Source organism: Ectothiorhodospira sp. 9100 (genome assembly GCF_022227565.1).
GTDB lineage: Bacteria > Pseudomonadota > Gammaproteobacteria > Ectothiorhodospirales > Ectothiorhodospiraceae > Ectothiorhodospira > Ectothiorhodospira marina.
The window spans coordinates 1-57,671 of sequence record NZ_JAJNAN010000019.1 but is presented as its reverse complement, the minus strand read 5'-3'; the positions used below and the strand labels follow the sequence as shown (position 1 = coordinate 57,671).

The window sequence follows — 57,671 nt, the reverse complement described above, 5'->3', positions numbered from 1 at the left end:
GACATCCGTCAGCGCCTGGCTGCCGCCCTGGGGCCGTGGACCGTGACCGGGCCCTCGCGCTGGGTGGCCACCCAGGCCCTGGAGGATCGCGACTGGCAGGAGCAGACCCGCTTTAGCCTTTACGAGGCTGGGGCACGGCTCAGGGATTGCCTGGATATCCACGGCCTGCCGCCCGACGGCGGCACCTCACTTTTTCAATGGGGCCGCACCGACCAGGCGCGGGAGATTCACCAGGCCTTGCGGCGCCAGGGCATCCTGACCCGGTTGTTCACGGATCCGCTCAGCCTGCGTTTTGGCCTGCCTGCGGATGAATCGCAGTGGCAACGCCTGGAAGATGCATTGAAGGAAGTGCTCGGGGCGAGCGGCGCATGAGTCGAGGCACCCTGATGATCCAGGGCACCACCTCCGATGCGGGCAAGAGCACCCTGGTGACTGCCCTGGGGCGCGCCCTGGTGCGGTGCGGCTTGTCCGTGGCCCCCTTCAAGCCCCAGAACATGGCCTTGAACAGCGCCGTCACCCCCGAGGGCGGCGAGATCGGACGGGCCCAGGCGGTGCAGGCCGCGGCCTGCCGCCTGGCGCCGCACACCGACATGAATCCGGTGCTACTCAAGCCCTGCTCGGACCAGGGGGCCCAGGTGATCCTGGACGGGCAGCCCCTCACCTTGTCGGAGGCGGGCGCCTATCACCGCATGAAGCCTGAGTTGCTTGGCCGGGTGGTGGCCGCCCACGGGCGACTGCTGGCCCGACATGGTGTGGTGCTGGTGGAGGGCGCCGGCTCCCCGGCCGAGATCAATCTGCGCGAGGGGGATATCGCCAACATGGGCTTCGCCGAGGCGGTGGATTGCCCGGTGATCCTGGTGGCCGATATCGACCGTGGTGGTGTGTTTGCCCATCTGGTGGGCACCCTGGCCCTGCTGTCGGCCTCGGAGCGCAAGCGGGTGGTGGGCTTTGTGATCAATCGCTTTCGGGGCGATATCCGCTTGCTGGAGTCGGGTCTGGAGTGGCTGGAGCAGGAGACCGGCAAGCCGGTGCTGGGGGTGCTGCCGTATCTCAAGGGGCTGTACCTGGAGGCAGAGGATGGACTGTCCGAGACGCTCAACGGTACAGAGACGAACGCCCTGCCGGGTGAGACGGTACTGAACGTGGTGGTGCCCGTCCTGCCCCGCATCAGCAACCACACCGACTTCGACCCTTTGAGGCTGCATCCCCGGGTGAACCTCATCTGGGCCGGGCCGGGGGACACCCTGCCGCCGGCGGACCTGATCATCCTGCCCGGGTCCAAGGCGGTGCGGGCGGACCTGGCCTGGCTGCACGAACAGGGCTGGGTGAAGGACATCTTCAGACACCTGCGCTATGGCGGGCGCCTTTTGGGCATCTGCGGCGGCTTGCAGATGCTCGGGCACGCCATCCATGACCCGGAAGGGGTGGAAGGGGAGCCGGGCAGCAGCATGGGGCTGGGCCTGCTGGAGATGGAGACCACCCTGGCCCAGGGCAAGCAGTTGCGCCAGGTGCAGGGGCATCTGCAGGATGGTACGCCACTGGAGGGCTATGAGATCCATGCCGGCGTGAGTCGCGGCGCGGCGCTGGCAAGGCCGGCAACACAACTGAACCATGGGCCGGATGGGGCCGTGTCGGAGGATGGGCAGGTGCTGGGCACCTATGTCCACGGCCTGTTCGATTGCGGCGAGACCCTCAGTGCCCTGCTGGCCTGGGCCGGGCTGGATGCCGTGTCCGGCAGGGATCTCTCCCGGGACCGGGAGGCCGGTTTCGAGCAACTGGCCGATGCGGTGGAGACCCATCTGGATATGGAGCGGATTCTGGGGTGGCTGGAATGAAAGAACTGATCCTGGGCGGCGTGCGCTCCGGCAAGAGCGCCCTGGCCGAACGCTTGGCGGTGGAAAGCGGCCTGCCGGTGACCTATGTGGCCACGGCCCGAATGCGGGATGACGAGGAGATGCGTCAGCGCATCCAGCACCATCAGGACCGCCGACCCGATGACTGGGGTCTGGTGGAGGCAGGCGCCGATCTGGGCCATGTGCTTCAGGCGCACGCCCGCCCCGGCCACTGCCTGCTGGTGGATTGCCTGACCTTGTGGCTCACCCACCTGCTCTGGGACGAGGATGAGGACACCTGCCGCCAGGAACAGACCCGTTTTCTGGAGGCGCTGTCGGATCTGCCCGGACACCTGATCATGGTGAGCAACGAGACCAGCATGGGCATCGTGCCCATGGGAGAGTTGACCCGACGTTTTTGTGACGAAGCCGGCCGGCTTCATCAGGCCGTGGCGGCGCGAAGCGACCGCGTGGTACTGACCATCGCCGGCCTGCCCCTGGTACTGAAAGGAGAAAGCCTTTGAATAATGAAACCCCCTGGTTGCAGGTGCCTGCCGCCGATATCGACGAACAGGCCCGCCTGGATGCGGAAGAACGCCAGACCCGCCTGACCAAACCCCTGGGCTCCCTGGGTCTGCTGGAACCCCTGGCCTGCCGCCTGGCCGGCATGCAGGGCAGTGCCACGCCCCGTGTGGATAAGGTCCAGATCAGCATCTTCGCCGGCGACCACGGCGTGGCGGCCGAGGGCATCTCCCGGTTTCCCCAGTCGGTCACGGCGGAGATGGTACGCAACTTTGCCCGGGGCGGTGCGGCCATCAGCGTGCTGGCCCGATCCCTGGAAGCCCAGCTTGAGGTGATCAACCTGGGCACCGTCACCGATACCGGCCCCCTGGAGGGGGTGCTGGATGTGCGCGTGGGCCCGGGCACCGCGAATTTTGTCTCTGCGCCGGCCATGGATGTGCATCAACTGGCCCTGGCCATGAACGCGGGTCGCCACAGTGCCGAGCGCGCCCGCCTGGCGGGTACCGAACTCTATATCGCCGGCGAGATGGGCATCGGCAACACCACCGCTGCCGCCGGCCTGGCCTGCGCCCTCATGGGGCTGGACCCGCGCGAACTGGCGGGCCCCGGTACCGGGCTGGATGTGGCCGGGGTGAGCCACAAGGCCGAGGTGTTGCGTCGGGCCCTGGCCTTCCACAAGGACCACCTGGAAGACCCGGTGGAATGCCTGCGTCGCCTGGGAGGCTTCGAGATGGCGGCCATGAGTGGTGCCTACCTGGCCTGTGCCCAGATGGGGATGCCCATCATGGTGGATGGCTTCATCAGTTCCGCCGCCGCCCTGGCCACGGCGCGCATCTGTCCCAGTGCCCGTCACTGGATGATCTTCGGGCATGCCTCGGCGGAGCCGGGCCATCGCCACGTGTTGTCCTCCCTGGCTGCCGATCCCCTGCTGGATCTGGGCATGCGCCTGGGCGAGGCCAGCGGTGCCGCCACTGCCGTGCCCCTGCTGCGCCTGGCCTGTGATCTGCACGGTCGCATGGCCACCTTCGATGAGGCCCAGGTGTCGGAGCCTGAGTAAGCGTGTCCTCTTCCACCTCTTATATCGACCTCATGCGTCACGGCGAAACCACCGGTGGTTTCGCCTTTCGCGGCAGCCTGGATGACGCCCTGACGGATCTGGGTCGGGCGCGGATGCAGGCCGGGCATGATCGGCACGGTCCCTGGCAACAGATCACCAGTTCCCCCCTGCGGCGCTGCTTGGCTCCCGCACAGGACTGGTCCCGGGAGGCGGGGATCGCACTCCAGGAAGAGTCCCGTTTGCGGGAGATGCATTTTGGTGCCTGGGAAGGGCGCACTGCAGCGGAGCTCATGGAGAGCGAACCCGAGGCCCTGGGTCGGTTCTGGCAGGACCCGCTGAACCACATCCCGCCGGGTGCGGAGCCCCTGGTGGATTTCCGTGAGCGGGTGTTGCTGGCCTGGGAAGCGGCCCTGACGCGCAGGGATGCCGGTCCGCAACTGCTGGTCACCCATGGGGGGGTGATCCGCCTCATCCTGCTGCATGTGCAGCAACGCCCCCTGTCGGATCTGCTCAAACTGGAAGTACCCCATGCCTGCGTCTTCCGCATTCATCTGCAAGCGGGGGGCGAGGTGAGTACCGTCAGCGCGCTGGGCGCCGTGGACATTGAAACAACAACCGGAGATCCCTCTTGAAGCCGTTTCTGGTGGCCCTGCGTTTTTTGACCCGTTTTCCCGTGTCCTGGAACAACCCCACCGATCGACAGGTGGGGCAGTCGTTGCTGCATTACCCCCTGGTCGGGCTGCTCATGGGGCTGTGCCTGGCGGGCCTGGCCTGGCTGCTGGGGGAGGGGGTGCTGGCGGCTGCACTGATCATCGTTGCCTGGGTGGTGCTCACCGGGTTGATGCACATGGATGGGCTGGCCGATACCGCCGATGCCTGGATTGGGGGGCTGGGGGATCGGGAACGCACCCTGGAGATCATGAAGGACCCCCGGTGCGGTCCGGCCGGTGTGACCGCCCTGATCCTGGTGCTGCTGGTCAAGTTCGCTGCCGTGCTGGAGTTGCTGGCGCTGCTGGGGCAGGGGGGCTGGATGGCCCTGATCCTGGCGCCCCTGCTGGGGCGGGCCGCCCTGCCATTGCTGTTTCTCACCACACCTTATGTACGCCCCGGTGGTATGGGCAGCCTGCTGGCTGAACATTTTCCCCGCTCCGCCGCCTGGGTGGTCACGCTCGGGGTGGGTGTGGCCGTTGCCGCAATGCCCCTGGTGCTTGGCCTGGGTTGGGTGGGGCTATGGGCCCTGCTCGGTGCAGGGGGGGTATTCCTCCTCGGCCGCATCTGGATGCGCCACCGCATCGGCGGCACCACCGGGGATACCGCCGGCGCCCTGGCGGAGCTGGTGGAGGCCGGCGTTTTGGTGGCCGTGGTCCTGATGATGTGAACCTGCCCCGGATCGAAACTTGATCCGGGGCAGGTGGTCAAGGTGAAGCCACCCGAGCCCTCTGCTACTCTATGCGGCTTCATAGCCAACCCCACAACCGAGGGACTCCATGAAAGTTCGCACCCGTTTCGCCCCGAGCCCGACAGGTTATCTCCATATCGGTGGCGCCCGTACGGCGTTGTTCTCCTGGCTGTATGCACGCAAGCACGGCGGAGAATTCGTGCTGCGCGTTGAGGATACCGACCTGGCTCGATCCAATGCGGAATCGGTGAACGCCATCCTGGAAGGCATGAACTGGCTGGGCCTGGAATACGACGAAGGCCCCTTCTATCAGACCGAGCGATTTGATCGCTATAAGGAGGTGGTGCAACGGCTGATGGACGAGGGCCATGCCTATCGTTGCTACTGCACCCGGGAAGAACTGGATGCCATGCGCGAGGAACAGATGGCGCGCAAGCAAAAGCCCCGTTACGACGGTCGCTGCCGGATGCGCAAGGAACCTCGCGAAGGGGTGGAGCCAGTGATTCGTTTCAAGAATCCGGTGGAAGGCATCACCACCGTGGACGACATGGTGCGTGGCCGGGTCACCTTCCAGAACAGCGAGCTGGATGACCTGATCATTGCACGCTCCGATGGCACTCCCACCTACAATCTCACGGTGGTGGTGGACGACTGGGATATGCAGATCACCCATGTAATCCGTGGGGATGATCACCTGAACAATACGCCCCGGCAGATCAACATCCTCAAGGTCCTGGGGGTGGAACCGCCGCGTTATGCGCACCTGCCCATGATCCTGGGCCCGGATGGCGCCAAGCTGTCCAAGCGCCACGGGGCGGTCAGTGTCATGCAGTATCGGGATGACGGTTTCCTGCCCGAGGCCCTGATCAATTACCTGGTGCGCCTGGGGTGGTCCCACGGGGATCAGGAGATCTTCACCCTGGATGAACTCATCGAACTCTTTGATATCGACGACGTGAACCACTCGGCCTCCGCCATCAATCCGGAAAAGCTGTTGTGGCTCAATCAGCACTATATCAAGACCCTGAACCACGATTACGTGGCCCGCCAGCTTTCCTGGCACATGGGCCAGCACAACGTGGATCCGTCGGGCCATCCTCCGTTGCGTGAAGTGGTGGATGTGCAGCGTGACCGCGCCAAGACCCTGGTGGAGATGGCGGATACCAGCCTGTATTTCTACCAGGACTTCGACGCCTACGAGGAAAAGGCCGCCCGCAAGAATCTCAAGCCCGAGGCCGCGCCGGTGCTCCAGGCCCTGCATGGCGCCCTGGATGCCCTGGCCGAATGGCAACCCGAGTCGATTCACCTCGCGGTGGGTGGCGTTGCGGAACGTTTGGAGTTAAAATTGGGCAAAGTTGCACAGCCCCTTCGGGTGGCGGCAACCGGGGGTTCGGTTTCTCCCTCCATCGATCAGACCTTGTATCTGCTCGGTCGGGAACGCACCCTCAGGCGTATCAAGCAGGCCGTTGAATGGATTGAGTCACAAACTGTTGACAACACCTGAAACGACCCGTAATATACGCACCTCCTTCGGGGCCATAGCTCAGCTGGGAGAGCGCTTGCATGGCATGCAAGAGGTCGGCGGTTCGATCCCGCCTGGCTCCACCAAATGCTTTACCCGGTGATCAGGAAGATCCGGCATGTATCGATTAGGCAAGATGTCGATGCTGGTCGGGGCACTGATCTGTTTGATCAGCCTGATCACCGGTTTTACCGCCATGTTCGCCGGTTACGATGACTTGGCAAAGTATTTTCTCTCGTTGGTTCCGATCAGTTTCCTGTTGGTCTTTACTGGACTGGTCACCGTTGTTTTAACGGCGCCCAGGGACTGAATGTGACCCGAGAGAGTGGTTTTGAAAGGTCTTGTCCTGGCCTTTCAAGAACACTTAAAAAGTTCTGGCAAAAATGATTTTTTCTGCTAGAATGCCCGCTTTCTCTAGTCCCCATCGTCTAGAGGCCTAGGACACCGCCCTTTCACGGCGGCGACCGGGGTTCGAATCCCCGTGGGGACGCCATCTTGAAGATCAAGGCCCGGATGACCAGTAATGGTTTTCCGGGCCTTTTTCGTTGTGGATTCTCCATGGCGTGACCGCATTCCCATTGGCTTTATTGGTGCGCCGCGTATGATGATGAGCGGTACTTTCCCTGGATGGAGCATGTCATGAACAAGTGGTGTCTGGTTGGTGTTGCCGCTGCCTCGGTGTGGGCGCTGGTGGGCTGTGGCGAGGAAGATCACGTCCAGCTGGAGCAAGATGGCCTTGATCCGGCGCGACTGGGTGACGCGCTCTGGGATTGTGGGGGCATTCCCGTGATCACCCGCTTTCGGGGGGAATCCCTCGAACTGGTCATGGATAACCATATCCATCAACTCCAGGCCGAGCGCGCCGCCTCTGGTGCCCGGTATGCGGGCAGTGTGAATGGCAGTCCCGTGTCCTTCTGGAACCGGGGAGATGAGGCTGTGCTCACACTGGATGATGAGACGCGGCTGGACTGCCATGTGACCCGGCCACCCACCTATCGCGCCCAGGGCAATGAACCTGGCTGGCGGGTGGATATCGGGCCGGAGAGGCTGGAGTTGTCCATGGACTATGGCCAACGGACACTGACTCTACCCACGCCAGACGTCACCATGGAGGGCCCAAGCGCCCTTTATGCGGCATCCACCGACGAAGGGCCGCTTGACATTCGTATTGAGCCAGGACTGTGCCGTGACACCATGACTGGCATGAGCTATCCGGACCAAGTGAGCCTGACCTGGGGGGAGGCCCGGGTGAAAGGGTGTGGAGGCGATCCCCATGATCTGCTCGTGGGGGAGGAATGGCGCGTGGTGAGCATGGACGATGAGCCCTTGCTGGACGATTCCCGCGCGACGGTTGATTTTCTGGCCGGGGAGCGGGTGGCAGGAGTCGCCTTCTGCAATCGTTATACGGGGCCCTATCGCCTGACCGGGGAGGCCATGGAGGTGGGCCCCCTGGCCAGTACCCGGATGGCCTGCCCTGAGCCGGTGATGGAGCAGGAGCGCTTCTTCCTGCGGCACCTGGAGTCGGTGAGCCAGCACCGTTTTGATGAGGATGGTGCTCTGGTGCTGGAAACCGAAGAGGGTCTCAGCCTGCGGGCGGTGAGGGGCGACGAGTAACGCGTTTGTCTCGGCATCCAAACCATTGATGCCAGACAATTATTCCGGTTATCTGAAGAGGAGGTCAATCGCTACCCTGGGGCGCCGCGGGGATGCTATTGTCCAATCATGGGAGGGGAGGCGGTCTCCTTTCCGACACCAGGCAGGTCGTGATGTCACAGGATAGGACAGCACCATGGTTGATGGATGTTCCGGGTGGAGAAGTGGCCTCTTCCATCCCGGGGATGCCTCTTGCAATGGTCAAGTCGGATCGCAAGGGCATCATCCTCAGCGTGAATGAGATGGCCGGCAGTCTGCTGCAGTTCGGCGGGCGCACCGGTCAGCCGTTCGGGGGGAAGCTGCATCTGGGGGAGTGGCTGGCTCCGGGCCAGCCCGATTTGTTTGAAGATCTCCTCCTGGAGGCTGCGGACAAGGGGGCCTCTCTTGCCCAGGATGTGGCCTGCGTGGACACCGCGGGTCGTGGTTTCCGGGTGGATCTGCTGGTGGCGCGTGAACCCGCGTGCGATGCTGAACCGGAAACGTTCGTTTTTTTCCTGGCAGAGCGTCTGCGTACCCCCCCACCGAATTCCCAGGCCAACGGTCTGCTGCGGCATTTCTACGACCTGCACGTGATGGGCATGGCCATCCTGGATCCGGTGGCTTATCGCTGGCGGGCGGTCAATGACCGATTGTGTGAAATCCTGGGTTATGAGCCTGAGGCCTTGCTTGACCAGCCGTGGGAGGCTGTCTCCGATCCCTCCGATCCCGATTTTGATCAGCAGGCCTTTCACGAGCTGTGCTCGGGCGGTGCCGAGGCCTATGTGGGGGAGAAGCGTTTTCTGCATCAGGATGGACATGTGGTCTACGCGGGCATGCATGTGCGTGCCGTGCGCGATGCCAGCGGTGTCCTGCAGGGCTGCCTGGTGACCCTGCGTGACCTCACCGAGGTCCAGAAGGTGACGCGGGAAGCCCGTCGGCAGCAACACCTGCAAAACCTGATCAGCCGGGTCAACCAGGCCATTGTTCGTACGCGAGGCCTCAAGCCCCTGTTGCAGGAGGTCTGCCGCATCAGCGTCACGGAAGGCAGGTTCAGTGCCTGTTGGATCGGGGTATGGGAGCTTTCGGATACTCGCAATCTGAGGGTGTTTGCCCGTGCGGGCGAGGACGTGGGCGACATCGATCCCTTGCACAGTTCCAGGGAATGGCAACAGGGCCTGGAGGCGGACGATGGTGGGCGCCTGGTGCTCAATGAACTCCATCCGGATGAGGGGTTGCCGGGGTCCCGATCAGCAGCCCGGGCCGGGCGACGGGCCCTGGCTCGCTTCGCTCTTGGAGGCCGGGGCGCCGTGACCGGCACGGTGAATCTGTTTTCCGACGAGCCCGGTTTCTTCAGTCCGTCCGTGATGTCATTCCTGGCCGAGATGGTCGAAGATCTTTCCGTGGCGCTGGATCGGCTGACCGCTTTGGAGGCCCTGGAACTGGCCAACAAGCTGGTGGAGTCCAGCCCGGTGGTCCTGTGTCGTTGGTCACCGCAGCCGGGTTGGCCGGTGGAATACCTGTCCAGCAATGTGGCTCGGTGGGGTCTTCCGACGGCAGAGTTGGTCTCCGGTGAACTGCCCTTCCTGGACCTGGTGCATCCCGATGACCGGGATCGGGTGGAGGCCGAGGTGGTCGAGCATGTGCGTCAACGACGTCCGCGATATCGTCAGGAGTACCGGGTGATCACGGTGACCGGCGATGTCATATGGATCGAGGAGTTCACCCGCGCGGAATACAGCGAGGCTGGCGAGCCTCTGGTTTTCGAGGGGGTGCTCACCGACATTACCCCGCGAAAACAGCAAGAACAACGGGAGGCCTCCCGCAGTCATGTGCTTTCGCTGCTGGCCCAGGGGGCGCAGCTACAGATCATCCTGGAGGTGCTGGCCCAGGAGGTGGAACTGGAGTGCCCGGACATGCGCTGCAGCATCATGCTGGCGGATGAGTCCGGCGGTACGCTCCTGGTGGGGGCTGCCCCGAGTCTGCCGACTTTTTTCAATCGCGCCGTCAATGGGACGCCGATACAGGAAAACGTCGGCAGTTGCGGTCATGCAGCGGCCACCGGCAAGGTGGCCATCGCGGATGATATCCAGACGGACCCGCGTTGGGCGCCAGGCAGGGCCATTGCTCGGGAGGCCGGTCTGGCCTCCTGTTGGTCGGCGCCCATTCTGTCAACCCGCGGCCAGGTGCTGGGGACATTTGCCATCTATCATGAACACATCCACAGCCCCAGTGAACGCGATATCCATTTGATCCAGGAGAAGGCGAACCTGGCGGCCATTGCCATCGAGCGCACCCGGGACGCAGCGGCCCTCAGGGAGAGTGCCGAGCGCTGGCGCTTTGCCCTGGAAGGGGCTGGAGATGGTGTCTGGGACTGGAATCTGGAGTCCGATGAGGTGATTCTGTCCCATCGTTGCATGGAAATCGTGGGCATCGACGACAAGCATTCTGCGCCCCGTTACGAGCAGTGGCTGGCCCGGGTGCATCCGGATGACCTGGATCACCTCAACGAACATCTATGGTCGCACCTGGATGGCCGTCTGCCCAACTTTGCCTGCGAGCATCGGGTGCGCAGTGAGCGGGAGCAATGGCGGTGGGTCCTGTCCCGGGGGCTGGTGGTGCGCCGGGACTTGCGTGGCAAGCCCTTGCGCATGGTGGGCACTGTCACGGACATCAGCGAACGCAAGCGCATGGAGCAGGAACTCAGGGAGATGGCCACCACGGACTACCTCACGGGCCTGGCCAATCGTCGGCATTTTCTCTCACGTGTGACCGAGGAGATCGCCCGCATGGAGCGTGGCAGCCATCAGGCCGTGGTGATGATGCTGGACCTGGATTACTTCAAGGCCGTCAATGACAATTATGGACACTCCGCCGGGGACGCAGTGCTGCGGCATTTTTCCCACCTGATGCGCGATTGCCTGCGCAAGACGGACATTCCCGGTCGGGTAGGGGGGGAGGAGTTTTCTGTCCTGCTGCCCGACACCGAGACTGAAGCGGCCCTGCACCTGGCTGAGCGTCTGCGCGCACGTGTGGAGCAGGTGCCGGTGAAGGTGGGGGCACAAACTATCCCCATCACGGTGAGCATCGGCCTGACCCCGTTATGCACCACGGACATCTCGCCGGATGATGCCCTGCAGCGGGCCGATACGGCCCTGTATCAGGCCAAGTCGACAGGTCGCAACCGTGTGGAATTTCTTGCCGCGCCGGATTCGTGAGCGCCCGTTGGCGGCGGGTCTTCAGGTTGGACCGGTAATGCCCAAGGAATTGTAGGAAAGGTTACAATGCCCGGCTTAACACATCGAATGACGCGGAGAAGCCATCCCATGGTCGCAGGTCTGGACGAAAAGCTGGAACCCATCTATCAGGAAGTGCTGCACAGGAACCCCGGGGAAACGGAATTTCACCAGGCCGTGCGGGAAGTGTTGGAAACCCTCGGTCCAGTGCTGGTGAAATACCCTGAACTGGCCGATCGCAAGATCATCCAGTTGGTCTGCGAGCCTGAGCGGCAGATCATTTTCCGGGTGCCCTGGCAGGACGACAAGGGGCAGACCCACATCAATCGCGCCTTCAGGGTGGAGTTCAACAGTGCGTTGGGCCCCTACAAGGGGGGGATGCGCTTTCATCCCTCCGTTTACCTGGGCATCATCAAATTCCTGGGCTTTGAGCAGATCTTCAAGAATGCCCTCACCGGCATGCCCATTGGCGGCGGCAAAGGCGGCAGCGATTTCGACCCCAAGGGGCGTTCCGGCGGCGAGATCATGCGCTTTTGCCAGAGCTTGATGACGGAGTTGTACCGCCACCTGGGGGAATATACGGATGTGCCCGCCGGCGACATCGGCGTGGGTCAGCGGGAGATCGGCTTCCTGTTCGGCCAGTACAAGCGCATCACCAACCGCTATGAATCGGGCGTGTTCACCGGCAAGGGCCTGGATTGGGGCGGCAGCCGCGCCCGCAAGGAAGCCACCGGCTTTGGCACCGTGTTCTTCACGCACGAGATGCTCAAGGTGCGTTCCGATTCCCTGGACGGCAAGACCTGCGTGGTCTCCGGCTCCGGCAACGTGGCTATCTATGCCATGGAGAAGGCCATGGAACTGGGGGCCAAGGTGGTGGCCTGCTCCGACTCCAACGGCGTGATCGTGGACAATGAAGGCATCGATCTGGATCTGGTCAAGCAGATCAAGGAAGTGGAGCGTCGCCGGATCAGTGCCTACGCTCAGGAGAAGAAGAGCGCCAGGTATCTGGAAGATGGCAACATCTGGGAAGTGCCCTGCCATGTGGCATTGCCCTGCGCGACCCAGAACGAGCTCAATGGTCACGATGCCAAGGCCCTGGTGAAGAACGGCTGCATCCTCGTGGCCGAGGGTGCCAACATGCCCTGCACCCCGGAGGCGGTGCGTATCTTCTCCGACGCCGGCGTCGCCTTTGGCCCGGGCAAGGCGGCCAATGCCGGCGGGGTGGCCACCAGTGCCCTGGAGATGCAGCAGAACGCCAGCCGCGACTCCTGGACCTTTGAGCACACCGAGGATCGTCTGCGGGAGATCATGGTGGATATCCACCGCAACTGCTACGAGACCGCCGAGGAGTTTGGTGCCCCGGGTAACTATGTGACCGGCGCCAACATCACCGGCTTCCTGAAGGTGGGGCGTGCCATGATGGCGATGGGTGTGGTCTGACGCTTCGGGGCACGCCCGCCCCTCACCCCAACCCCTCTCCCCAAAGGGGAGAGGGGCTCTGATGTTCCTTAGCCCCGACCGAAGAGTGGAGCCTTAAGCTCCCTTCTCCCCTCCGGGGAGAAGGGCCGGGGATGAGGGGGGGGGGCTCATTGGCCTTCCTGGTAACACACCAGCCGCTGACTCACCACGTCGGCCACCAGCCTCAGGCCGACCCCGGTCATGTTGTGCACCGCCACGGCGCCCAGTACGTCGGCATCCAGACCATCCAGCGAATCTTCATCGATCACTTCCCGGGGCGTGCCGGTCAGCCACTGGGGATGATAGTGGGTGTGCCGGTCGTGAGGCCGCACGGCCACGTAGGCGATGCGTGATTCCACCAGATCCTGGAAGAAGTGAGAGCCATAGGACAGGTCCGGCACCACGCCACCGCCCAGTTCCGCCACCTCCATGATGACTGCCATGCGGCTGATATCGGCGAAGCGGATGGGCACGCCCAACTCGGGTGTGCTGGTGCCCCAACGCCCCGGCCCGATCAGCAGGGTAGGGCAGTCATCCCGGTTATCCAGGGCCCGATTGATTTGGCCCACCAGGCGAGCCACGGCGAATTTCTGGTGTGGGTTCAGGGCGCTGTAACGCTCGCCATCCACACGGATCACCCGATGAATGGGTTGATCCATGCTGCCACCCATGAAGTGACCCCGGGTGGCCAGCAGCAGATGATCGTCCGTAATCCCTTCGGGGACGGTCACGGGCCGGTTTTGGCCCAGGGTCTGCAAGGGACGGCATTGCACCAGGTTGAAGGAGGGTTGTCCTTCAAGGCCGATGTGTACCGTGAATTCCACGTCCACCGGATAGTCGTAGGTGGCCTCCAGGGTCTGAAGTAATTGCTGCATCAGCGGTACGAAAGGTGTCTTGGCAAGGAGCGGGCCGAAACTGATTCGCCAGGGAGGCGTGAGCCCATGTTCCCGTGCCCGCTGGAGGGCTTCGCGGTCCCGCTCTCCACACCAGCCCAGGATGCGTTCCATATCCGCATCCAGTGAAGCCAGTTGGCGCAAGGGGATGCTGGACAGGGTGTTGCCGGTCACATCCAGGGTATCCGCCTGGTGCTGGGAGAAGCGCAGGGCGTCCTCCTTGTCCCGGAAGGGGCGCATCTCAGGCTGATCCAGGGGCACGACGCATGCATGGTCGTCGTCGTTCCGGTCCACGGCCCGGGTGCCCAGACCCACCACGAGACGTACCATGCCAGCGGCGGGGTCCATTCGGGGATCCCAGGTAAAGATGTTGCGCGACACACCCACGCCAGCAGCATCGGGCAGGTAGTGTCGGCCGTGATAACGACCATTCACCCGTTGCAGCAGCAGGGCCATGGGTTCCTCCATGCCGTCCAGTCCGCGCTGCTGGCGGTACACCAGAGCGTCTTCGCTCATGGTGCTGGCAAAGACCTGGCGAATGGCCTCCTCCAGGCGGGCCAGGCGCTCCTCGGGGGAGCCCTGATTCACCAGGAAGACGCTGTCATACTTGCCCGCGAAGGCGTTGCCAAAGCCATCCTCCAGCAGACTGCTGGAGCGCACCAGGATCGGGTACTGGCCGAAATAATCCAGCATCCGGGCCAGTTCCATGCGGGTTTCCTCGGGGAGTGCCCCTTCAAGCATGCGTGTGTGTAACTCACGGCCTTCGCTGTAGTAGCCCTCGGGTTCGTGCTGGCGCATGAGCAGCGGCCACAGGCCGTTGTGCACCAGGAAGGAGTAGTACACGTCGGTGCCCAGAAAGAATGAGTCATGGGGCTCCAGGTGTGCCGCCCAGGTTGTCGGATCCCTGTCCGACAGGATGCGTCGGGCCAGCAGCATGCCCACCGCCTTGCCGCCAATGTAGCCACTGCCGATCACCCGGGCACGGATGGCCATCAGATCCTCCAGGTGGAAGAATCGACGCGCCAGGTCCAGAATGCGTTCATCCCGTCCCAGGAGCACCCGGCACAGGCGTTCCACCTGGGCGAGTCGGCCGTCCTCGTCGTCGGGTTGTTCAAGTTGCCGGGCGGCGGCGAGGAACAGGGCATCCCAATAGTCCAGTTGGCGCTGCGGACCCTGGCTGTGATCAGGTTGCAAGGCTGCTTGCACGCGGGTGGCATCGCTGCTGTCGATCACCGGCTCGAAGCGGTGTCCGTGATGGCGATGGGGAAGAAACATGGTGGGAGACTGGCGGCGCCAGACCTTGACGGGCTGCACATGGCATTCGCCGGCGGTACGGCGCACATCGATAAGCACCTGCGTCGTCTCGCGGATACGCGCCACGGTGGTGTGGGAGTGGTGGTCGTTGAGCAGACCAAAATAGGCGACCGTGTCCAACTCGAACAGGTAGGGGCAAACCACCCGGAACAGGTTGCCCACCATCAGATCCGTGGCCCAGTCCTCCAGCAGGTCGGAGAGGCAGTCGAACACATAGAAGGCCCCGCGCCCATGGTCGGTGATCAGGCGGTATACATGTTCGGTAAAGGCCTCGAAGCCACTCAGGGCATCCAGGTGGACCACCCGCACATTGGGCCCGGCCTCGACCAGCGGGGCGTGATGACCGAAGCGCAGATAGATGATGCTTCGGTCACGAGCCAGGGCGGCTTGCACGAAGCCATCGATGAAGCGTTGATAGTCATCCACATGATCCACGCGCCATACCACGTTGTCGCCGATGCGCAGACAATCGATCACCTCATCCAGCCCTGGCAGGCCGGTGGAGACGCGTGTAACCTCGGCTTGGTATGTCATGAACTTGCCCTGGATCATGGGAACAGCGGCTTGTGCCGTTGTGGCCGAACTTCCCGGGAGTAAGTATTCACCCGGTGTTGATCGCCTTGTATCATGCGCGGGGTGATGGGCCCAAGCCGGATCGACTGCGGGACATGGCAGACCGGGGCGTATGAGGGGGCTCAATCTGCGCTTCAACTCACAAGGGGATGACCAATGGCATTAATTGAATGTCCCGAATGCGGCCGGGAAGTTTCGGACAAGGCACCGACCTGTCCAGGTTGCGGGGCACCCATCGCGGCTCAGGAAGACTCGGAAGTCATGGAGCGGGAGCCGGGTATGGAGTACGAACAGGAAGTGGATGAGGAATGGCTGCGGGGCGAACAGGAATACATGGCCTTTACCGATCGGGTGGCCCGCCACCGTGTCATGTCGGTATTGCTCTTCTTCGCGGGCCTCACCCTGGGCATGGGCATGAAGGCCTGGGTGGGACAGGATGGTGACGGTCGCGCGCTCGTTTACTACGTGGCTGACCTCATGGTGTATGCCGGAATTATCTGGCTGGTGTTCAACGAAGGCCGCAATCTCTGGTTTCACCGTAAACTCGGCAGCTGAGGTCGGTCTACCTGCCTGCCGGGGGCATGCGTGCTTGTTTTTGCGAATGCCGCGCGCTAACCTCCGGCGCTTGGCCGCGATCCATTCCCTCACCTCGGCCCGGGCGGCCAATCACTTGCTGGAAGCCTGAGCATCCCCCATGAATGGGCCCGGACGCCGAGATGCCAGGGGCCCGCCCCCGGCGCTAGTGAAGAACCTTAGACCGTCCTGACGGTATGACCGAGGAGAATACGGCGTGAACTCGACTTGCAACAACGACTGCCCCGCACCGCCGGACGGCGAGGGCAGCGTCCAGGTATCCATGGACCCCAATCTGCACATCGGCAAAGCCAGGGTGTTCGCCATTTATGGCAAGGGGGGCATTGGCAAGAGCACCACCTCCTCGAATTTGTCCGCCGCCTTCTCGCGACTGGGCAAACGGGTGATACAGATCGGTTGCGACCCCAAGCATGACTCCACCTTCACCCTGACCAAATCCATGGTGCCCACGGTGATCGACGTGCTCGAGTCCGTGAATTTCCATGATGAGGAATTGCGCCCGGAAGACTTCGTCTTCGAGGGCTATAACGGTGTCATGTGCGTGGAGGCCGGAGGTCCCCCGGCGGGTACCGGGTGTGGCGGCTATGTGGTGGGTCAAACAGTCAAACTGCTCAAGCAGCACCACCTACTGGAAGATGCCGATGTGGTGGTCTTCGATGTGCTTGGTGATGTGGTCTGCGGGGGGTTTGCCGCACCACTGCAACATGCGCATCAGGCACTGATCGTCACCGCCAATGATTTTGACTCCATCTTTGCCTTGAATCGCATTGCTGCCGCCATCGAGGCCAAGGCCAAGAATTACCAGGTGCGTATCGGTGGGGTGATTGCCAACCGCAGCGAAAATACCGATGAGATCGATCGCTTCAACAATGCCGTGGGTCTCAACCGCCTGGCGCATTTCCCGCTGCTGGACGTGATTCGTCGCAGTCGCCTGAAAAAGTCCACCGTCTTCGAGATGGAGGACGAGCCGGAATTGATCACGGCTCAGCAGGAATATATGCGCCTGGCCCAGAGTCTGCTCGATGGTGTGGAATCGCAGCGCGCCACGCCGATGAAGGATCGAGACATCTTCGATTTCCTGGGATTTGATTGATGATCGCCGGAGGTATCGCATGTACCAGACCAGTGGGAGTGATCCGCGATGAAGGATAGAAAGGCCTCGGGCGCCTTCATGGGCATCCTCAGACGGTTGGGCCCGTCGGTCCTGCCGTTTGCCGATGCAGCCACCAAGGAGCTGCCATTGCCGCGGCTGTTGCGACTGGCGCTTTTCCAGGTGTCAGTCGGTATGGCCATCGTGCTACTCACCGGCACCCTCAACCGCGTGATGGTGGTGGAGATGGGTGTTCACGCCTGGCTGGTGGCCCTGATGGTTTCCCTGCCTCTGCTCTTTGCCCCCCTGAGGGCCCTGTTGGGCCACCGGTCGGACAATCATCGATCCGCTTTTGGGTGGCGCCGGGTGCCCTATCTCTGGTTTGGCACACTGTTGCAGTTCAGTGGCCTGGCCATCATGCCGTTTGCCCTGCTGGTGCTCGCCGATGGCAGCGGGCCCGCCTTCCTGGGGCCCCTGGCTGCGGCCCTGGCCTTCCTGCTGGTAGGAGCAGGCCTGCACACCACTCAGACGGCCGGCCTGGCCCTGGCCACGGACCTGGCAGCCCCCGAGCAGCGTCCCCGGGTGGTGGCCCTGCTCTATGTGATCCTGCTGATGGGTATGGTTCTGGCCTCGGGTCTGTTTGGCTGGCTGCTGACTGATTACAGTCCGGGTCGCCTGATCGAAGTGCTGCAGGGCGTGGCGGTGATCACCATTGCGCTGAATCTGTTTGCCTTGTGGAAACAGGAGTCCATCAATCAGGATCGCGCCAAGAGGCGTCATCAACCGGGGGTGCCCTTCATGGAGGCCTGGCGGTCATTCGCCTCCATGGGGCATGTCCGCCGACTGTTGGTGGTCATCGGTCTGGGCACGATGGGGTTCAACATGCAGGACATCCTGCTGGAACCTTATGGCGGTGAAATCCTGGGCATGTCGGTGTCCGCCACCACCACGCTCACGGCCCTGTGGGCCCTGGGGATGCTCATGGCCTTCTCTCTGGCCGGTTATGTGCTCACCCGAGGAGGGGACCCCTACCGGGTGGGGGCCACCGGCGCAGCCATCGGCGTGGTGGCCTTCATCATCGTGGTGCTGGCCGTGCCGTTGGAGTCCACGCTGGTCTTCCGTCTGGGCACGGGCCTGATCGGCTTTGGGGGTGGGCTGTTTGCTGTTTCCACCCTGCTGGCCATGATGGCCTTTGCCCGTCATGAGCAAAGCGGCATGGCCGTGGGAGCCTGGGGCGCCGTGCAGGCCACTGCTGCCGGGGGGGCCATCGCCCTGGGCGGCATCATCCGGGATATTGCCGGATTCATCACCGGCGGTGGGCTGCTTGGGGAGACCCTGGCAGCGCCTGCAACGGGTTATCTGGCAGTGTATTACCTGGAGATCGGTATTCTCCTGACGGCGCTCCTGGTGATGATCCCGCTGCTGCGCGAAGGCGGTCCACGCCATGGCGCGGGGGATGCCCGCTTCGGCATGCCGGATTTCCCCACCACTTGATCCTGATGGGAGTCGGGGGCGCCGTGGCGAAAAGCTGCGGCGCCCCTTTTTTTGTGGGGGAGATCCATTGCCGCAATGGCTTTCTGCCGGCGAGGCCAAAATGATGATCTGGGTCAGAAAAACGGCAGCACAGGATGCGGGAATGGCTTGGAATGGAATGGCTCCGGTGCGGTGGATGGGGGTCTAACCATTTGATTTTACATTGTGAGTCGCGTTTTTCCGGGTGGTTTTGCCTGTCTGTGCGGAGGCCGTAGGCCAGCTTGACATTTAACCCTGTCAACGTAGACTTACAACCAGACTGAAGCAGGGGTTTTTGAATCGGAAACGCTCTGCCAGGTAACAAGTTGAAAAAAGATTGTTCAGGGAGTTTTCCGGGCCTTGGGTGCCGGAATCCGCAGGATCTGATTCAAGTCTCAACCTTGGCTGCATGTGTGTGATGCGGCGGTTGAAAACATCCCGGCCTCCACAGGGGCCTGGTCTTAAACCAAGAGGGCTTTATCAATGAGTGAATACAGACCGAGCAAGCCAAGCAACCCCAGAGACGACTGGAAGCTGTGGCTGGTGGTTAACCCCGGCACCTGGCTGATGCCCATCCTGATGGCTGTCCTGGTTGTTGCTCTGGCTGTGCACGCTTTCGTGTATGCCAACGACAGCTACAACCCGCTGACCTATGATGCGTCTGCGGAAGTTTCCGAGTAAGTCTGGATTCTTCTGAATCCAAACGACTTCTTGATTACACGTTAGAGGGTATTCCCAATGAATGACAGCATCTCCGGTCTGACCGAAGAACAAGCCAAGGAATTCCACGAGCAGTTCAAGACCACCTTCACCGTGTTCATGGTGTTGGCGGCAGCTGCCCACTTCCTGGTGTACCTGTGGAGACCTTTCTACTAAGGTCTTTACCGTCACCTCGTTTGAGGTAGCGGTGCGGGTAGAGGGGGTTTGGTGTATCCTTCGGCGTGGGGCGGACATTTGCAGAGGCCCGTCCCCCGCCAAGGGTTCCACCAACCCCCTCTACTTTTTTGCGTTTATGACATGCCTGCCTTCGCAATCCTGCATCTCACTCCTGGACAGGCTGAGCGCCTGGATGCTGGTGCGCCAGCCAACCTCCCCCCTGACCGCCTTACGTGCCCAAGCATGACGGATGAGTGGAATCCGTTGATGCGCTTCGGTTGTTTCTAGCATGCTCCAAGCTGGTTCTCCGCCCGGATTGACTCCGGGGAAGCCCTGTGCGGATTCTGATCCTGGCCACGGGATTCGGCCGGGTCTCCTGGTAACCTGCATGGGCATCATCCTGCTGGTGGTAGTCCTCGTCATGTCGGCCTGGCAGGCGAATCTGGTGGAATCCAATCAGCGTGACCGGTTATTGATCCAGGTTGTCGAGGTGGCCAACGCACTGCACTGGCGACGCGTGGATAGCCTGTCGTTCTCCATCGATGACCTGGGGACTCCGATTTTCGAGAGCATGCGGGTGCAGTTGAGGGCATTGTCCGAGCGTCATGGGGGAGGCGAACTCTGGACGGTCGCCCCGCGTGATGGCCATTGGGTCTTTGGTCCGGAAAGTCTCGATCCGGATGACCCGGATGCCAGCCTGCCGGGCACCCGTTATGAGTCCCCGCCCGATGAGCTGGCCTGGGTGTTGGAGTCTCGTCAGGCCACGACCACGCAGCCCTACACCGATGAATACGGGCAGTTCATCTCCAGCCTGGCACCGGTGGTCAACCCGCAAACGGGTGAGCTGATGATGGTTGTGGGGCTGGATGCCCCGGATGCGCTGTGGTGGTCGGAGATTCATCGTGGCAGCCGACCCGCCTGGCTGGCGGGTATGGGGTTGTTGATGGTCTTTGGTCTGGGCGTGGCCATTGTGACCCGACGTGGCCGCACCGGTGCCGTTCACCCCGCGGCACCCTACCTGGAGGCGGCGTTTGTCCTGGTCAGTGGCCTGTTGCTTACGGGGCTCGGGGTCAGCGTGGCCCAGCAACTCGATCAGCGCGAGCAGCAGGCGGCGTTTGCGCACTTGGTGGCGCTGCACTCCCAGGCCGGGCACCAGTCACCCTCATCGAATTCATCGATGTTCCCGCCCTTGAGCCAGACTCATGAGAGGGCCGGGGACCGGGCCTGGGGTGTGGGGGCTGTGGGACTGCTTTTCACGCTGCTGGCGACCATGCTGGTCATGCTGCTGAGGGTCAGGCAGTTATCCGTGGAGCGGCAGGTTCAGGAGCGCTCCGGGGAGCTCAGGAAGAGTCAGGTCATGCTCAAGGCCATCACTGATGTGGCCCAGGATGCCATCATCATGATGGACCCCGATGGTCGGGTGGTCTTTTGGAACCGTGCGGCGGAACGTCTACTGGGTCATCCTCGAGATGAAGCCCTGGGGCGCGATATGCACCAGTTGCTGGTGCCGGGCGGTCCGCCTCCTGCGGTGGGGCGGGCGATGCGTCACTTCGCTCACACAGGCGCCGGACAGGCCGTTGACCAGATTGTGGAGGTCTCCGCCCAGTGTCGTGATGGCAGCCGAATGACCGGTGAACTCTCCCTGTCATCACTGCAGATGAACGATGGCTGGTATGCCGTGGGCATCTTGCGGGATGTCGGGCGACGCAAACGGATGGAGCGCCGCCTGATTCGTCTGAACGAATGTCTGGCCAGCCTGGGGCCCGATTACCAGGAAAATATCACGCGGATCACCCAGGTGTGCGGCGAACTGCTGGAGAGCGAGGCGGCGCTGTATAACCGGCTCAAGGAAGGTCGGCTCTTCGCCCTGGGGCGTTGGCAAACACCCCAGGACATGCCGTTGAGCGACACGCCCGAGGGGCATGTCTGTTATGACGTGATCAATGGCACCCTGGGGGATGCGTATGTGAGCGGGGATTTGATGCAGACGCCCTATGCTGAGCGGGACCCCTATGTAAAACGCTATGGGCTGAAGTCCTATCTGGGCCATGCCGTCCGTTGTCAGGGTGAGGTGGTCGGGAGTCTCTGTGTCGTATCGACCCGCCACATGCAGCCCACGGATGAGGATGAACGTATCCTGGGAATTCTGGCGGCGGCACTGAGTGCCGAGGAGGGGCGTCATCTGGCGATGAGCCGGTGGCAGGAGGCCAAGGAGCAGGCAGAGCGAGCCAACCAGGCCAAATCGGACTTTCTGTCGCGCATGAGTCATGAATTGCGCACCCCCATGAATGCGGTCCTGGGTTTTTCCCAGTTGCTCGAGGCGGATCCATCCCTGGGCGAGGAACAGCAGGAGAGTGTGAAGGAGATCCTGCGGGGTGGGCGCCATCTGCTGGATCTGATCAATGAAGTGCTGGATCTGGCTCGGGTGGAGTCCGGCCGGATTGAACTGTCCATCGAGTCGGTGCCGCTGGCCGATGTGGTCAGGGATTGTCTGACACTGTTGCGACCATTGGCTCGGGACAAGGGCGTCACGATCCACGTGGGTCAGGTGGATCAGGTGCTGATGGCGGACCGCACCCGGCTCAAGCAGGTGCTGATCAATCTCATCTCCAACGCCATCAAGTACAACCGGCCCCAGGGTTGCGTGTGGCTGGATACCGAGGTGAATGCCGATAGCGTGCGGGTGCGCGTGCGTGACACGGGGCGGGGTATACCCGAACATCTCCGGGATTCCCTGTTCCAGGCCTTTGCCCGGCTTCACGAGGACGGCGATGAATCCATCGAGGGCACGGGCATCGGTCTGGCCATCAGTCAGCGTCTGATGGAGCTCATGGGCGGAGTGATTGGTATGGACAGGCTGGAGCAGGGGAGCTGCTTCTGGTTCGAACTCAAGGCAGGTGAGCCGGCGAGTTGCGGGCCTGGGGATGAGACCGGGCCGGCGCCTTCTCTGCCCGTCGACATGACGGGGCAAGATCGTCCGTTCACGGTGCTGCACGTGGATGACAATCCCGCCAATCTACGCCTGGTCGAGCACGTGCTGCGTCAGCGGGTGGGTGTGCAGGTGCTCAATGCCCCCTCGGGCGGCCTGGGTCTGGAACTGGCCCGAGGACATCGACCGGATTTGATCATTCTGGATATCAACATGCCGGGGATGAACGGCTATGATGTGCTACAGCACCTGCGTCAGCAGTCAGAGACAGCCCGCATCCCGGTGATTGCCTTGACCGCCAACGCCACCGAAAGGGATGTGGAGAGAGGTCACGAGGCAGGTTTTGATCGCTACCTCACCAAGCCGCTGGACATGGCAGCCTTCATACAGGTGGTGGATGCTTTTCTGAAGACGCCGAAAGTGGATCCCACAGAGGTATGAGATCCACCGCAAGTCCTCAGTCACGACGCCCGCCATGGTGAGTCTGCTCTCGTTCCAGTAACAGCAGGGTCCGCAGGAGGTGCTGTTCATCCTCTGGATTCAGGTCGAAGAATCGTCCGCCCACCAAGCGTAGTCCCTTGCCCTTGTCCTCTCTGGCGAATCGCACCTGTAGCCCGCAGTCGATGGGCGGGATGCCGGGGAGCGTCAGACCTTTGACGTTGAGCAGTTCCCTGGCGCCGATCGGTGTATCCAGGTCGAAATAGGCGCGCAGCCCACCCAGAGAGACATCCACCAGCCGACCGGTGAACTGACGCCCTTCGCGATTGGTCAGTGTCAACGGGGTGTCCAGGGCCTGTTCCACGGGTGTGCGGAAATGGGTGCGCTTCTGTTCCGAATCCATGTGTTCGGGAAGTCCCAGTACATAGAAGGCCACACCATCGTGCTCGCCGGTGTGCAGCACCTTGGAGCAGAAATGGGCGCCCATCTCACCGATGATGGCGTATACATGCATGGGTTGCCTGGGGGCGACCCTCAGGTGGCCCTGGTAGGGCACGAGTTCTTCCAGGAACAACCATCCATGGGAAGGGTCCATGCGCAATATGCGGCTGTTGAAGAACTCCTGTTCGTTTCCCAGTCGCACGCTCAGTGGAGCACCGCGCGCTTCCAGTTCCCTCAGTTGTGAAAGGATGTCGTCCGCAGTCATCATCGGGCGTCCCAATTCTATGGCCGGCGCGTGACGGGCCAGTGTCTGCATCTGTGCCATGGCGCTTGCTCTCCCCATGCGGGCAGGTGTGCCTACGGGTTTGACTAAACCCATCAATATAAGGTTAGCACAGCGTGAGATACATGGCGGCTGGGAATCGCCGCCGGATGATGTGCGGGATCAGGCTTTGGTGATCGGGCGGGAGGAACTGGCCGAGAAGGCGCGGCCGTGGGGGTCGTAGAGTTCGGTGCGGGCTTCCTCTCCGCGCAGGATATGCAGCGCCTGGTCCACCCGGCGTCGGCTGGTTTCCACCACACCGCCATTGACCTGATTCAGGCGATGGCAGTGAGACATGACTTCCACCAGGCGCTCCCAGACGGGACGCAGTACACCGTCTTCGTCCCAGTCGCGCAGCACTCGGTCCATGCCATGCGCGTTGGTCTCATAACCTTCCCGTTGCAGCAATTCCGTTTGTTGACGGGTCAGCGCTTCCAGTGCTTGCACGCGGACCTGTTTATCGGCCACGGCAGCGTTCAGTTCGTCCAGGTCGCGGGATGCCAGGGCTGCGCCCTCACGCTGCAGGGCGGATTCCAGGCTGGTGGCCTCACGCACGGACTGGCTGAGGATCTGGTCCAGGTGTTCGGGGAAGGGGGTGGGGTTCATGTGATCAGAACAGATTTTCCGATTTCATGAGCCCTTCCGCCACGTCCTGGGCATTCACCTGATAACTCCCATCCTGGATGGCCTGACGCAGTTCGGCGACGCGTTTTTCGTCCACCTGGGGCTGGGAAGCCGCGGTCTGCTCCAGGTCGCTGAGGCGTCTCGCTGCCCCGGTGAGCGTGATCTTGTCGGCCGTATTGTCGGCCGGGCTCGGGGTCTGACCGGCCCCTTTGCCGCCACGAGCGCTCTCGGTGGTGCCACGACTGTCACTGGCACCCCGCGCCTGCGGCTGGCTTAGATTCTTGACTTCGATGGACATATCCGTTCCTCGCACATACAAATACCGCCTCTGATGGTCCTTTTATCGGCTCGTCCTGGGAATTCTTTAACCCGCATTATGTGTCGGGCGTCACATATTAACACCCACCACGCCGGCGGAGAGTACGCGCCCCTCCACGACGCGTCGGGATGACAGATTGCGTACCCGTACCCGGTCCCCGTAGGCGCCGTCAGCCATGGCCTCGCCCGCCATGCGCACGCTGATCGCAGCGTTCTCTGATAACAGGGTGACCCGCTCGCCGCGATGCACCAGCCGCTGCGGCTCCACCATGTGGGGCGTGAGCACGGTACCACCGCGCAGGGCGCGACGCAGCACCATGTGATTGGCGCGTTCCGGGTCTACAAGATAGCCGCTGTGCAGGCCATCGAGTGCCTTGCGTTCCAGACGTATGTCAGTTGAGGATAGTACAGCCCTGCGAGGCAGGGAACGGTCGAGCACCACGACCTCGCCGCTCACGTTCACCTGCATGGGTACATACAGGTTCCAGGGCGAGGGGCCTGGGCAGCGGACCCCCACGGTGGTGTTGCCCACCATGCGTCCTCCGGGCGGAAGATCGGCCTCCAGGGGGGCGCCGCAGGCCCGCAGTCGCAGTCTCGGATCCAGTCTTCCCGGGACTACGCGGACCTCCAGATCGTCGCCGTGATGTTGCCGGGCCTGTTCGGTGAGAAATTCCCGGGCGGCGTTGAGAATATTGGCATGAGGTTCCACCTCCGAGGCCAGGGTTGTGGGTGGCAGTACCAGTAGGCACAGGGTCAGGCACGCCAGGACGGATCTGCTCCATCCACGACGTTTACGCATGACGCGGGATCCATGGGGCGGGTGCATGAGACAGGCATGTCTGACTTGGTTCATAATCGTACTCCGCGCATTCGTTGCCGGGATTCCGGCACCGGGGGCTGTTGGTGTGAAGGGATGCAATCCCAATGCCAGATCAGGCATCAAGGATTGCCCCGAACCGCCGATAACCCGGTAGATTGGCCATGTTTATCCCCGGGTGTTCCGCAGGAGGGGCCCATGAGCGACTTGTTGGATGGTGTGAATCGGCGTACCCAGATGGTCGGGCAGAACCGCCTCGAGCTGTTGCTGTTTTCTCTGGGTACGCGACAGATGTTTGCCATCAACGTCTTCAAGGTGCGCGAGGTGATCGCCTGCCCACCACTGAATCGCATGCCCAGCGCCCACTCCGTGGTGCGCGGTGTGGCCACCTTGCGTGGGCAAACCGTCTCGGTGGTGGACCTGGCCCAGGCCATCGGTATGGCAGCACCGGAACACGAGCAAAAGGCCTTCGTCATCCTCACCGAGTTCAACCGCTCGGTGCAGGGTTTGCTCGTGGCCTCGGTGGATCGCATCATCAATCTCAACTGGGATCAGATCCGCCCGCCCCCTCGGGGCACTCACAAGGACAGCTTTTTGACGGCCGTCACTCAGGTGGAGGATCGGCTGGTGGAAATCATCGATGTGGAAAAGGTGCTGGAAATGGTGACCGGTCCCTCCAAGGATGTGGATGAGGCCCTGTCCCGGGCCATCCGCGAGGGCGGGCGGGTACGCCGGGCCCTGGTGGCGGATGACTCCTCGGTGGCCCGCAAGCAGATCGTCCGCGCGCTCGCCCAGATCGGTGTTGAGGCCATCGTGGCCAATGATGGTCAGCAAGCGCTCACCAAGCTCAAGGAAATGGCTCAGCAAGGCCCTATTGATGAACAGATCGGCATGGTGATCTCGGATATCGAGATGCCCGTCATGGATGGATACACGCTTTCTTCCGAGATCCGCCAGACAACGGATTTGTCTGGCCTGTACATCCTGTTACATTCTTCCTTGAGTGGTACCTTTAACGAGGCCATGGTGCGTCAGGCAGGGGCGGACCGATTTTTGCCGAAGTTCAGTCCCGATGAGCTGGCTGAGGCCGTGCTGGGCCACCTGCAGCCCGAAGAGGTCGGGCAGTAACGGACACAGGGCAGGGGGCTGCCATCGGCGGCAACTCGTTGCCGCCCGCGGGGCCATTTGCGGGTATACTGCGTTTTCCGGTTCATCACCGGAGGCAGGCACAATCCATTAACCGGGAAGCACCAAAACATTGTCATCAGGCCCGATCGAACCCCAGGATTACGAGGACTTCAAGATCTTTCTTGAGCGGTCCTGCGGTCTTGTGCTGGGAGATAACAAGCACTACTTGGTGACCAGCCGGCTGTCCCGGCTGATGAAGGAATTCTCCGTTGCTTCGGTCAGCGAGTTGCTCAAACTGCTCAAGCGCGGTGGCCGCTCCGGTCTGCGTGAACGGGTGATCGAAGCCATGACCACGAACGAGACCTACTGGTTTCGGGATGTCTTCCCCTTCGAGATCCTCAAGAATCAGATCTATCCGGAACTGGCCAAAAAATCCCCCGGTTCCACGGTGCGCATCTGGTGCGCTGCCTGTTCCTCCGGCCAGGAACCCTATTCCATCAGCATGGCCACCAGCGAATATCTGCAATCGCGAGCCGGCAGCCTCAGGGATGTGCAGATCCTTGGCACGGATATCTCTGGTGCCGTGCTGCGCGAAGCCAGGGAAGGCAGCTACGACTCCCTGGCCGTGGCCCGGGGGCTGTCGCTGGATCGGCGCAATCGGTTCTTCATCCAGAAGGGCGACCGTTGGGAAGTGAAGCCGGAGATCAAGGCCCGTGTCAGTTACCGGGAATTCAATCTCCTGGACAACTACAATGCCATGGGGCGATTCGATATCGTCTTCTGTCGTAACGTGTTGATCTACTTCTCTCTCGAGTCCAAGCGGACCATTCTCAAGCGCATCTCCCAGATCCTTAATCCGGGCGGCTACCTCTTCCTGGGGGCCTCTGAGTCCATGGCCAATTATTCCGACGCCTTCGAGATGGTGCGCTGCAGCCCGGGCGTGGTCTACCGCCTCAAGAAGTAACTGTTCCGCGGCGTCAAACTTTCGACTTTCCTCATCGTGCCCTGGTCTCCTCCGGCGGTTTCTTGCCGGATTGCCCGCTCTTCCTGGTTTAACCTCCTCTCCAAGTGATTGAAAAAGCGCTTATTCGGCGCATGGCATGCTGTTTGCATTTCGACTGACAAGAGATTTTCTTGAGGTCGAAGATCATGCCGCTCTCATTTGACAACGCCCTGGGTATTCACGATGCAGCGCTGCAGGTGCGTTCCAAGCGCATGGAGCTGCTCGCGTCCAATATCGCCAACGCTGACACCCCCAATTACAAGGCCCGCGACCTGGATTTCCGGCAGGTGCTCAAACAGCAGCATCAACCGGACCAGTTGTCCATGCGTCGAACCCATGCATCCCACCTGGACGCGGCAGGCGGCGGCGGAGGCCTGGGGGAGCCGTTGTACCGGGTGCCGACTCAGCCTTCCCTGGACGGCAATACGGTGGATCCGCAACTGGAGCAGTCGGCCTTTGCCGAGAATGCTGTTCAGTACCAGGCGAGCCTGGATTTTCTGGGTGACAAGTTTACGGGCCTGCGCAACGCCTTCAAGGGCGGCCAGTAGGCCGGGGGATTGAATCATGAGCAACATGTTCAAGGTCTTTGATGTTTCCGGCTCGGCGTTGAGCGCCCAGTCCGTCAGGCTCAACACCATTGCCAGCAATATGGCCAATGCGCAGGTGGGCAGCACCACCGAGGAGGGGGCCTACCGCTCCAAGCAGCCGGTGTTTCAAACGGTGATGGATCAACTCAATCCCAACAGTTCCACGATGCCGGTGCGCGTCATGGACATCGTGGAAAGCGATGCGCCAGCGCGGGCGAAGTATGAGCCGGCGCATCCCCAGGCCAACGAGGATGGGTATGTCTTCATGCCCAACGTGAACATGGTGGATGAGATGGCCAACATGATCTCGGCCTCGCGCAGTTATGAAAACAATGTGGAAGTCATGAACACCACCAAGCAACTGCTGCTGCGCACGCTTCAGCTGGGGCAGGGCTAAGGAGGTATGAACCATGAGCGTTGATCTGAACATGCTGGAGGGACTGGGGCTTTCGTCGACCAATACCCAGCGTGCCGACAAGAGTCAGCAGGGCGAGTTGGGTCAGGAGGATTTCTTCAAGCTCATGATCACCCAGTTGCAGAACCAGGATCCCTTCGAGCCCATGGAGAACGGGGATTTTCTGGGGCAGATGGCCCAGTTCGGTACGGTGAATGGCATCGGCGAGTTGCAGAAGTCCTTTGAGGGCATCGCCCAGTCCGTGCAATCGGCCCAGACCCTGCAGGCGGCAAGCCTGGTGGACCGTGAGGTGCTGGTGCCGGTGGATATGGCGGGTCTTGGACCCGAGGGCGGCGTGCGGGGGGCGCTGGATCTCAAGTCCTCCGCCGAAGAGGTGACCGTGGGTGTCTATGACGCTGCGGGTGCACTGGTCAGGCGCATTCCCATGGGGGCTCAGGCTTCGGGGATGCAGTCATTCCATTGGGACGGCATGACCGATCAGGGCGAGCGGGCACCAGCCGGTGTCTACGAGTTTCGCGCCAATGCGGTGCGGGACGGCAGCAGCGAGCAGCCTGAACTGCTGCTGAATTCCCGCGTGGAGAGTGTGCGCACGGATCAGAGAAACGGCGGCATCAAGCTGCAAATCGAGGGTTTTGGGGAGATGGATTTCTCCGAGGTACGACGCATCGGCTGATGCATCTCGCCATCGGCTGATCATCACTATGAGGGGTATAGCATGCCATTCAATATCGGACTGACGGGACTGAACGCGGCCACCAAGGATCTGGAGGTGACCGGCCACAATGTCTCCAACGCCTCCACCGCGGGCTTCAAGGGGTCCCGGGCGGAGTTTGCCGACGTGTTCGCTTTGTCATACGCCGGGGTTTCCAATCTGGCCACCGGCAGTGGGGTGCAATTGTCGGATGTCTCCCAGCAATTCAATCAGGGAGACCTGGAGTTCACCCAGAATAACCTGGACCTGGCACTGAACGGCCGCGGTTTCTTCACTGTCGAGCGTGACGGCATCCGCGAGTACACCCGTGCCGGCCAGTTCATAGCGGACAAGGAGGGGTTCATCATCAATTCTGCCGGGCAGCGGTTGCAGGGCTATCCACCCGAAGGGGGTGCCGATGTGGGGGATATCCGTTTGACCACGGGAGAGGCCGAACCGCAGGCGACGACTGAGATTGAGGCCTTGATGAATCTGAGCGCGGCCGCGCCCACGATCCCGGCGGATCCGGCGGATCCTGCGGTCACTATAGACCCAGAGGATCCCGAGACCTATAACGAGTCGACTTCCCTGACTGTTTATGACTCACGAGGGGGGGAGCATACGGTGTCCTTGTTTCTTCAGCGAACTGACGAAAACACTTGGAATGTTGAGGCTTTCGCTGAAACCGATCCGGCCATTGGGCCTGAAAGCCGAGGGGCCGCCGACCTGACCTTTAATGAGGACGGGACGTTGGATACCGTCGCTCCTGATCCTTTCAACCTGGGTTTTGACCCAGGCAATGGGGCAGAGCCGCTGGATATTGACGTCGATTTCACTGAAACCACCCTTTATGGCGATCGCTTCAGCGTCAGCCGTCTCAAGCAGGACGGCTTCGCCCCGGGTCAGCTCATCGATGTGAGTGTGGAGTCCGATGGCACCGTGTTCGCGCGGTTTACCAACGGCGTCAACCGCTCCCTGGGCCAGGTGGCCGTGGCCAGCTTCGATAATCCACAGGGGCTTCAACCGGTGGGAGGCACCAACTGGGTGGAGACCTTCGGATCCGGTGAGCCCCTGATGGGTCGTGCCGGTGATTCCGGTTTCGGTCTGATTCAGGGCGGCGCATATGAGAACTCCAACGTGGATATCGCCGAGCAGCTGGTGAACCTGATCACGGCCCAGCGCAATTATCAGGCGAATGCCCAGGTGATCAGCACTGCCGACACCATCACCCAGACCATCATCAACATCCGGTAACGGAAAGGGTAAGGCCTCATCATGGACCGCATGCTCTATATCGCCATGACCGGTGCCCGGGAGGCGGCGCATTCCCAGGAGGTGAACAGCCACAACCTGGCCAATGCCAGCACCACCGGGTTCAAGAAGAACCTGGAGGCATTCATCAACCACCCCATGCATGGCCCGGTGTACGACTCCCGGGACTATGTGCAGCTGGAATCCATGCGCGCCGATTTTGCCCACGGACCGCAGATCTCCACCGGTCGCGATCTGGATGTGGCGGTGCAGGGGGATGGCTGGATCGCTGTGCAGGGCGCCGATGGCAATGAGGCCTTTACCCGGGCCGGTAACCTGCAGGTGGATGCTCTGGGCCTGTTGACGACGGTCGACGGTCGACCGGTATTGGGGGATGACGGTCCCATCGCCATCCCGCCATCCGAGACGCTTCTCATCGGTGGTGACGGCACCATCAGTGTGCGTCCACTGGGGCAGCAGCCCAACGTCCTGGCGGAAGTGGGCCGCGTGAAACTGGTGAATCCGAATCTGCAGGACCTGGAACGCGGCGAGGATGGCCTGTTCCGGCGTGCGGACGGTGGCGTCGAGCCGGCGGATGCCCAGGTGAGGCTACAGTCCGGCATGCTGGAGGGCAGCAACGTGAACACCGTGGAAGCCATGGTCAACATGATCGAACTGTCTCGTAACTTCGAGACACAAGTGAAGCTCATGAAAACCTCCGAAGAACTGGATCGCAGCAGTTCGCAACTGCTGCGCATCTCCTAAGGCCCAGCCAGGAGACTCTCGTCATGAATCAAGCACTCTGGATTTCAAAGACTGGCCTGGATGCCCAGCAGACACGCATGAATGTGGTGTCCAACAACCTGGCCAACGTCAATACCACGGGCTTCAAGAAGGGGCGCGCCTCCTTCGAGGATCTGATCTATCAGACCATCCGCCAGCCCGGCGCCCAGGAGGCCCAGAACAACCAGCTGCCCACCGGTCTGATGACCGGTGTGGGGGTGCGCACCGTGGCGACGGAGAAGATATTCGCCCAAGGAAATCATACTCAGACAGACAATGCCCTGGATCTTTCCATCCAGGGGCGAGGGTTCTTCGAGATCCTCACCCCGGAGGGCAACGTGGCCTACACCCGTGATGGCAGCTTTCAGTTGAACGCCGATGGACAGATGGTGATGTCCAATGGTTACGAATTACAGCCGGGGATCTTCATCCCCGAGGGCACCAAGAGCATCCACATCAGTCAGGATGGCATCGTCAGCGCCACCCTTCAGGGCGAGGAAAACGCTCCGGTGGAAGTGGGCAACATTCAGCTGGCGGATTTCGTCAATCCCGCCGGCCTGGAGCCGGTGGGGCAGAACCTGTTCGTGGAGACTGCCGCCAGCGGGGCGCCCCAGCAGGGCAACCCGGGTCAGGATGGCCTCGGCCGGTTGATGCAGGGCTCCCTGGAAAGTTCCAACGTCAATATCGCCGAGGAACTGGTGAACATGATCGAGACCCAGCGGGCCTACGAGATCAATTCCAAATCCATTTCCACCGCCGACCAGATGATGCAGTTCCTCAACCAGAACCTGTAATCAGGGTGATGTATCGGGGCATTGAAGGGGTAAGACCATGAACAGACAGCGATCCACACATGCATGTGGCAGTGCAGGTCGGCCCGGTCTGCCGCGACTGGGGCTGGTCGTGGTTCTTATGTCCCTATGGCTGGGGGGCTGCGCCACCATGACGCCGGTGGAGCGCGGTGACGACCCGAAGTTCACCGCCATCACGCCGCCACAGCCGCTGCCTCCAGAGCAGAATAACGGCGCCATCTTCCAGCCCACCTCCAACCAGGGGCTGTTCGCTGATTATAAGGCCCGCCAGGTGGGGGATGTACTCACGGTGGTCCTGGCGGAGCGCACGCAGGCCCGCAAGTCGGCCAGTACCTCCACCAGCAAGGAATCCAACGCGAACCTGAATAATCCCACAGTGCTGGGTCGGCCGGTCACCCGCGGTGGTGTGCCCTTGCTGGATGCCTCTGTGGGCGGCTCCCGGGAGTTTGACGGCGAGGCCGACGCATCCCAGAGCAACCAGCTGGATGGCTCCATCACCGTGATGGTCTCCCAGGTCCTGCCCAACGGGAACCTGGTGGTGCAGGGAGAAAAATGGCTGCAGATCAACCAGGGGCAGGAATTCATTCGCCTGCGGGGCATTGTGCGTCCCGTGGATATCCGTGCCGACAACACGGTGAACTCCAATCAGATTGCCGATGCCCAGGTGGCCTATGGTGGCAGCGGCACTCTGGCGGACAGCAACAACCCCGGCTGGTTGACGCGATTCTTCAACAGCCCCGTGTGGCCCTTCTAGGGGAGAGGCGTTCATGAAATCCATACGCACATTACTGATCGTCTGGGCCCTGGCCGTGATGTCACTGGGGCTGATGCTGCCTGCGCCGGTGGATGCTGCCGACCGGGTCAAGGATCTGGCCTCGGTGGATGGGGTGCGCAGCAACCAGTTGATCGGTTACGGTCTGGTGGTGGGCCTGGACGGCACGGGCGACCAGACCACCCAGGCCCCGTTCACGGTCCAGAGCCTCAAGAACATGCTGGGGCAATTAGGCGTGACCATTCCGCCCAATGTGAATCCACAGTTGCGCAACGTGGCCGCGGTGATGGTGCATGCGGATCTGCCGCCATTTGCCAAACCCGGCCAGACCATTGATGTGACCGTCTCTTCCATCGGCAACGCCGGCAGCCTGCGCGGTGGCAGTCTGCTCATGACGCCGATGAAGGGGGCTGATGGTCGTACCTATGCCATTGCCCAGGGGAACCTGGCCGTTGGTGGACTGGGGGTGGAAGGAGCCGATGGCTCCCAGGTGACCGTGAACGTCCCCAGTGTGGGCCGTATACCCAACGGGGCCTCGGTGGAGCGTGAGGTGCCCTCCGGTTTTGCCCGGGGCAATCACCTCACCCTCAATCTGCACCGGCACGATTTCACCACGGCCAATCGGCTCAGTGATGTCATCAATGACACCATGGGTCCCGGCACTGCCCATCCAGTGGACGGCACATCGGTGCGGGTGAGTGCCCCTCAGGATCCGGGCCAGCGGGTCACCTTCATCTCCATGCTGGAGAACCTGCGGGTGCAGCCCGGTGACCCGCCGGCCAAGGTGATCGTCAACTCGCGCACGGGCACCGTGGTCATCGGCAGCAATGTTCAGGTCAGCCCGGCGGCTGTGTCCCACGGCAACCTGACCGTGACCATCACCGAGAGACCCCAGGTCAGTCAACCGGCTCCCCTGGGCCAGGGGGAGACCGTGGTCACCCCGCAGACGGACATTCAGGTAGCCCAGGAAGATGCCCGCATGTTCCTGTTCGATCCGGGGGTGTCGCTTGATGAGATCGTGCGTGCCGTGAATGAGGTGGGGGCGGCCCCGGGGGACCTGGTGTCCATCCTGGAAGCCCTGCGTGAAGCCGGTGCCTTGCGAGCCCAGTTGGTCATCATTTGATCCGGGACGGGAGCCGCTGCCATGAGTGCCTACATCGCCAACAGCTTTAATTACACGGATATGGCAGGTCTGGGTGAGCTGCGGGGCCGTGTGCAGAGCCAGTCGCCCGAGGCGGCCGACGAGGTGGCGCGGCAGTTCGAGGCCCTGTTCATCCAGATGATGATCAAGAGCATGCGTGAGGCCGCGCCAGCAGAAGGCCTTCTTAACAGCCAGCAGACCCGCATGTTTGAAGGCATGTTCGACCAGCAGGTGGCGCTGGATATGGCTCAAGGGCAGGGGATCGGTCTGCGTGAACAGGTGGCAAGGCAGCTGTCGGGACCGGAGGCACGGCGCGACGACGACCGGGCACTGGAAATGCCCACGCATCGAGTGCCCGCCTTGCGTGCCGCCATCGAGGCGGCGGTGGCGGCACCGACTGCATCCGCTGGTCATGACCATGCCGTGGAAGCTGGCAGCGTGAAGCCCGGCCAGAGTGTGGGGGTAGCCGGTGGTGATGGATCGTGGTCGCCACAGTCCCCTCAGGAGTTCATTCGCGACGTCTGGCCCCATGCACAGCAGGCCGCAGCCGAACTGGGCGTGGCTCCCGAGGTGCTGGTGGCCCAGTCCGCCCTGGAAACAGGCTGGGGGCAACATGTGATTCATCACGGGGACGGGCGCAGCAGTCATAACCTGTTCGGCATCAAGGCGGACAGCCGCTGGCAGGGTGACCGGGCCACGGTACAGACCCTGGAATATGTGCAGGATCTGCCCCAGTTGGAGCGGGCCCAGTTCCGTTCTTATGACGGTGTGGCCGAGAGCTTTGCAGATTATGTGGATTTCCTGCGCGGTAATCCTCGCTACCGGCATGCGCTGGAGGCTGCTGGTGATCCGGAACAGTATGTGCGCGGCTTGCAGGATGCAGGCTACGCCACCGATCCCGACTACGCGGACAAGATTCTGAACATCATGCGGCGTGGCACACTCAGCGACACCCTGGCCGGACTCAAGTCTGGCGGCGAGTGGCCGCTATCCTGAAGGAGGTAACGATCATGTTCATGCACCCCATTCATTTCACACTGCGGACTGCCGCCAGGAGGGCATCATGAGTGCTGGACTCTTTGGTATTGCCACCTCCGGGCTCAATGCGGCGCAGCGTGCGCTGGATACCACCGGCCACAATATCTCCAACGTGAATACCGATGGCTACAGCCGTCAGCGGACAGAGCAGGAAACCCGTCCGGCTCAGTTTTCGGGAGGGGGGTATATCGGCAAGGGCGTTGACGTGACCACCGTGCGACGGATGTACGACGAGTTCGTGCAGACCCAGTTGCGCAACAACACCACGGCCAGTGAGTATCACAGTACACAGCGGGATTTCATCAGCCGGGTGGATAACCTCCTGGCCGATCCGGCTGCGGGCCTGTCGCCTGGTCTGCAGCAATTCTTCTCGGCCACCCAGGAATTGGCCAATGACCCCACCTCCAGCGCCAACCGCACCGTGTTGATCTCGGAGTCCCAATCACTGGTGGATCGCTTCAAGTTCCTGAGCCAGCGGCTCAGCGACCAGCAGACCATCGTGGATGGCCAGATTGGCGCGGGGGTGGATGAGATTAATGGATACAGCGACTCCATCGCCCGACTGAACCAGCAGATTGTGGCCGCTCAGGGCCGGGGTCAGCCTCCCAATGACCTGCTGGACAAGCGGGACCAGATGGTCCTGGAACTGTCCAAGTTCGTGGACGTGAGAACCACCGTGCAGGATGACGGAGCCATGAACGTCTTCATCGGCCGTGGCCAAGGAGTGGTGCTGGGCAACAAGGCCACGCCGTTGTCCGCTAACCGCCCGACACCGGGGGCGCCCCTGGAGATCACGTTCGGTGCCCAGGGGGATAAGGGCGTCAATGTCACCAACCTGATCTCAGGCGGCAAACTGGGTGGTCTGCTGGACCTGCGCAGCTCGGTGCTGGACGAGGCCCAGAATGAACTGGGGCGGGTCGCGGTTTCCGTTGCTGTGGGGTTCAACAATCAGCATCAGGCGGGACTGGATCTGGATGGCAATCCGGGGGAGGCCTTTTTTAACGTGCCTCGACCTGAAGTTTTGTCGGCCTCTGGAAACACTGCTGAGAAACCCAAGGTCACTATTGATCCGGAGGGTCTATCTGAATTGACGAGTCGGGATTACCGCATGACTCGTGAGGGTGGCAATTGGGTATTGGATACCGTTCCCGGCAGTTCGCCACAAACGCTTGATTTCACCAGTGGTGACCCGGTGCGCGCCGCGGGTATGTTGATTGAGGAACCCGTAGGGGCAGATGAGGGTGATAGCTTCCTGATCCGCCCAACCCGTAATGCGGCCCGGGAGATGCAGGTGAACATCACCGAGCCGGATAAACTCGCTGCGGCTGCAGGGTGGTTGGCCGATCCTGAGGTCGATGTCCAGTCCTTGAGTGTGGTGAAGCCAAACGATCTGCCAGCGACCGCGACCAATTCGGTGAATTTTAGTTTCGACAGTAATGACGAAATTGAGCCGGGGGCGGGCGTATGGAAGAAGGTGGTGGATGGCATCGAACTGGTGGTTCGCTCAGATGGTAATCCTGGAACGGTGGAACTGAACCGCAACACCGACCCAGGCCCCGGCGATAACCGTAACGGCCTGGCCCTGGCGCAGGTGCAGTCCACCGGTTACCTGGACGGGGGCAAGAGTTCCATCGAGGACGCCTACAACGGCCTGATCGGCAAGGTGGGCACACAGACCCGTCAGACTCAGGTGGCTGCCGAATCCCAGGCTCGGTTGCTGGCGGATGCCCAGGCCCAGCGGGAAAGTCTTTCCGGGGTCAATCTGGATGAGGAAGCAGCCAACCTGCTTAAATTCCAGCAGGCCTACCAGGCTTCCGCTCAGGTGATCAGCATTACCAGCACGCTGTTCGACACCCTTATCGGCGCAGTGAGGCGATAGATCATGCGTATATCCACGAGCCATATCTTCCAGAACGGCATCGACGTGATTCAGCGCCAGCAGGCCGAGCTCTCTCGCACCCAGAACCAGTTGGGCACCGGGCGCCGCATCCTGTCACCCTCGGACGACCCCAGTGGCAGTGTTCAGGCCCTGCAATTCGAGAGCCGTATCGATCAGACCAAGCAGTTCCAGCGCAACGGCGGCCTGGCCGAGCAGCGCCTGCGCCTCACCGAGGTCACCCTGGCCTCCGTGGGCGATGGCCTGCAGCGCATCCGCGAACTCTCCGTGAAGGCCAATAACGCCACAGAAACCGACGAAACCCGGCGCTACATCGCCGGCGAGATGCAGCAGGTGCTCGATGGCCTGGTGGACCTGGCCAATACCCGCGATGCCAATGGGGAGTACCTGTTCGCGGGTTACAAGTCCCAGACCCAGCCTTTTGTCACGCAGGGTGGCGAGGTCAGTTACCAGGGGGATGATAACGCCCGGCAAGTGGACATCAGCCCCGTGCGCAAGCTGGCGGTGGGAGATCCGGGTAATCAGGTATTCGGCGATGCGAATGTGCCCGGGGCACTCAAGGATGGGAATGGGACCTTCCTCACCGTGCCGAAGGAGGACAATGCGGGCTCGGGTGTCATCAGTTCAGGGGATGTGGTCGATCGCGGTGCCTGGCAAAACGCAGTGGGGGCTGTTTCGGGAGAATTGGAATATAAGGTCACTTTCGATAACGATGGCGAGACATTTTCGATCGAGGCATTCGATAACGGAGCGGGGATCACCACGCCTCCATTCGATAGCCTGCCCACGGATCAGCCCTTCCAGAGTGGCGAGGCCATTGAGTTCAATGGTATCAGCTTCGATCTCAAGGGCACTCCGGCTGACGGTGACGAGTTCACCATTCGCCCTTCCGACCCCCAAAGCCTCTTTGCCGGCGTCCAGAACATCATCGATGCCCTGCAATCCCCGGTGGGCACCAGTACCGCCCCGGTGAACAACGCCATCAACCGGGGCCTGTCCGAACTGGACAACGCCCTGGGCCACGTCCTGGATACCCGCGCCACCGTGGGTGCGCGCCTTAATGCCCTGGAGAACCAGGATAACCTCAACCAGGATCAGATCCTGCAGCTGGAGACCACCATCTCCGAGATCCGCGATCTGGACTATGCCGAGGCCATCAGTCGTTTCAACCTGCAGCAGGTGGGTTTGCAGGCGGCGCAGCAGTCGTACACGCAGGTGGCCCGCCTCTCCTTGTTTGATTACATCCGCTGATCGAAGAGGCCATAAGCTCTCTTCTCCCCTCCGGGGAGAAGAGTCGGGGATGAGGGGAGCGGTGGGCACAGTGCCTTCAGCCCCACCCTCACCCCAACCCCTCTCCCGCCAGCGGGAGAGGGGCTCAAAGACTTCTCCCATGAAGCCACTGTCATTCTCCCTTCTCCCCCTCCGGGGAGAAGGGTCGGGGATGAGGGGGCGGCGGGCACCATCCCTCTGGCCATGATAAAATCCCCGGTTTTCCCAAACATCCGTCGGAAGGCCACTCCATGCTGGAACTCAACCCGCTTTTTTCCCATATCAAGGATCTGCAAGGGCGTGTGGATGCCCTGAGGGGGTATCTTTGACTTCGATACCAAGCGCGAACGCCTGGAAGAGGTAAGCCGGGAACTGGAAGACCCGAACATCTGGAACGACCCCGACAAGGCCCAGGCCCTGGGCAAGGAGCGTTCCCACCTGGAAGGCATCGTCCATAACCTGGAGCGCATTGGCGGTGGCCTGGATGATGCTCAGGAACTGCTGGAGATGGCCCAGTCCGAGGGCGACGAGGACACCGTCCAGTCCGTCCAGTCAGACCTGGATCAATACGAATCCACCGTCGCCGGCCTGGAATTCCAGCGCATGTTCTCCGGTGAGATGGACGATACGGCGGCCTTCCTGGAGATCCAGGCCGGCTCGGGTGGCACCGAGGCCCAGGACTGGGCCGAGATGCTGCTGCGCATGTACCTGCGCTGGGGTGAACGCCGCGACTTCAAGACCGAGCTGATGGAAGTCTCCGCCGGTGAAGTGGCCGGCATCAAGAGCGCCACAGTGCGTTTCGAAGGCCCCTACGCCTTTGGCTGGCTGCGCACCGAGACCGGCGTGCACCGGCTGGTGCGCAAGTCCCCCTTCGACTCGGGGAACCGCCGCCACACCTCCTTCACCTCCGTGTTCGTCTCGCCAGAGGTGAGCGATGACATCGATATCGAGATCAACCCGGCGGATCTGCGTATCGATGTGTATCGGGCCAGTGGCGCCGGTGGTCAGCACGTGAACCGTACCGAGTCTGCCGTGCGTATCACCCACTTGCCCACCGGGGTGGTCACGGCCTGTCAGAACGGTCGTTCCCAGCACAAGAACAAGGACTTCGCCATGAACCAACTGCGCGCCAAGCTCTACGAGCTGGAGTTGCAGAAGCGCAATGCGGAAAAACAGGCCATGGAGGACAACAAGGCGGACATCGGCTGGGGTAGCCAGATTCGCTCCTATGTGCTGGACCAGTCCCGCATCAAGGACCTGCGCACCGGCGTGGAGGTGGGCAACACCCAGGCGGTGCTGGATGGTGATCTGGACCAGTTCATCGAGGCCAGCCTCAAGAGCGGCCTGTGATGCCGCTTGCGTCATTTTCCGCGGTGGAGTCTTGCCGCGTCATTCCGTTACATAGCATTCCATTGGCAGACTGATGAACGACCAGACCCAGGACGAGAACAAGCTCATTGCCCAGCGTCGGGAGAAGCTGGGCAAGCTGCGCGAAGATAACGGCGCGGCCTTTCCCAATGATTTTCGGCGCAATGTGATGGCTGGTGAGCTGCACGCCGAGTATGGCGAGCAGGAGCCGGAATGGTTCGAGAGCAACCCCATCCGCGTGGCCGTGGCCGGTCGCATGATGGCCAAGCGGGTGATGGGCAAGGCGAGCTTTACCCAGTTGCTGGACATGTCCGGGCGCATCCAGCTCTTCGTGCAGCGGGATGAGCTGCCTGAAGGGCGTTACCAGGCATTCAAGGCCTGGGACGTGGGGGATATCCTGGGGGCCGAGGGCACACTGTTCAAGACCAAGACCGGCGAGCTGTCGGTCAAGGTGGACGGTCTGCGTCTGCTCACCAAGTCGCTGCGGCCGCTGCCGGAGAAGTTCCATGGCCTGTCGGACATGGAAACCCGTTACCGCCAGCGCTACGTGGACCTGATCATGAACGAGCCGGTGCGGGAGATCTTCCGTACCCGCACGCGCATCATCCAGAGCATTCGCAATTACCTGAATGCCCGGGACTTCCTGGAAGTGGAAACCCCCATGATGCAATCCATCCCGGGTGGGGCGACGGCGCGACCCTTTGCCACCCATCACAACGCCCTGGACATGCAGTTGTTCCTGCGCATTGCGCCGGAGTTGTATCTCAAGCGTCTGGTGGTCGGGGGTTTCGAGAAGGTCTATGAGATCAACCGCAATTTCCGTAACGAGGGGCTGTCCACCCGGCATAACCCCGAGTTCACCATGCTGGAGTTCTACGAGGCCTACGTGACCTACCATGAACTCATGGATCTCACCGAGGATCTGCTACGCACCCTGACCCGGGATGTGCTGGGTACCACGACGGTGAGTTACCAGGGTGAGACCTACGACTTCGGTCAGCCCTTCGAGCGCCTCACCGTCAAGGAAGCCATCCTCAAGTACAACCCGGATCTGAATGCGGCCGAGCTGGAAGACGAACAGAAGGCCCGTGCCGTGGCCGAGCGTCTGGGTATTCCCCTCAAGGACGGGTACGGGTTGGGCAAGGTATGGATCGAGATCTTCGAGAAAACAGCAGAATCCCGTCTCAAGGATCCCACCTTCATTACCGCCTACCCCACGGAGGTCTCTCCCCTGGCTCGACGCAATGACGAGGATCCTTTCGTGACGGATCGCTTTGAATTCTTTGTCGGCGGGCGGGAGATCGCCAATGGCTTTTCCGAGCTCAACGACTACGAGGATCAGGCGGAGCGCTTCCGGCTTCAGGTGCAGGAGAAGGAGGCTGGCGATGACGAGGCCATGCATTTTGACGCCGATTACCTGCGGGCCCTGGAGCATGGCATGCCACCCACGGCAGGGGAGGGGATCGGCATCGATCGTCTGGTGATGCTGTTTACGGACTCACCTTCCATCCGGGATGTGTTGTTGTTCCCTCACATGCGGCCCGAGGCAGGCTAGGCTCCACCCATGATGACCCCGAACATGCCCGTCGCCCGCCGCATGGGGGATATCCAGCCCTTTCACGTGATGGACCTGCTGGCCCGGGCGCGGCGGCTGGAGGCCCAGGGGCGGGACATCATCCACCTGGAGATCGGTGAGCCGGATTTTCCCACCCCGGCGCCCATCGTCGAGGCGGGTCGTCAGGCCCTGGCGGATGGTCACACCCATTACACCCCGGCCACCGGGCTGCCCGCCCTGCGCGAGGCCATCGCCCGTTTCTATCAGGATGAATATGGGGTTCATGTGCCACCGGAGCGCATTGTGGTCACTCCGGGCGCCTCTGGGGCGCTGCTGCTGGTGATGGGGGTGCTGGTGAACCCGGGGGCCCAGGTGATCATGGCCGACCCCGGCTACCCCTGTAACCGGCATTTTGTGCGTGCCATGGAGGGTGAGCCGGTGGGCGTGTCGGTGGGGCCGGACACGGCCTATCAACTCACGCCGGACCATCTGGCCGATACCTGGAGCGAGCGCACCGCTGCGGCCATGGTGGCCACCCCGTCCAACCCCACCGGCACCCTCACCGAGACGCACAGCCTGAAATCCATGATCGACTTTGCCCGCGCCCAGGGCGGTAACCTCATTGTGGATGAGATCTATCAGGGGCTGGTCTACGGGGCTCAACCCATGACCGCGGCAGGCCTGTCCAATCAGGTCTTTGTGATCAACAGTTTTTCCAAGTTCTTTGGCATGACCGGCTGGCGTCTGGGCTGGGTGGTGGCCCCGGAACCCTATGTACGTGAACTGGATAAACTGGCCCAGAATCTCTTCCTGGCGGCTTCCACGCCGGCCCAGCACGCGGCCCTGGCGGCCTTTACCCCCGCCTGTCGGGAAATCCTGAATGAGCGCCGTGAGGCCTTCCAGCAGCGTCGGGACGTGCTGCTGCCGGGGTTACGTTCGCTGGGTCTGCAGGTGCCGGTCACGCCCCAGGGCGCCTTTTACATCTATGGCCACAGCACAGCCTGGGGTGAGGACAGTTTTGTCCTGGCGGAACGTCTGCTGGAAGAGGCGGGCGTGGCTGTTACCCCGGGCATCGATTTTGGCCGTTACGGGGCTGATCAGCATCTCAGGTTTGCCTACACTCGCGATGTGCCGGTGCTGGAAAGCGCGCTGGAACGACTGGGGAAGTGGCTGGCCTGAAGGGAGACGATCGCTACAAAGCGCAAAAGGGGACGGATTTAAATCCGTCCCCTTTTGGTCTCCCTTGTCTCGCTTTTATCACTTCACTCGGGGTTCGGCCTGGAGGATTTCCTCGCTGGCCTGATCCGCATACGTCTTGAAATTGTTGTGGAACAGCATGGCCAGCTTCGCCGCGGTGTCCTGGTAGGCCTGCTTGTCCTCCCAGGTGTTGGATGGGATCAGCACTTCGTCGGGTACGTTAGGGCAGGTGACCGGGATCTGTACCCCGAAGATGGGATCCTTCACGGTGTCGGATTTTTCCAGCGAGCCATCGTGGATGGCATCGATGATGGCGCGGGTGTGGGCAATGCTCATGCGCTTGCCTACACCGTATGGGCCACCACTCCAGCCAGTGTTGACCAGCCAGACGCGCACGTCATGCTCGCGGATACGCTCTGCCAGGAGTTCGGCATAGCGGGTGGGGTGCCACACCAGGAAGGGTGCGCCGAAGCAGGCGGAGAAGGTGGCCTCGGGCTCGGTGACACCCACCTCCGTGCCGGCCACCTTGGCGGTGTAACCGCTGATGAAGTGGTACATGGCCTGAGCCGGGGTGAGGCGGCTGACCGGTGGCAGCACGCTGAACGCATCGCAGGTGAGAAACACCAGGTTGCGCGGATGCCCGCCGGTACAAGGGATCTTGGTATTGGGGATGAATTCCACCGGATAGGAGCAGCGGGTGTTCTCCGTGATGGAGCTGTCGTCGAACTGCACCTCCCGGGTGTCCTTGTCGTAGACCACGTTCTCCAGCACGGCGCCGAAGCGGATGGCGTTGTAGATCTCCGGTTCGGCCTCGGGATCCAGATTGATGGCCTTGGCGTAGCAACCGCCCTCAATGTTGAACACGCCCTGGTCAGACCAGCAGTGCTCGTCGTCACCGATGAGGTAACGGTCCGGATCGGCGGAAAGGGTGGTCTTGCCGGTGCCAGAGAGGCCGAAGAAGATGGAGACGTCGCCGTCCTTGCCCTCATTGGCGGAGCAGTGCATGGAGAGAACATCCTGCTTGGGCATGATGTAGTTCATGATGGTGAAGACGCCCTTCTTCATCTCGCCGGCGTATTCGGTGCCCAGGATGACGAATTCGCCCCGGGCAAAGCACAGGCTGACGCTGGTGGGATTCTTCACGCCCAGGATGCTGGTGTCTGCCGAGGCGCGACCGGCATTGTAGATGACGTAGTCGGGTTCGCCGAACTGCTCCAGTTCTTCCGGGGTCGGGCGGATGAGCATGTTGCGCATGAACAGGGCATGATAGGCACGCTCGCAGATCACGCGGATACGGACCCGGTAACGAGGATCCCAGCCAGCGAAGCCGTCGATGACGTACAGTCGTGAGCAGGTGTTCAAATGATCCACTGCCTGGGTGCGCAGGGCATCGAAGCTGGCCGCCTCCAGGCCCACATTGACCGGTCCCCACCAGACATCATCGTTGATGTGCTCGTGGGAGACCACGCGCTTGTCCTTGGGGCTGCGACCGGTCTTGTCGCCGGAGCGGGCGATCAGGGCGCCCGTGGAGGAGATGGCGGTGCCGTGTTCGTGGGCCAGAGCCTCTTCATAGAGAACGGCGGGGGAGGGGTTGCGCAGCACTTTCGCCACGCTGATGCCATGCTGATTCAGGCTGAAGGTCATGCAGATCTACCTGTGGGGAAAGGAGGGAGGTTTGAGACAGACTATTAAGATGGGCGGGTTAAAACAACAGCCGTTCCGGTCATTTTGAATATTTCATTGATAAATGCCATGTGGGCGACCAGGAATCAAGGTCTGTGGCTATTGCCCTGCCGTTGGCTTCCTGTCACGATTTACGGTTTTTTCTTATAAGTATCTATTCAAAAGTGCTGAAAGCCCCGTCTTGGGGCTGCATGAGGTGTTCTGCATGAGCCTGAAATCGCTGTTGAAGCCGTGAGATACCGTTCTGATTATGCCTATTCGGATCAGCGGGTAAACTGGCGAATCCTGCTCAGTCTGATCCCCTATCTGATGGAGTTCAGGGGGAGGGTGATCCTGGCTCTGGGCCTGCTCACCCTGGCCAAGCTGGCCAATGTCCTGGTGCCGGTGGCGCTCAAGCACATTGTCGACCATTTCGAGTCTTCTCCCGAGACTGCGGTCATGGTGGTGCCGGTGGCCCTGTTGGTGGCCTACGGCCTGTTGCGTTTCGGGACGGTATTCTTCTCGGAACTGCGGGACGCGGTATTTGCACGGGTGGCGGAACGGGCCATGCGTCGGGTGTCGTTGCAGGTGTTCGAGCATCTGCACCGGATGGATCTGGGCTTTCACCTGTCCCGCCGCACGGGCGGATTGGCCCGCGACATCGAGCGCGGCACCACCGGCATCAGTTTTCTGCTGCGTTTCACCCTGTTCAATATCCTGCCCACCCTGCTGGAGATTGGCATGGTGGCGGTAATCCTATTTCTGGTCCTGAGCCCCGGTTTTGCAGTGACCATGGTGCTGGCAGTGGCCATCTACATCGCCTTCTCGGTGATCGTGACGGAATGGCGCAACCGCTTTGTGCGCCAAGCCAATCAGATGGACAACCGTTCCAACACTCGAGCGGTGGACAGTCTGCTGAACTTTGAGACGGTAAAGTATTTCGGCAACGAGTGTTACGAGGCGGGCCGGTACGATACGGATCTGGAGGCCTGGGAGACGGCGAGAATGAACAATCGTCTCTCCCTGGCGGCACTGAATTCGGGGCAGGCCTTCATCATTGCCGGTGCGATTACGGTGATGATGGTGATGGCGTCCACGCAGGTGGCGCAGGGGAAAATGACCCTCGGTGACCTGGTGATGGTGAATGCCTACATGATCCAGTTGTTCATTCCCTTGAATTTCCTGGGCTTCGTGTATCGGGAGATTCGCGAGTCCCTGATCAATATTGAGCGGGTATTCCGGTTGATGGATCAACCGCCGCGGGTGCTGGATCGCCCGGATGCCCGGCCTTTGGTGCCGGATGGGGGCGAGGTGGCCTTCGAGGGGGTGAGTTTTGGCTACGGGGCCGACCGGCAGGTGCTTCACGAGGTGAGTTTCCGGGTACCCGCAGGCCATAAGCTGGCGCTGGTGGGAAGTAGTGGCGCGGGCAAGTCGACCATCGCGCGTTTGTTGTTCCGTTTTTACGATGTGGATGGGGGGCGCATCACCATCCATGGTCAGGATATTCGGGAGGTCACCCAGGACAGTCTGCGGGCGGCTATTGGGGTGGTGCCTCAGGATACTGTGCTGTTCAACGATACCATCTATTACAATATCGCCTATGGCCGCCCGGACGCGCCCCCGGAGGAGGTGCACCGGGCGGCCCGGCTGGCGCATCTGGAAGAGTTCATCCAGCGGCTCCCGGAGGGCTTTGACACGGTGGTGGGTGAGCGGGGCCTGAAGTTGTCCGGCGGCGAGAAGCAGCGTATCGCCATCGCCCGGGTGATCCTCAAGGATCCGCCCATCCTGGTGCTGGACGAGGCCACATCCTCGCTGGATTCCCATTCGGAGCAGGCCATCCTGGGCGCCCTGCGGGAGATCGCCCGTGAGCGCACGACCCTGGCCATCGCCCACCGTCTGTCCACGGTGGAGGATGCAGACACGATCCTGGTGCTGGAGCACGGGCGCGTGGTGGAGCAGGGCACCCACGATGCATTGCTGGGCGCCAACGGGGCCTATGCGGCACTGTGGCGGCGTCAGCAGCGGGGGGAGGGGTAGGCTCGACTGCCGCATCCCTGCGGCAGACGCCCGCTTACAGGGAACCGCCCCCCGGACTCAGGAACTGGTCGGTTTTGGGGGTGCCCGCTCCCAGGCCATGGCAGCGGTAGCGCAGCTACACAATGAACCCCTCTCCCCTCCGGGGAGAGGGGTTGGGGTGAGGGGCGCGGCGGGCACGATCTCGGGTGTGTCAGCCTACCCCCAGTAACGCCGCCCCGTACGCCGCTTCCGTCTCCCTCGCCGCCACCATAGCCACACCACACCGGACCTCCCGCATCCGCGTCCACGCCGGATTCCTCGCGCCACCCCCCACGGTGCGGATGGAAGCCAGCGAGGGCGCCCCCAACTCCCGCATGAGCGCATATCCCCGTGCCTCAATGGCCGCGATCCCCTCCAGCAGTCCCTGAAAGAAAATCACATCATCTTCCGGTCGGGGCGAGAGCCTCGGCGCCATGGCCGGATCGCAGACGGGAAAGCGCTCTCCCACACCAGGCAGCGGGTAGTAGTCGAGACCGGTGGGTTCCTCGGGTCGGAGCGCAGGAGTCATGTCGGCCATCTGCCCATCGCTGAAATACTGACGCAGCACTGCCCCGCCGCTGTTGGAGGCGCCGCCCACCAGCCAGCGGTCGTGCAGACGATGACTGTAGATCCCGTACTTCGGGGCAAAGATGGGGTGATCGGACAGCATCTTGATGGCCAGAGTGCTGCCCAGGGACGTGACCGCCTCGCCGGCGCGATCAGCGCCGGTGGCCAGGAAGGCGGCGATGCTGTCGGTGGTGCCGGCGATGATCTGAAGGTCACGGGGCAGTCCCAGTTGCTGGGCCAGGTCGGGCCGGATGGGAGCGAGAGGGGTGCCCGGTGGCGACACCTGAGGGAGAAGGCGGCTCGGTACGTCCAGTGCGTTCAGCCATTGTGGCCAACGGCGTGCAACCGGGTCATAGCCCAGTTTCAGGCAGTTGTTCTCATCGCTGTAGCCAAAACGGCCGGTCAGGCACCCGGCAAGCCAGTCGGCTTGATGCTGGGCATGGGCAGCGCGCCCGGTCTGGCCTGGGTGATGTTCCAGCCACCACAGGAGCTTGGCCAGGCTGGAACTGGCGCCATGGGCACCGCTGTCATCCGGCGCCACGCCCGCGATGCGATCGGCCTGGGTGCGTGCCCGCGCGTCGTTGTACATGAGCGCCGGTCCGAGGGGAGCTCCTTCGGCGTCCGTGAGCAGCAGGGTGGCCGAGGTGCCGTCGATCGCCAGGGTGCGCGGCGGGCAGGGCAGGGCGCGAGCGAGCTCGGTGAGTACCTGCTGCAGGGCGGTCCACCACAGGGCCGGGTCTTGTTCCACGGTCGCGCCGTTGCGGAGCGGGGCTTCCACCGCTATGGCATGGCTGGTGAGGCGTGCCCCATCTGGTGCCACGACAGCCCCGCGGCATCCGGAGGTGCCTATGTCGATGCCGAGATGACAGTCAGAGTGTGGCATGTTCGGATGTTCGTTGGCTGGTTGTCGGGTGTTTCCTGCTTCGGTCGTGGCCCCTTCCCCCTCACCCCAACCCCTCTCCCCGGCGGGGAGAGGGGCTCAGGATCTTTTGCCGGCAACCGGAAGCCCCGATCTCAACGCCTCTTCGTGGGCGGCGGGTTCCTGTAAGCGGGTGTTCGCCGCATGGAAGCGGCGGTCAAGCCTACAGGGATGTATTCACGGCGTCCCGCTGTAAGGAACCCGCCGCCCGCGAAGGGGCTACCCTCCGAAGCTAAACTCGGGAGAGTGTTGCCTCGAAGTTAAATCCAGGTGATTGTGTCCCCGGAAGTCAAGCTCGGGGGAGTGTGCCCCCCACAGTCAAACCCCGGCAAGCGGACCCCGCACTCAGGGCAGTTTCACCTCCTCGGGCGCCACCCACTGCGGATCCCGGTGCTCCACCACCACCGTGGTATACACCCCGCCGCGCACATTGAACTCCGCCGTCAGCCGCATGAACCGGGGCGCGGTCGCCCTCACCAGATCCTCCAGGATGCGGTTGGTCACGGCCTCGTGAAACGCGCCCTCGTCCCGGAAGGACCACACATACAGCTTCAGCGACTTCAGTTCCACGCAGCGCTCATCGGGCACATACTCCAGGCGCAGCTCGGCAAAGTCCGGCTGACCCGTCTTGGGACACAGGCAAGTGAACTCCGGCACCTGGATACGAATGGTATAATCACGGGCTTTGTTGGGGTTTTCAAAGGTTTCCAGTTGCTTACTGGGCTGGGTGGTCATCAGTATCAATCCGGTCTGATCGCGGCGCGCCGGGCGCCACCGCGAGAATCGAGGGTTCATGGGTTACAAGCGGTATAGTTTAGCGTTTTCTTCTGGATTCGGCAGTCCATCATGCGTCTGAGCAAGATCAAGCTCTCCGGATTCAAGTCCTTCGTGGACCCCACCACCATTCCCTTCCCCAGCAACCGGGTGGGCGTGGTGGGCCCCAATGGCTGCGGCAAGTCCAACACCATCGACGCCGTGCGCTGGGTCATGGGCGAGTCCTCCGCCAAGTATCTGCGCGGCGATTCCATGGAAGACGTCATCTTCAACGGCTCCTCCTCCCGCAAACCCGTGGGTCAGGCCTCCATCGAACTGGTGTTCGACAACAGTGACGGTGGTCTGGGGGGGCAGTATGCCCAGTACAACGAGATTGCCATCAAACGCCGCGTCAGTCGCGATGGCCAGTCCCAGTATTTTCTCAACGGCACCCGCTGTCGTCGCCGGGACATCACCGACATCTTCCTGGGCACCGGCCTGGGGCCGCGCAGCTACGCCATCATCGAACAGGGCATGATCTCCCGCCTCATCGAGGCCAAGCCTGAGGAATTGCGCGTCTACCTGGAAGAGGCCGCCGGGATCTCCAAGTACAAGGAACGTCGGCGGGAGACCGAAAACCGCATCCGCCACACCCGGGAGAACCTGGAACGCTTGCAGGACGTGCGCGACGAGGTGGAAAAACAGCTCAAGCACCTGCAACGCCAGGCCGAGACCGCCGAGAAATACAAGACACTCCGGGACGAGGAACGTCGGATCAAGGCCGAACTGCTGGCCCTGCGCCTGAGAGACCTGGACCAGGAGGCTCAGCGACGGGAACAGACCCTGCGCACCCAGGAGACGCGCCTGGAAGAGGTGGTGGCCTCGCAGCGTCAGCAGGAAACCGGCCTGGAACGAGATCGCGAGGCCCTTCATGAGGCCAACGAAACCCTCAACCAGGTGCAGGGGCGCTACTACCGGCTTGGCGCTGATATCTCCGGCACCGAGCAGTCCATTCGCCATCACAAGGAGATGCAGGAACGCCAGTCCCGGGAGTTGAAACAGGCCGAACAGGCCCTGGCCGAGACCACAGGCCACATCCAGGCCGATGAGGCGCGCCTGGTGGAGGTGCTGGGTTCCCTGGAGGAACTGGAGCCGGAGCACGAGGTGGGCAGCGAAGCCCTGGAAGAGATCAACGACCACCTGGCCGAAGCCGAACAGGCCATGGCGGATTGGCAAGGGCGCTGGGAGGATTTCAATCAGCGCGCCGCTGAGCCCAGCCAGGTGGCCCAGGTGGAACGGGCTCGCCTGGAGCAGCTGGAAAACCAGATAGGTCAACTGGATGCCCGCCATGGGCGGCTTGACGATGAACTCAAGGGGCTGTCTACCGAGGGACTGCAGGCAGAGATTGACACCATTGCCGCAGAGGTGGAGGGGGCTCGGGAGCAGGAACAGGCCCTGCAGGACAACCTCCAGGAAACGGCGCAACGCATACAAGCAAACCGGGATGAGAGCCGCACCCAGACGGCTGAACTGGAAGAGTGGCGCCGCCGTCTGCAGGCCTATGGCGGGCGCTTGGCCTCACTGGAGGCGCTGCAGCAGGCGGCCCTGGGGAAGGAGGCCAGGACCCTGGTGGGCTGGCTGGAGGCACAGGGCCTGGACGGGGCGCCGCGACTGGGCGAGACCCTGGATGTGGCACCCGGTTGGGAAAAGGCCGTGGAAACCGTGCTGGGCCCTTTACTGGAGGCGGTCTGCGTGGCAGAGCTGGAGGCGGTGGCACAGGTAACCGGCAGCCTGGAGCAGGGTCAGCTGGCACTCTTTGAAGAGACTGGAGAGTCTGCTGCGGAGACCTCCGGAGTCGACTCTCTGGCCGACCGGGTGACCTCACGCCTGCCGTTGGGTGATGTGTTGCGCGGCATCCTCACCGCCCCGAACCTGGATGCTGCCCTGGCTTTGCGCTCGCGGCTGCAGCCCCATGAATCCGTGATCACTCCCGATGGTCTTTGGCTGGGGCCCCGGTGGCTGAGAATCGCCCGGGACCATGACGAGCACGTCGGGCTGCTGGCCCGTGACAAGGAGATTCGCAGCCTCAAGGAAGAGATCGAGACCCTCAAGGAGGCGGTCGACACCCGCCAAACCCTGATCGAGGAGCAGCGGGAGGCCCGGCGAGAACTGGAAAGTGTGCGGGATCAGTTGCAGCAGGAGGTCAACCAGGCCCATCGCACGGTATCCGATCGGCAGGCCCAGCTCAGCAACCGCCAGACCCGGCTGGAGCAGATGGAAACCCGCCTCCAGCGCGTGTCCGATGAAATGGCGGAGATCCGCCAGACCCGTGAGCGCGACGCCCAGGCCCTGCAGCAGGCCACCCGCAAGCGCAATGAGGCCGTCACCCGGATGGAGTCCCTGGCCCGGGAGCGTGAAGGGTTGGATGCGGAGCGTGACACCCTCCGCCAGCGCCTGGAAACAGTGCGTAGCGAGGCGCGTGCACGACGCGATGCGATGCATCAGTTGGCCCTGCAGGTGCAGTCCCTCACTGCGTCACGGGATGCCACGCAGCAGAGCCTTGCCCGGATGCGTAGCCAGTCCTCACAACTGGCACTGCGCCTGGAGAGCCTGCGTGAATCCCTGGAGGCCTCCGGCGAGCCCATCGCAGAGTTGGAAGACACCCTGGAGGCTCGGGTCAGTGAACGTGCGGCCCTGGAGGATGAACTGGCCCGGGCGCGTGCTCAGGTGCAGTCCCTGGAAGCGCGCATGCGGGAAACCGATCAGGCCCGGGTCACCCGCGAGCGGGAGGCTGAATCCCTGCGCCAGGGGCTGGATGAATTGCGCATGGCCTGGCAGGAGATTAAGGTTCGTAGGCAGACGAGTCTGGAACAATTGCAGGAGAGCGGGTTCGAGGCCGACGGGCTGCTGGCACAACTGGACACCGAGGCCAGTGTGGAGGCCTGGCAGTCACGGGCGGATGAGCTGGCCCAGCGTATCCAGCGCCTGGGAGCCATCAACCTGGCGGCCATTGACGAATATCGGGAACAAAGCGAGCGCAAACAGTATCTGGATGACCAGTACGCGGACCTGGTGGAGGCACTGGATACGCTGGAGGATGCCATCCAGCGTATTGATCGTGAGACGCGGTCCCGTTTTCGCGAGACCTTTGAGCGGGTCAACGTGCGGCTCAAGGAGATGTTCCCGCGGCTGTTCGGTGGTGGTCAGGCCCACCTGGAGATGACCGGTGATGACCTGCTCACCACAGGTGTGGCCGTGCTGGCGCGTCCTCCCGGCAAGCGCCTGTCCACCATCCATCTCATGTCCGGAGGTGAGAAGGCGCTCACGGCAGTGGCCCTGGTGTTTGCCATCTTCGAGCTCAACCCGGCACCCTTCTGCATGCTGGATGAGGTGGATGCGCCGCTGGATGAGGCCAATGTAGGGCGCTTTTGCGACCTGGTGAGGGAGATGTCGGAACGGGTGCAGTTCATATTCATTACCCACAACAAGGCCACCATGGAAATGGCCGATCAACTCATTGGCGTGACCATGCGGGAGCCGGGGGTGTCGCGGCTGGTCACGGTGGATGTGGAAGAGGCGGCGCAGATGGCCATCGGCTGAGCGGCACGGCGCCCTTTGAAACCGAATACTTGAGACAGGACCGGGGAGATGGATACGTTGCGTTGGATTCTATTGTTACTGGGGATCATGATCCTGGCCGGTATTTACCTGGCCGGGCGCGTCCGCCAGCCGCGTCGTCCCCGTGATCTGGACGACGACGGGATCGATGCGGACGAACTGGAACACGTGCATATCCGTGCCGACGAGGGCTTTACGCCCTCGTCTTCACACGCGGAAGAGGCGCAGCCCGTGGGAGAGGATCCTCTCGCATCGCGGCACCAGGAGCCGGTGTTTGACGAGGTCGGCGTGGGTGAGGTGCGGGTGGTTCACCGGGATACCTCCCGGGAGGATGACGCTGAACCCACGCTGGGCCAGGAGCCGCTGTCTGATTCGGATTCCGGTTTGGGAAGGGGCCAGCCCTCTGTCACCGAGCGTCCGACCCGGTCGACCCGCTCCCGCGGGCACGGCGGTGCAAGCCGGCGCCCCCGGAGGGGCAAGCCGGGTATGCTCGCCCGACTCAAGAGCAGCCTGCCCAAGCCTTCCCTGCCGGGTATCAAGGCGCCCGGATTGCCGGGACTGGGCCAGTTGTTCCGTGGCAAGGGCACTTCAAGCAGTGTGGACGAGGCGCCGGCTGACGAGAGCGAAGCCGCAGCTTCGGCGCAACCGGAGGCTGAGGACAAGATCATCGTCCTGCATGTGGTCGCCCCCAATCAGGAGCGATTCCTGGGCGTGAACCTCCAGGCGGCCCTGGCCGAAATGGGCCTTGAGCATGGCGATATGGGCATCTACCACCTGAACGTCTCCGACGGTCAGCGCACCTTCACCCTGTTCAGCCTGGCCAACATGGTCAAGCCGGGCAGCTTTGATCCCGAGACCATGGACGTATTCACCACCCCCGGTGTGAGCCTGTTCCTGCGTCTGCCCGGGCCCTGTGATCCCCTGGAGAGCTTTGATGCCATGCTCACCTGCGCCGAACGACTGGCGGAGCGCCTGAATGGTCAGGTGCTGGATGCCTCCCGCAGCGCGGTGACGCCCCAGGGCAACCAGCATACGCGTGAGGATATCCGCCAGTGGAAACTGCACAGGGGACTGTAACCTCGAGTGATGTCGATGAATGATGCCGCACCCGAGGCCGTTCGGGAGAAGGTGGAGGCCCTGCGCAGTCAACTGGATCACCATGACTACCGCTATTACGTCCTGGATGACCCGGAGATACCGGATGCTGCCTATGATCGCCTGCTGCGTGAGTTGCAGGACCTGGAGGCCGAATATCCCGAACTGGTGACGCCGGAGTCACCCACGCAACGGGTCGGGGGGCACCCCCTGGAGGCCTTTCCCGAGGCTCGTCACCTCCTGCCCATGCTCTCCCTGGACAACGCCTTCGAGGAGGCCGAAGTGCTGGCCTTCGACCAACGTCTGCGGGAGCGCCTGGATACCCACGACACCCTGGCGTATGCGGTGGAGCCCAAGCTGGATGGCCTGGCGGTCAGCCTGCTCTACGAAAATGGCCAGCTGGTGCGTGGCGCCACCCGGGGGGATGGCACCACCGGTGAGGACATCACCTCCAATATCCGCACCATCCGTGCCATTCCTCTGCGGCTTCAGGGGGCTCATCACCCGCCCCGGCTGGAGGTGCGGGGGGAGGTCTATATGGAAAAGGCCCGTTTCGAGGCTTTGAATGCACGGGCGCGGGAGGACGGCGGCAAGGTCTTCGTGAATCCCCGCAATGCTGCTGCTGGCAGTCTGCGGCAGTTGGACCCCCGGGTGACCGCTGAACGTCCCCTGTCCTTCTTTGCCTATGGCGTGGGATACGTGGAGACAGGCAATCTGGCCGATACTCAGGGCGAGACCCTGGATCAACTGGCCCGCTGGGGCCTGCGGGTCTGCCCGGAGCGTGACGTGGTCAGCGGCGCCGAGGGGTGTCTGGCATACTATCGGCGCATTTGCCGGGCCCGCGACGAACTCCCCTATGAGATCGACGGAGTGGTGTACAAGGTCAATTCCCTTCGCCTGCAGCAGGAACTGGGTTTCGTCTCCCGGGCGCCGCGCTGGGCCATCGCCCACAAATACCCGGCTCAGGAGCAGATCACGGTACTCAAGGAGGTGGAGTTCCAGGTGGGTCGAACTGGCGCGGTGACCCCGGTGGCCCGCCTGGAGCCGGTCTTCGTGGGGGGCGTGACGGTGAGCAATGCCACCCTGCATAACATGGACGAGGTTCTGCGCAAGGATGTGCGCATCGGCGACACGGTGATCGTGCGCCGCGCCGGGGATGTGATCCCCGAGGTGGCAGGGGTGGTAAAGGATCGTCGCCCCGAGGATGCCCGAGTCATCGTCATGCCCGACACCTGTCCGGTATGCGGTTCATCGGTGGTCAAGCCCGAAGGGGAGGCGGTTTCCCGCTGCTCCGGTGGGCTTTATTGTGCTGCCCAGCGCCGCGAGGCCATCAAGCATTTCGCCTCCCGCCGAGCCCTGGACATCGAGGGCCTGGGGGACAAGCTGGTGGAGCAGTTGGTGGACCAGGGCCTGGTGGATCATGTGGATGGTCTTTACGCCCTGGATGCCGCCAGCCTGGCGGGGCTGGAGCGCATGGGCGAGAAATCGGCGGCCAATCTGGTGGCCGCCCTGGAGAAGAGCAAGCAGACCACCCTGGCCCGTTTCATCTTTGCCCTGGGCATCCGCGAGGTGGGCGAGGCCACGGCCCGTGGACTGGCCGCCCATTTCGGCAGCCTGGATGCCTTGATGGCGGCGGATGCCGACGCCCTGATGCAGGTGCCGGATGTGGGGCCGAAGGTGGCCGAGCATGTATCGGCCTTCTTTGCCCAGTCCCACAACGGCGAGGTGATCCAGGCCCTGCGAGAGGCCGGTGTGCGCTGGGAAGAGCATGAACCCGCCGCCCGGCCATCGGATGAGGATCAACCTCTGGCGGGCTGCACCTACGTGCTCACCGGCACCCTGTCATCCATGACCCGGGATGAGGCGGGCGCCCGCTTGCGGGCGCTGGGGGCCAAGGTGTCAGGCAGTGTATCCAAAAAGACCACCGCCGTGGTTGCTGGGGATGCCGCCGGCTCCAAGCGTGACAAGGCGGAACAACTGGGTGTGCCGGTGCTGGATGAGAGGGCGTTGATGGAATTGCTGGGGGGGGCGGCAACGGGCGCTGAGCCGGGTGATTAGTGCCAGTCCCATTCCCCATCGTTCAGGGGAGCCTCGTCGAAGGTGTCTTCCAGTCGGCGGCGCAGGGCCTTGCGCTCCAGGTAAAGCTCCAGTGAATGTCGGGCCGACAGTCGTGTCGGTGATTCCGAATCCTTCCAGTCAAAACCGGGCTCTTCGTCATCGCCCAGAAGGATGTCAGGGGACAGGCTCATATGGGGAGGATCTCCAGGATCATTGTGATTGAGCCTGCCTTATAAACTTTTCCCGTAAATCCGCAAGACGATTATTTTTATCGACTATCCCAAGGAAGATTGATGCCTGGGTACCGGATGAAGCACCCACGAAAAAGGGCCGCTCACCGATGGTGAGCGGCCCTTCAACCCAAAGAACTCAGGTTCAGCCATCAGGGCATCAGGCCCGATGGATCAGGACCGCCGGGCCTGCCGGCGCGAGCCCTCTTTGCGAGGTCCGTTGAACCGGCGGGGTCCACCCCGGGAGGGGGTGGCATCATTGATGGGGCGCAGCCCCAATTTCTGACCACAGACCCACACCTTTTTCAGGTGATTCAGCAATGCCGGGGGCATCTGGGCGGGCAGGTCCACCGTGGCGTGATCTTCACTGATGTCGATCTTGCCGATATGGGAATTGTCCAGGCCCGCTTCATTGGCGATGGCGCCCACCAGGTTGCCTGGCTTGAGGCCATGCTGATGGCCTACGTCCACCAAGAAGCGTTGCATGCCCTCATCCACCTGCTCCTGGCGGCGACCACCGCCCTTACGCTTGGGTGGGCGCTGGCCGCCGTCCATGCTCCGCTCGCGACCCTTGCGGGGGGCACGTTCTGGTGCGGGCGGGGCCATTTCGCGGCTTTCATCCAGCAGCAGAGGGGTATCACCCTGGGCAATATGGGCCAAAGCGGCCGCTACGTTCATGGGGTCCGCATCATTTTCCTTCACATACTCGGCCACCAGGTTCTGGAAGAACTCCAGGTCCTGCCCCCCCAGGGTGTCGGCGATCTGCTGACGGAAACGTTCCACGCGACGCTCGTTCACGTCCCGGGTGGTGGGCATGTGCATGGCCTCGATCGGCTGGCGCGTGGCCCGTTCAATGGCCTGCAGCATGCGCTGTTCGCGGGGTGCCACGAACAGGATGGCCTCACCTGGGCGACCGGCGCGGCCCGTGCGACCGATGCGGTGCACGTAGGATTCGGTGTCATGGGGGATGTCGTAGTTGACCACATGGCTGATGCGCTCCACGTCCAGACCCCGTGCTACCACATCAGTGGCCACGACGATATCCAGCTGACCGCGCTTGAGGCGTTCCACCACCCGCTCGCGCAGATTCTGCGGTATGTCGCCGTTCAGGGCTTCGCAGGCATGGCCGCGGGCAGCCAGCTTCTCGGCCAGTTCCACCGTTTCGGTCTTGGTGCGCACGAACACCAGCATGGCATCAAAGTCTTCATGCTCCAGCAGGCGCGTGAGGGCGTCCAGCTTGTGCAGGCCGCTGACCCGCCAATAGCGCTGGCGGATGGTGGACGCCGTACTGGTGGTGGAGGCGATGCGCACTTCATGCGGAGATTTCAGGTGTTTGCGCGCCACCTTGCGAATGATGTCGGGCATGGTGGCGGAGAACAGGGCCAGCTGACAGGTGGCCGGGGTTTGTTCCAGCACCCATTCCACATCGTCGATAAAGCCCATGCGCAGCATCTCGTCGGCCTCGTCCAGCACCAGGGCCGTCAGATTTTCCAGGCGCAGTGTGCCTCGGCGCATGTGGTCCATGACGCGACCGGGGGTACCCACGATCACCTGGGCGCCGCGCTTGAGTTGACGCAGCTGCACGGTGTAGGACTGCCCACCGTAGATGGGCAGAACGTGGAAGTCGGGCATGTGCCGGGCGTAGGTCTCAAAGGCCTCGGCCACCTGGATGGCCAGCTCGCGGGTGGGGGCCAGTACCAGGATCTGGGGATACTGCACGTTGGGGTTCAGCTTGGCCAGCAAGGGCAGGGCGAAGGCGGCCGTCTTGCCGGTGCCGGTCTGCGCCTGGCCCAGCAGGTCCTGACCGGAGAGCAGCACCGGAATGCTCTGAGCCTGGATCGGCGTCGGCTCTTCGTAGCCGCTCTCGTCAAGGGATTTGAGGATGGATGCGGGCAAGCCCAGCGCCGCAAATGCGGCTGGGGTAAGATTTTCCTGATTCAATGTAATGACCTGTGGAAGAGGAAGAAAGGAGGGGCGCTGATCACGAACGCGTGCTTATCATGCACTGGGCCCCCGGATCTCGAAGCGGTGGACCGTTCTATGCTCAGGTCCGCTCGAAGACCCGCCTGTTCCACGGTGTGCCGCTTGGGCTGGATTCGTTTGGTGCCGGGAGCGAGAATCGAACTCGCACTCTGTTGCCAGAACCGGATTTTGAGTCCGGCGCGTCTACCAGTTCCGCCATCCCGGCTGAATCCAATCCCGCATTTTAATCGGGAAGTAGGGGAAAAGATAGCCCACCTTGCAAATGTTGCGATCCATCCCCGGCCGAATAGCCCGTAGGGGCGCTTCGGGAAGCGCCCGGCAGGTGTTTGGGATACCACCGTTCCCAACCCAACAGACTATCGATACCCGATACGCCGCACGGGCCGTTCCCGAACGGCCCGTACACGTTAACGGACCGGGGTGGGGGA

Annotated in this window: 47 protein-coding genes and 3 tRNA genes (1 of these 50 running past the window's edge); 39 read left to right on the top strand and 11 right to left on the bottom strand. The window is 62.4% G+C overall.

Going from position 1 to position 57,671, the window contains the following annotated elements; genetic code table 11:
• The 13 genes from cobD to gdhA all read left to right on the top strand — a co-directional run.
• On the top strand, window positions 1-372 hold the 3' end of the coding sequence (cobD, locus tag LPW29_RS07990) for a threonine-phosphate decarboxylase CobD (protein ID WP_238627571.1). It extends 675 nt beyond the left edge of the window; only the last 372 of its 1,047 coding nucleotides appear in the window; its start codon lies off the left edge, out of view; it ends in the stop codon at window positions 370-372.
• Window positions 369-1,835 carry a cobyric acid synthase gene (locus LPW29_RS07985; RefSeq protein ID WP_238627570.1) on the top strand — a complete coding sequence of 489 codons (1,467 nt, stop codon included), beginning with the start codon at window positions 369-371 and terminating at the stop codon, window positions 1,833-1,835. The genes cobD and LPW29_RS07985 overlap by 4 nt, the downstream gene beginning before the upstream one ends.
• On the top strand, window positions 1,832-2,356 hold the full coding sequence (gene cobU, locus LPW29_RS07980) for a bifunctional adenosylcobinamide kinase/adenosylcobinamide-phosphate guanylyltransferase (RefSeq protein ID WP_238627569.1): 525 nt from the start codon (window positions 1,832-1,834) through the stop codon (window positions 2,354-2,356). The genes LPW29_RS07985 and cobU overlap by 4 nt, the downstream gene beginning before the upstream one ends.
• Window positions 2,353-3,411, top strand: a complete 1,059-nt coding sequence (gene cobT / locus LPW29_RS07975) for a nicotinate-nucleotide--dimethylbenzimidazole phosphoribosyltransferase (RefSeq protein ID WP_238627568.1) — start codon at window positions 2,353-2,355, stop codon at window positions 3,409-3,411. The genes cobU and cobT overlap by 4 nt, the downstream gene beginning before the upstream one ends.
• 2 nt (window positions 3,412-3,413) lie before the next feature.
• Window positions 3,414-4,043 (top strand): histidine phosphatase family protein, encoded by a 630-nt coding sequence (locus LPW29_RS07970; RefSeq protein ID WP_238627567.1) that lies wholly within the window; start codon window positions 3,414-3,416, stop codon window positions 4,041-4,043.
• The gene (locus LPW29_RS07965) at window positions 4,040-4,789 is read left to right on the top strand and encodes an adenosylcobinamide-GDP ribazoletransferase (protein ID WP_238627566.1); all 750 of its coding nucleotides are present in this window, start codon (window positions 4,040-4,042) and stop codon (window positions 4,787-4,789) included. Before LPW29_RS07970 ends, LPW29_RS07965 begins: the two co-directional genes overlap by 4 nt.
• Window positions 4,790-4,898: 109 nt before the next feature.
• A complete protein-coding gene (gene gltX / locus LPW29_RS07960; protein ID WP_238627565.1) occupies window positions 4,899-6,314 on the top strand; it encodes a glutamate--tRNA ligase in 1,416 nt (471 codons plus the stop codon).
• A 28-nt stretch (window positions 6,315-6,342) separates the two neighbouring features.
• Window positions 6,343-6,418 (top strand) — tRNA-Ala (locus tag LPW29_RS07955).
• Window positions 6,419-6,450: 32 nt separating this feature from the next.
• Window positions 6,451-6,642 (top strand): hypothetical protein, encoded by a 192-nt coding sequence (locus LPW29_RS07950; RefSeq protein ID WP_238627564.1) that lies wholly within the window; start codon window positions 6,451-6,453, stop codon window positions 6,640-6,642.
• Between the two features lie 107 nt (window positions 6,643-6,749).
• A tRNA-Glu gene (locus LPW29_RS07945) sits at window positions 6,750-6,825 on the top strand.
• A gap of 146 nt (window positions 6,826-6,971) precedes the next feature.
• Complete coding sequence (locus LPW29_RS07940; protein ID WP_238627563.1) at window positions 6,972-7,946, top strand: META domain-containing protein; 975 nt, start codon at window positions 6,972-6,974, stop codon at window positions 7,944-7,946.
• 236 nt (window positions 7,947-8,182) lie between these two features.
• Window positions 8,183-11,179, top strand: coding sequence for a diguanylate cyclase (locus LPW29_RS07935; protein WP_238627562.1), 2,997 nt, complete (start codon window positions 8,183-8,185; stop codon window positions 11,177-11,179).
• Window positions 11,180-11,287: 108 nt separating this feature from the next.
• Entirely contained in the window at window positions 11,288-12,637 is a 1,350-nt protein-coding gene (gdhA, locus tag LPW29_RS07930) for an NADP-specific glutamate dehydrogenase (RefSeq protein ID WP_238627561.1), read from the top strand.
• Between the two features lie 146 nt (window positions 12,638-12,783).
• Here gdhA and LPW29_RS07925 read toward each other — a convergent pair whose 3' ends face one another.
• Complete coding sequence (locus tag LPW29_RS07925; RefSeq protein WP_238627560.1) at window positions 12,784-15,396, bottom strand: PEP/pyruvate-binding domain-containing protein; 2,613 nt, start codon at window positions 15,394-15,396, stop codon at window positions 12,784-12,786.
• Window positions 15,397-15,591: 195 nt separating this feature from the next.
• Here LPW29_RS07925 and LPW29_RS07920 point away from each other — a divergent pair, with 195 nt between their 5' ends.
• The 6 genes from LPW29_RS07920 (at window position 15,592) to LPW29_RS07895 (ending at window position 22,877) form a co-directional block, all read left to right on the top strand.
• Window positions 15,592-15,990 (top strand): zinc ribbon domain-containing protein, encoded by a 399-nt coding sequence (locus LPW29_RS07920; protein ID WP_238627559.1) that lies wholly within the window; start codon window positions 15,592-15,594, stop codon window positions 15,988-15,990.
• A 301-nt stretch (window positions 15,991-16,291) separates the two neighbouring features.
• Window positions 16,292-17,122 carry a ferredoxin:protochlorophyllide reductase (ATP-dependent) iron-sulfur ATP-binding protein gene (gene bchL / locus LPW29_RS07915; protein ID WP_238627574.1) on the top strand — a complete coding sequence of 277 codons (831 nt, stop codon included), beginning with the start codon at window positions 16,292-16,294 and terminating at the stop codon, window positions 17,120-17,122.
• Window positions 17,123-17,170: 48 nt separating this feature from the next.
• Entirely contained in the window at window positions 17,171-18,613 is a 1,443-nt protein-coding gene (locus LPW29_RS07910) for a BCD family MFS transporter (protein WP_274520318.1), read from the top strand.
• A 501-nt stretch (window positions 18,614-19,114) separates the two neighbouring features.
• Complete coding sequence (pufA, locus tag LPW29_RS07905) at window positions 19,115-19,312, top strand: light-harvesting antenna LH1, alpha subunit (RefSeq protein WP_090249762.1); 198 nt, start codon at window positions 19,115-19,117, stop codon at window positions 19,310-19,312.
• A 57-nt stretch (window positions 19,313-19,369) separates the two neighbouring features.
• Entirely contained in the window at window positions 19,370-19,507 is a 138-nt protein-coding gene (pufB, locus tag LPW29_RS07900) for a light-harvesting antenna LH1, beta subunit (protein ID WP_025281777.1), read from the top strand.
• A 388-nt stretch (window positions 19,508-19,895) separates the two neighbouring features.
• Window positions 19,896-22,877 carry a hybrid sensor histidine kinase/response regulator gene (locus tag LPW29_RS07895; RefSeq protein ID WP_238627558.1) on the top strand — a complete coding sequence of 994 codons (2,982 nt, stop codon included), beginning with the start codon at window positions 19,896-19,898 and terminating at the stop codon, window positions 22,875-22,877.
• 16 nt (window positions 22,878-22,893) lie between these two features.
• On the opposite strand, the gene LPW29_RS07890 is transcribed toward LPW29_RS07895, so the two are convergent.
• From LPW29_RS07890 to flgA, 4 genes are all read right to left on the bottom strand, one after another.
• On the bottom strand, window positions 22,894-23,640 hold the full coding sequence (locus LPW29_RS07890) for a flagellar brake protein (RefSeq protein WP_238627557.1): 747 nt from the start codon (window positions 23,638-23,640) through the stop codon (window positions 22,894-22,896).
• A 120-nt stretch (window positions 23,641-23,760) separates the two neighbouring features.
• Window positions 23,761-24,243, bottom strand: a complete 483-nt coding sequence (locus LPW29_RS07885; RefSeq protein WP_090249769.1) for a flagella synthesis protein FlgN — start codon at window positions 24,241-24,243, stop codon at window positions 23,761-23,763.
• A gap of 4 nt (window positions 24,244-24,247) precedes the next feature.
• The gene (flgM, locus tag LPW29_RS07880) at window positions 24,248-24,559 is read right to left on the bottom strand and encodes a flagellar biosynthesis anti-sigma factor FlgM (protein ID WP_238627556.1); all 312 of its coding nucleotides are present in this window, start codon (window positions 24,557-24,559) and stop codon (window positions 24,248-24,250) included.
• Between the two features lie 90 nt (window positions 24,560-24,649).
• Window positions 24,650-25,378: a flagellar basal body P-ring formation chaperone FlgA gene (gene flgA / locus LPW29_RS07875; protein ID WP_238627555.1), complete on the bottom strand. Its 729-nt coding sequence runs from the start codon at window positions 25,376-25,378 to the stop codon at window positions 24,650-24,652.
• Between the two features lie 216 nt (window positions 25,379-25,594).
• Between flgA and LPW29_RS07870 the strand changes: the two genes are divergently transcribed.
• The 16 genes from LPW29_RS07870 (at window position 25,595) to LPW29_RS07795 (ending at window position 42,285) form a co-directional block, all read left to right on the top strand.
• Window positions 25,595-26,524 (top strand): chemotaxis protein, encoded by a 930-nt coding sequence (locus LPW29_RS07870; RefSeq protein ID WP_238627554.1) that lies wholly within the window; start codon window positions 25,595-25,597, stop codon window positions 26,522-26,524.
• 130 nt (window positions 26,525-26,654) lie between these two features.
• Window positions 26,655-27,488 carry a CheR family methyltransferase gene (locus LPW29_RS07865; RefSeq protein ID WP_090249779.1) on the top strand — a complete coding sequence of 278 codons (834 nt, stop codon included), beginning with the start codon at window positions 26,655-26,657 and terminating at the stop codon, window positions 27,486-27,488.
• Between the two features lie 185 nt (window positions 27,489-27,673).
• Window positions 27,674-28,075: a flagellar basal body rod protein FlgB gene (flgB, locus tag LPW29_RS07860; RefSeq protein WP_090249782.1), complete on the top strand. Its 402-nt coding sequence runs from the start codon at window positions 27,674-27,676 to the stop codon at window positions 28,073-28,075.
• A 16-nt stretch (window positions 28,076-28,091) separates the two neighbouring features.
• Window positions 28,092-28,511, top strand: a complete 420-nt coding sequence (gene flgC, locus LPW29_RS07855) for a flagellar basal body rod protein FlgC (RefSeq protein WP_238627553.1) — start codon at window positions 28,092-28,094, stop codon at window positions 28,509-28,511.
• A gap of 13 nt (window positions 28,512-28,524) precedes the next feature.
• Entirely contained in the window at window positions 28,525-29,202 is a 678-nt protein-coding gene (locus tag LPW29_RS07850; protein WP_177169793.1) for a flagellar hook assembly protein FlgD, read from the top strand.
• Window positions 29,203-29,244: 42 nt separating this feature from the next.
• Entirely contained in the window at window positions 29,245-30,474 is a 1,230-nt protein-coding gene (gene flgE / locus LPW29_RS07845; RefSeq protein WP_238627552.1) for a flagellar hook protein FlgE, read from the top strand.
• Window positions 30,475-30,495: 21 nt separating this feature from the next.
• On the top strand, window positions 30,496-31,236 hold the full coding sequence (locus tag LPW29_RS07840; RefSeq protein WP_238627551.1) for a flagellar basal body rod protein FlgF: 741 nt from the start codon (window positions 30,496-30,498) through the stop codon (window positions 31,234-31,236).
• Window positions 31,237-31,259: 23 nt separating this feature from the next.
• Window positions 31,260-32,048 (top strand): flagellar basal-body rod protein FlgG, encoded by a 789-nt coding sequence (flgG, locus tag LPW29_RS07835; RefSeq protein ID WP_238627550.1) that lies wholly within the window; start codon window positions 31,260-31,262, stop codon window positions 32,046-32,048.
• Between the two features lie 118 nt (window positions 32,049-32,166).
• Window positions 32,167-32,820, top strand: a complete 654-nt coding sequence (flgH, locus tag LPW29_RS07830) for a flagellar basal body L-ring protein FlgH (protein ID WP_238627572.1) — start codon at window positions 32,167-32,169, stop codon at window positions 32,818-32,820.
• 58 nt (window positions 32,821-32,878) lie between these two features.
• A complete protein-coding gene (locus LPW29_RS07825; protein WP_090250503.1) occupies window positions 32,879-33,961 on the top strand; it encodes a flagellar basal body P-ring protein FlgI in 1,083 nt (360 codons plus the stop codon).
• 21 nt (window positions 33,962-33,982) lie between these two features.
• Window positions 33,983-34,975: a flagellar assembly peptidoglycan hydrolase FlgJ gene (gene flgJ / locus LPW29_RS07820; protein ID WP_238627549.1), complete on the top strand. Its 993-nt coding sequence runs from the start codon at window positions 33,983-33,985 to the stop codon at window positions 34,973-34,975.
• Window positions 34,976-35,042: 67 nt separating this feature from the next.
• The gene (gene flgK / locus LPW29_RS07815) at window positions 35,043-36,896 is read left to right on the top strand and encodes a flagellar hook-associated protein FlgK (RefSeq protein WP_238627548.1); all 1,854 of its coding nucleotides are present in this window, start codon (window positions 35,043-35,045) and stop codon (window positions 36,894-36,896) included.
• A gap of 3 nt (window positions 36,897-36,899) precedes the next feature.
• Window positions 36,900-38,165, top strand: coding sequence for a flagellar hook-associated protein FlgL (gene flgL, locus LPW29_RS07810; protein WP_238627547.1), 1,266 nt, complete (start codon window positions 36,900-36,902; stop codon window positions 38,163-38,165).
• A 269-nt stretch (window positions 38,166-38,434) separates the two neighbouring features.
• A protein-coding gene (gene prfB / locus LPW29_RS07805) for a peptide chain release factor 2 (protein ID WP_238627546.1) occupies window positions 38,435-39,533 on the top strand; the annotation gives its coding sequence in 2 pieces (ribosomal slippage) (window positions 38,435-38,509 and window positions 38,511-39,533; 1,098 coding nt in all).
• Between the two features lie 73 nt (window positions 39,534-39,606).
• Entirely contained in the window at window positions 39,607-41,106 is a 1,500-nt protein-coding gene (lysS, locus tag LPW29_RS07800) for a lysine--tRNA ligase (RefSeq protein WP_238627545.1), read from the top strand.
• 24 nt (window positions 41,107-41,130) lie between these two features.
• Window positions 41,131-42,285, top strand: a complete 1,155-nt coding sequence (locus LPW29_RS07795) for a pyridoxal phosphate-dependent aminotransferase (protein ID WP_238627544.1) — start codon at window positions 41,131-41,133, stop codon at window positions 42,283-42,285.
• 78 nt (window positions 42,286-42,363) lie between these two features.
• Here the strand turns inward: LPW29_RS07795 and pckA are convergent, their stop codons facing one another.
• A complete protein-coding gene (gene pckA, locus LPW29_RS07790; RefSeq protein WP_238627543.1) occupies window positions 42,364-43,947 on the bottom strand; it encodes a phosphoenolpyruvate carboxykinase (ATP) in 1,584 nt (527 codons plus the stop codon).
• Window positions 43,948-44,217: 270 nt separating this feature from the next.
• On the opposite strand from pckA, the gene LPW29_RS07785 reads away from it, so the two are divergent.
• Window positions 44,218-46,002 carry an ABCB family ABC transporter ATP-binding protein/permease gene (locus LPW29_RS07785; protein ID WP_238627542.1) on the top strand — a complete coding sequence of 595 codons (1,785 nt, stop codon included), beginning with the start codon at window positions 44,218-44,220 and terminating at the stop codon, window positions 46,000-46,002.
• 190 nt (window positions 46,003-46,192) lie between these two features.
• Here LPW29_RS07785 and LPW29_RS07780 read toward each other — a convergent pair whose 3' ends face one another.
• Window positions 46,193-47,470, bottom strand: coding sequence for an FGGY-family carbohydrate kinase (locus tag LPW29_RS07780; RefSeq protein ID WP_238627541.1), 1,278 nt, complete (start codon window positions 47,468-47,470; stop codon window positions 46,193-46,195).
• Between the two features lie 381 nt (window positions 47,471-47,851).
• Window positions 47,852-48,241 (bottom strand): preQ(1) synthase, encoded by a 390-nt coding sequence (queF, locus tag LPW29_RS07775; protein WP_238627540.1) that lies wholly within the window; start codon window positions 48,239-48,241, stop codon window positions 47,852-47,854.
• A gap of 111 nt (window positions 48,242-48,352) precedes the next feature.
• On the opposite strand from queF, the gene smc reads away from it, so the two are divergent.
• Genes smc through ligA form a run of 3 tightly spaced genes read left to right on the top strand, consistent with a single transcriptional unit; the run spans window position 48,353 to window position 55,030 of the window.
• Window positions 48,353-51,859 carry a chromosome segregation protein SMC gene (gene smc / locus LPW29_RS07770; protein WP_238627539.1) on the top strand — a complete coding sequence of 1,169 codons (3,507 nt, stop codon included), beginning with the start codon at window positions 48,353-48,355 and terminating at the stop codon, window positions 51,857-51,859.
• A 48-nt stretch (window positions 51,860-51,907) separates the two neighbouring features.
• Complete coding sequence (gene zipA, locus LPW29_RS07765; RefSeq protein ID WP_238627538.1) at window positions 51,908-52,954, top strand: cell division protein ZipA; 1,047 nt, start codon at window positions 51,908-51,910, stop codon at window positions 52,952-52,954.
• 9 nt (window positions 52,955-52,963) lie between these two features.
• On the top strand, window positions 52,964-55,030 hold the full coding sequence (ligA, locus tag LPW29_RS07760) for an NAD-dependent DNA ligase LigA (protein ID WP_370642819.1): 2,067 nt from the start codon (window positions 52,964-52,966) through the stop codon (window positions 55,028-55,030).
• Here the strand turns inward: ligA and LPW29_RS07755 are convergent.
• The 3 genes from LPW29_RS07755 to LPW29_RS07745 form a co-directional block, all read right to left on the bottom strand.
• Window positions 55,027-55,221 (bottom strand): PA3496 family putative envelope integrity protein, encoded by a 195-nt coding sequence (locus LPW29_RS07755; protein ID WP_238627536.1) that lies wholly within the window; start codon window positions 55,219-55,221, stop codon window positions 55,027-55,029. The genes ligA and LPW29_RS07755 overlap by 4 nt on opposite strands.
• 213 nt (window positions 55,222-55,434) lie before the next feature.
• Window positions 55,435-57,201 carry a DEAD/DEAH box helicase gene (locus LPW29_RS07750; RefSeq protein WP_238627535.1) on the bottom strand — a complete coding sequence of 589 codons (1,767 nt, stop codon included), beginning with the start codon at window positions 57,199-57,201 and terminating at the stop codon, window positions 55,435-55,437.
• 160 nt (window positions 57,202-57,361) lie between these two features.
• Window positions 57,362-57,448 (bottom strand) — tRNA-Leu (locus LPW29_RS07745).
• Window positions 57,449-57,671: the final 223 nt, after the last annotated feature.

What these genes read in the sequence shown, in the direction of transcription:
- LPW29_RS07825 (WP_090250503.1), top strand. Translation starts at nt 32,879, where the DNA reads ATGTCACTGGGGCTGATGCTGCCTGCGCCGGTGGATGCTGCCGACCGG.
- pckA (WP_238627543.1), bottom strand. Translation starts at nt 43,947, where the DNA reads ATGACCTTCAGCCTGAATCAGCATGGCATCAGCGTGGCGAAAGTGCTG.
- lysS (WP_238627545.1), top strand. Translation starts at nt 39,607, where the DNA reads ATGAACGACCAGACCCAGGACGAGAACAAGCTCATTGCCCAGCGTCGG.
- flgH (WP_238627572.1), top strand. Translation starts at nt 32,167, where the DNA reads ATGTCCCTATGGCTGGGGGGCTGCGCCACCATGACGCCGGTGGAGCGC.
- flgK (WP_238627548.1), top strand. Translation starts at nt 35,043, where the DNA reads ATGAGTGCTGGACTCTTTGGTATTGCCACCTCCGGGCTCAATGCGGCG.
- LPW29_RS07795 (WP_238627544.1), top strand. Translation starts at nt 41,131, where the DNA reads ATGCCCGTCGCCCGCCGCATGGGGGATATCCAGCCCTTTCACGTGATG.
- LPW29_RS07870 (WP_238627554.1), top strand. Translation starts at nt 25,595, where the DNA reads ATGAGCGACTTGTTGGATGGTGTGAATCGGCGTACCCAGATGGTCGGG.
- flgA (WP_238627555.1), bottom strand. Translation starts at nt 25,378, where the DNA reads ATGCGTAAACGTCGTGGATGGAGCAGATCCGTCCTGGCGTGCCTGACC.
- LPW29_RS07985 (WP_238627570.1), top strand. Translation starts at nt 369, where the DNA reads ATGAGTCGAGGCACCCTGATGATCCAGGGCACCACCTCCGATGCGGGC.
- LPW29_RS07940 (WP_238627563.1), top strand. Translation starts at nt 6,972, where the DNA reads ATGAACAAGTGGTGTCTGGTTGGTGTTGCCGCTGCCTCGGTGTGGGCG.
- LPW29_RS07935 (WP_238627562.1), top strand. Translation starts at nt 8,183, where the DNA reads ATGGTCAAGTCGGATCGCAAGGGCATCATCCTCAGCGTGAATGAGATG.
- LPW29_RS07890 (WP_238627557.1), bottom strand. Translation starts at nt 23,640, where the DNA reads ATGGCACAGATGCAGACACTGGCCCGTCACGCGCCGGCCATAGAATTG.
- flgM (WP_238627556.1), bottom strand. Translation starts at nt 24,559, where the DNA reads ATGTCCATCGAAGTCAAGAATCTAAGCCAGCCGCAGGCGCGGGGTGCC.
- ligA (WP_370642819.1), top strand. Translation starts at nt 52,964, where the DNA reads ATGTCGATGAATGATGCCGCACCCGAGGCCGTTCGGGAGAAGGTGGAG.
- LPW29_RS07950 (WP_238627564.1), top strand. Translation starts at nt 6,451, where the DNA reads ATGTATCGATTAGGCAAGATGTCGATGCTGGTCGGGGCACTGATCTGT.
- LPW29_RS07925 (WP_238627560.1), bottom strand. Translation starts at nt 15,396, where the DNA reads ATGACATACCAAGCCGAGGTTACACGCGTCTCCACCGGCCTGCCAGGG.
- flgJ (WP_238627549.1), top strand. Translation starts at nt 33,983, where the DNA reads ATGAGTGCCTACATCGCCAACAGCTTTAATTACACGGATATGGCAGGT.
- flgE (WP_238627552.1), top strand. Translation starts at nt 29,245, where the DNA reads ATGCCATTCAATATCGGACTGACGGGACTGAACGCGGCCACCAAGGAT.
- gltX (WP_238627565.1), top strand. Translation starts at nt 4,899, where the DNA reads ATGAAAGTTCGCACCCGTTTCGCCCCGAGCCCGACAGGTTATCTCCAT.
- cobU (WP_238627569.1), top strand. Translation starts at nt 1,832, where the DNA reads ATGAAAGAACTGATCCTGGGCGGCGTGCGCTCCGGCAAGAGCGCCCTG.
- LPW29_RS07840 (WP_238627551.1), top strand. Translation starts at nt 30,496, where the DNA reads ATGGACCGCATGCTCTATATCGCCATGACCGGTGCCCGGGAGGCGGCG.
- flgG (WP_238627550.1), top strand. Translation starts at nt 31,260, where the DNA reads ATGAATCAAGCACTCTGGATTTCAAAGACTGGCCTGGATGCCCAGCAG.
- LPW29_RS07885 (WP_090249769.1), bottom strand. Translation starts at nt 24,243, where the DNA reads ATGAACCCCACCCCCTTCCCCGAACACCTGGACCAGATCCTCAGCCAG.
- LPW29_RS07755 (WP_238627536.1), bottom strand. Translation starts at nt 55,221, where the DNA reads ATGAGCCTGTCCCCTGACATCCTTCTGGGCGATGACGAAGAGCCCGGT.
- flgL (WP_238627547.1), top strand. Translation starts at nt 36,900, where the DNA reads ATGCGTATATCCACGAGCCATATCTTCCAGAACGGCATCGACGTGATT.
- LPW29_RS07895 (WP_238627558.1), top strand. Translation starts at nt 19,896, where the DNA reads ATGGGCATCATCCTGCTGGTGGTAGTCCTCGTCATGTCGGCCTGGCAG.
- queF (WP_238627540.1), bottom strand. Translation starts at nt 48,241, where the DNA reads ATGACCACCCAGCCCAGTAAGCAACTGGAAACCTTTGAAAACCCCAAC.
- pufA (WP_090249762.1), top strand. Translation starts at nt 19,115, where the DNA reads ATGAGTGAATACAGACCGAGCAAGCCAAGCAACCCCAGAGACGACTGG.
- LPW29_RS07780 (WP_238627541.1), bottom strand. Translation starts at nt 47,470, where the DNA reads ATGCCACACTCTGACTGTCATCTCGGCATCGACATAGGCACCTCCGGA.
- flgC (WP_238627553.1), top strand. Translation starts at nt 28,092, where the DNA reads ATGAGCAACATGTTCAAGGTCTTTGATGTTTCCGGCTCGGCGTTGAGC.
- bchL (WP_238627574.1), top strand. Translation starts at nt 16,292, where the DNA reads ATGGACCCCAATCTGCACATCGGCAAAGCCAGGGTGTTCGCCATTTAT.
- LPW29_RS07910 (WP_274520318.1), top strand. Translation starts at nt 17,171, where the DNA reads ATGAAGGATAGAAAGGCCTCGGGCGCCTTCATGGGCATCCTCAGACGG.
- zipA (WP_238627538.1), top strand. Translation starts at nt 51,908, where the DNA reads ATGGATACGTTGCGTTGGATTCTATTGTTACTGGGGATCATGATCCTG.
- LPW29_RS07920 (WP_238627559.1), top strand. Translation starts at nt 15,592, where the DNA reads ATGGCATTAATTGAATGTCCCGAATGCGGCCGGGAAGTTTCGGACAAG.
- smc (WP_238627539.1), top strand. Translation starts at nt 48,353, where the DNA reads ATGCGTCTGAGCAAGATCAAGCTCTCCGGATTCAAGTCCTTCGTGGAC.
- LPW29_RS07850 (WP_177169793.1), top strand. Translation starts at nt 28,525, where the DNA reads ATGAGCGTTGATCTGAACATGCTGGAGGGACTGGGGCTTTCGTCGACC.
- pufB (WP_025281777.1), top strand. Translation starts at nt 19,370, where the DNA reads ATGAATGACAGCATCTCCGGTCTGACCGAAGAACAAGCCAAGGAATTC.
- gdhA (WP_238627561.1), top strand. Translation starts at nt 11,288, where the DNA reads ATGGTCGCAGGTCTGGACGAAAAGCTGGAACCCATCTATCAGGAAGTG.
- flgB (WP_090249782.1), top strand. Translation starts at nt 27,674, where the DNA reads ATGCCGCTCTCATTTGACAACGCCCTGGGTATTCACGATGCAGCGCTG.